The following is a 56,247-nucleotide window of genomic DNA, read 5'->3' as shown; positions in this document are numbered from 1 at the left end:
TCGACGTAGCTGTCGGGCCGCACCGGGTGGGCCATGGGGCCTGCGTCTTCGGGGAACTGCGCAGTGCGCAGCACGCGCACGTCTTCGATGCGCTTGACGGCGCGGGCCGAGGGGCTGCCCGCGAGGTCCATGCTGAATTCCTGGTCACGGAAGACTGTGAGGCCTTCTTTCAGGGAGAGCTGGAACCAGTCGCGGCAGGTCACGCGGTTGCCCGTCCAGTTGTGGAAATATTCGTGGCCCACCACGCTTTCGATGTTGGCGAAGTCGGTGTCGGTGGCCGTGGCCTCGCTGGCCAGAACGTACTTCGTGTTGAAGATGTTCAGGCCCTTGTTCTCCATGGCGCCCATGTTGAAGTCGCTGGTGGCAACGATCATGAAGCGTTCCAGGTCCAGCGGCAGGCCGAAGCGGGCTTCGTCCCAGGCCACGCTGTACATCAGCGAGTTCATGGCGTGTTCGGTCTTGCCCAGATCGCCTGGGCGCACATACACCTGCAGCAGGTGGTCAGTGCCCGAGCGGCTCTTGATCTTCTGCTCGCGGGCTACCAGCTTGCCCGCCACCAGGGCGAACAGGTAGCAGGGCTTCTTGTGTGGGTCCACCCACTTGGCAAAGTGGCGGCCGTCTTCCAGCACGCCACTGTCCACCAGGTTGCCGTTGGAGAGCAGCACCGGGTACTGGGCCTTGTCGGCGCGCAGTGTGACGGTGTAGCTGGCCATCACATCCGGGCGGTCCAGGAAGTAGGTGATGCGGCGAAAGCCCTCGGCCTCGCACTGCGTGAAGAAGGTGCCCTGGCTCACATACAGGCCCATGAGCTGTGTGTTCTTGGCGGGGCAGCAGGTGGTGAAAATCTCCAGCGCGAAAGGTTCAGAACCTTCGGGCAGGTTCTCCAGCACCAGGCGGGAGCCTTCCATCTTGAACGAGGTGCCCTGGCCGTTGACCAGCACGCGCGCCAGGTTCAGGTCGTCGCCGTCGAGCTTGAGCGGCTGCGCAGCCACGTCGGGGTTGCGGCGCAGCACCATGCGGTTGAGCACGCGCGTTTTGTTGGGGTCCAGGTCGAAGGTCAGCTCGACGCTGTCGATCCAGTAGGCGGGGGCGGTGTAGTCCTCGCGGCGGATGGCGATGGCCGGGGCTGCGCCGTCTTCGCTTCCGTCTGCTTTATGCAGTTGCAACATGGATACTCTCCAGAAAGTCGGTGTTCATGAGTTCGGTGTAGTCGCGCACGGCGGCCAGCACATGGGGCCCGGCCAATTGCTCGGGCGTGTGGGTGCTGCAGATGGCCACGGCGCGCATGCCGGCGCGGCGTGCAGCCTCGATGCCAAAAGGCGCGTCTTCAAAAACGATGCAGTGCTCGGGGGCTGCTGCGATGCGGCGTGCCGCCTCCAGAAAGATGGCGGGCTGGGGCTTGCCGGGCAGGCCCTCGTCGCCGCGCACGATCGCTTGCGGCGCAGGTTCCAGCTTTAGGTGGCCCAAGGCGAATTCCACGTTGCCGATGTCGCCCGCTGTACCCACCGCCACTTTGAGGCCGCGCGTGCGCACCTGGGCTGCGAACTGACGAAAACCCGCCACTTCAGAGAAGCGCGGGGCGAACAGCTCGCGGTAGATGGTTTCTTTTTCGTGCGTGAGCGCGTCGGCCTCGTCTTGCGACACGGGGCGCCCCAGCAGCTCCACGATGCACTCGGTGCCGTTGCGGCCCGTGGTGCGTGCCATGAGGTCGGGCACGTCGATGTCCATGCCCCGGCGGCGAGCGAACTCGACCCACGCCTGGGCGTGCCAGGGCATGGAGTCGATCATGGTGCCGTCCATGTCGAAGATGATGGCGTCGGTGCGCATCCGCATCGCTTAGACGCCTTGCTTCAAAGAGGCTTCGATGAAGGCGTCCAGGTCGCCGTCCAGCACCTTCTGCGTGGCCGAGATTTCGACGTTGGTGCGCAGGTCCTTGATGCGGCTGTTGTCCAGCACATACGAGCGGATCTGGTGGCCCCAGCCCACGTCGGTCTTGGTGTCTTCCAGCTTCTGCTGCTCTTCCATGCGCTTGCGCATCTCGAAGTCGTACAGGCGGCTGCGCAGGCGTTGCCATGCCACGTCGCGGTTGCTGTGCTGGCTGCGGCCGTCCTGGCACTGCACCACGATGCCCGTGGGGATGTGCGTCAGGCGCACGGCCGAGTCGGTCTTGTTGATGTGCTGGCCGCCCGCGCCGGAGGCTCGGAAGGTGTCGGTGCGCACGTCGGCGGGGTTGATGTTGATCTCGATGGAGTCGTCGATCTCGGGGTACACGAACAGCGACGCGAACGAGGTGTGGCGGCCGCCCGAGCTGTCGAACGGGCTCTTGCGCACCAGGCGGTGCACACCGGTTTCGGTGCGCAGCAGGCCGAAGGCGTATTCACCTTCGATCTTGATCGTGGCGCTCTTGATGCCGGCCACGTCGCCCGGAGTTTCTTCTTCGACCGTGGCCTTGAAGCCCTTGCGTTCGGCGTACTTGAGGTACTGGCGCAGCAGCATGCTGGCCCAGTCGCAGGCTTCCGTGCCGCCAGCGCCTGCCTGGATGTCCACAAAGCAGTTGAGCGGATCCGCCTCGTTGCGAAACATGCGGCGGAACTCCAGCTCTTCCACCGCTGCGCGCATCGTGGCGGCCTCCGACTCGATGGTCAAAAGGCCGGCTTCATCGCCTTCCTCCTTGCTCATCTCATACAGCTCGGCGTTGTCGGCCAGATCGCGGGTGAGCTTGTCCAGTGTGACGACTACGCTGGAGAGCGACTTTTGTTCCTTGCCCAGCTCCTGGGCCTTCTTGGGGTCGTTCCAGACCGCAGGGTCTTCCAGCGATGCGTTTACCGTGCGCAGGCGTTCAAATTTGGCATCGAAGTCAAAGATACCTCCGTAACTCTTGCGTGCGCAGAGCCAGGTCGCTGAGGGTGGTGCCAATGAGGTTGATGCGTTCTGCGTCCATGATTCTTGTCCTGGGTGTTATGTGGAATAACCCGCGATTTTCTCATGGGAAGGGCCACGGCCCCCTCAATGTCCCCTGGCTGGGTAGCTGGCGTCCCAGAGCGCTTGCCAAACGGGAAAACTTCAAGGATGAATTTTCAAAAATGATAGCGGCTAGCGCTTTGTGTATAAGCGCTAGCGGCCAATTTGATTCAAACTCTGGCTACGCTTCGTTCAGGAACTGCTCCATGAGCTGCGCTACCTGCTCGGGCTGGTCGTGGTGCAGCATGTGGCCCGCGTCTTCCACAACGGCCGTGCGACAGGTGCGCACATGGGTCAGGCGCTGGTGGTACTCGTCCAGGGTGTACCGGCCGTTCCACCACTGGCCCAGGCTGTCGCCACTGGCTTCGATGGCCAGCACGGGGGCAGCAATGCGCTCGTAGATGGCCAGGGCCTCGTCCACGCGGTACAGCTGCGCACTGGTGATCTTGTGCGCCGGGTCGCCCAGGATTTCCCATTGCCCCTGCGCGTTGGGCCGCGCCCAGTGCTGGGCCAGCCATTGCGCCTTGTCTTCCGACAGTCGCGGGTTGGTCTTCATGAGGCGGCGGGCCACGCCGTCGGCGCTGTCGTAGGTCTTCAGGTCCTTGGTGCCCTGGTGCAGTTGCTTGATTTCGTCGATCCATTGCGCATAGCGCGTGGGCGCCTGCGCGGGCCGTGTGGTGGGCAGGCCAAAGCCTTCCAGGTTGACGAGCTTGCGCACGCGTTCGGGCCGCACACCGGCGTACATCATGGCCACGTTGCCGCCCATGCTGTGGCCAACGAGATCGATGGCCTCGCCGGGCGCGTAGTGGTCCAGCAGCAGGTCCAGGTCGGCCAGGTAGTCGGCAAAAAAGTAATGGTCAGCCTGCGCGCTGGACGTGAGCCCGAAGCCGCGCCAGTCGGGCGCGATGATGCAGCGCTCTTGCTGCAGCGCATCCACCGTGAACTGGTAGGAGGCGCTCACGTCCATCCAGCCGTGCACCAGCACCAGCGTGGGCAGATCACTCTGCCCGGGGCCCCAGTGGCGGACGTGGTAGTTCAGGTGGCGCAGCGCCAGCGTGCTGCTGCGGGAGGATTTGAGGGCTTGGTACATGGAGGGGCAGGGCGGTCAGTGTGGGGCGGGGCTGCGCAGGTGGCTGCAAAGCGCGCATCCGGTGTGGCAGCAATGTTACGTCGGGTGCCCGCCAGCCGTGGGGCGGAGCCTGTCGCCTAGGTGGCTCAAGGCAATGAGGGCTGCGCAGGCAGCGAAAGCCTTGGAGCGCGATGGGATGTGGCCCGCCCGTGCAAAGGGCCTGCAACGGGCAAAAGACGGATCAAACCCATTGGGTATGGAAATTGCTGTTTTGATGCATATCAAAGCGGTACGTCGTCGAATGTGCTGCGCCCATTCCCACGAAGAGGTCTTTTCTAATGGCGTCCCCGTCTGCCTTGTCTCTGGACCTGTCCGCCCTGCAGCGGCGGCCAGTGTTCACCTCGAACGCGAGGGTGGATTCGCATGACCTGGTGGCTCGCGAGTTTTCGGACCATGGCCTGAAATGGTGCAGTGGTGCGGTGGACACTGCGCTGTCCAAGGTGCGCATCCGCCAGTTGCAGATGTTCATGCTGCAATACGGTGCAGAGGTGGAAATCCGCCCGCGCCCTTTCGATGACTTTGTCCTGGTGCATCTGTCGTTGTCGGGCGCGGCCGAGATGGTGTCGGATGGTGTACCGATCCGCCTGCCTGCGGGGGCCGCCGCGCTCATCGCGCCGCGTCGCGACCTGCGCATGCGCTGGCAGCAGGGGGCACGCCAGCTCATCCTCAAGGTGCCGTGCCAGTTGTTGCGGGCTTGGGCGCCCGAATCTCTGCAGAACGACACCCGTTTTGTGCACCCCATCGTTGCGCTGTCATCGGTGCAGGGGCAGCAGTGGCATTTTCTGATGCAGTCGCTGCTGCACGTGAGCCAGCAGACGGTGGAGAGCGCCGCCCATGCGCGCTGGGTGGATCACATGGAGAGCAATGTGGCGCTGTTCCTTGCATCCTGTGCGCAGGGCATGCCGGTGCTCACACAGCCCTCGGTGCCGCAGATCGAACTGCCTTCCAGTGCCGCTGCCGCAGGCGACCTGCGCCGCCTGGAACGGTTGGATGACTACATGCGCAGCCGCCTCAGCGCCCCCGTGGCGCTGGAAGACCTGGCGCGTGCCGCTGGCGTGAGCGTGCGCGGGTTGAACATGCTATGCCAGCGCCACCATGGCGAGTCCCCCATGGCGCTGCTGCGCAACTGCCGTCTGGACGCCGTGCGTGCGCGGTTGCTGGAGCAGCCGGGCCACTGCGTGACAGATGCCGCGCTGGAGTTTGGCTTTGGCCACTTGGGCCGCTTTTCGAGCTACTACCGCGAGCGCTTCGGCGAGCTGCCGAGCCAGACGGCTGGCGCGTAGCTTCCCCGGCTACCCCGTCTGCTGCATGTCCCCTGCATGGAGTGGGCGCTGCCGCGTGCTCCAGCGCCGCGCAACTCCCATCAGATTTGCAAGAACTGGACAGGCGTTGCGCACACCGTGCCGATACTGGATAGCGCGAGTGCGCTGCGATTTTTAGCATGGAGGTATCCCCATCCAAGAGGTGTTGCCCATGTCTGAAATCCCCGTTGTTGAAGTCGCACCACCCGCCTCGCTGAAGGCCCAGCGCCAGGTGTTTTTCCCGCAGCCTGATGGCTCCAACGTACCGTACCGCGTGTTCAGCGCGCAAGAGGTCTACGACCGCGAGCAGGAGCGCATCTTCCGTGGCCCCGTGTGGAGCTTTCTGGGCCTGGAGGCTGAGATCCCCAACGTGGGTGACTTCAAATCCACGTTCATTGGCGACACGCCCGTGGTGGTCACCCGCACCCCGGAAGGCCTTTCGTGCTGGGTCAACCGCTGCGCCCACCGTGGCGCCATGGTGTGCCGCGAAAAGCGCGGCAACGCCGCCAGCCACACCTGCGTGTACCACCAGTGGAGCTTTGCGGCCAACGGCGACCTGCAGGGCGTGCCGTTTCGCCGGGGGCAAAAGGGCATGGTCGGCATGCCCAAGGACTTCAAGCCCGAGGAACACAACCTGCACAAGCTGCGTGTGGACAGCTACAAGGGCCTGCTGTTTGCCACCTTCAGCGACCAAACCCCGCCGCTGCCCGACTACCTGGGCGAGCAGATGCGCCCATGGATCGACCGCATCTTCCACAAGCCCATCGTCTACCTGGGCTGCACGCGGCAGTACTCCAAGTCGAACTGGAAGCTGTACTTCGAGAACGTGAAGGACCCCTACCACGCGAGTCTGCTGCACCTGTTCCACACCACCTTCAACATCTTCCGCGTGGGCATGAAGGCGCGCTCGATCCCCGATGCGAACCATGGCCTGCACAGCATCATCACCGTGACCAAGCCCGAGGTGGAGACGGATACCGCTGCGGCCTACAGCGCGCAGAACATCCGCTCGATGGACGAAGGCTTCTCGCTCGAAGACCCGACGCTGCTGGGGCAGATCAAGGAGTTCGATGAGATGACCACCAACCACATCCAGCCCATCTTTCCGCAGCTGGTGGTGCAACAGATCCACAACACGCTGGTGGCGCGCCAGCTGCTGCCCAAAGGGCCCAGCAACTTCGAGCTGGTGTTCCACTTTTTTGGCTACGAGGACGACACGCCCGAGATGCGCGAGTTGCGCTTGCTGCAGGCCAACCTGGTGGGGCCTGCGGGCTATATCTCGATGGAAGACACCGAGGCCACCGAGCTGGTGCAGCGGGGCACGGTGCGCGATGGCGACAAGCATTCCTACATCGCCATGGCGCGCGAGGCGCCAGACCAGCAAGACACCGTCATCACCGAAAACCTGATCCGCCGCTTCTGGGTGGGCTACCAGAAGCTGATGGGCTATTGAGGAACCACCGAGATGACAACACAACAACAACGACTGCAACTGTGGACCGAGCTGCTGGAGCTGCAGCACCGCTATGTGAGCGCGCTGGACAGCAACCGGCTGGAAGACTGGCCTGGCTTTTTTGTGGAGGACTGCCGCTACGAAATCATCCCCAAAGAGAACTTCGATGCGGGCTTTCCTGCTCCCATCGTGTACTGCCGCAATGCCGGCATGTTGCGCGACCGTGTGCTCTCCCTGCGCCACGCCAACATCTTTGAGGACCATGCCTATCGCCACGCCACGTCGGGCCTGGTCATCACCAGTGTGGAGGACGGCGTGGTGCGCACGCAGTCGAGCTACATCGTGGTGATCACCGGCCAGGCCGGTGATTCCAGCGTGTACCAGGCGGGCACCTACCTCGACGAGGTGGTGCAACACGAAGGCGAGTGGCGTTACCGCAGCAAGCGGGTGGTGTACGACACCTTGCGCGTGCCCACCTTGTTGGCCACCCCTATCTGAGATCCGCCATGCAAACAACCACAGACATTGATACCACCGAGCACGCCAGCGCCGCCTGGCATGACGTGGGCGAGCCCGATGACTTCCCGGACGGCGCCGTCTGGCCCGTGGTGGCGGGCGGCCTGCCCGTGGCGGTGTTCCGCGAAGGAGAGGGTCTGTACGCCCTGTACGACCTGTGCACCCACGGTGCTGCCAAGTTGTCCGACGGTTACGTGGAAGACGGCTGTGTGGAATGCCCCTTGCATCAGGGCACCTTTGACATCCGCACGGGTGCCCCTTGCAAGGCCCCGGTCACCGAAGCGGTGCGCACCTTCCCGGTGCGCGTGGTGGCGGGGCGGGTTGAGGTGGGCGTGTAGCGCCTTTGGTGGTGCCAACGACCGCACGGCGGGTGTTGGCAAACCGGGTGGTTCACACCGATTTTCTTTTGAACGTTGTTAGACAAGGACTGAAGATGGCTCTCACATTTCGCTCATCCTCTCGCGTGCACGTTGTGGCGCGCCTGACGGCCCTGGTAGCCCTGGCGGCCTGCACCTGCGTATCTGCGATTGCGCAGTCCGGCCCCATCAAGGTCGGCATGGCGCTCGATATCTCGGGCCCGTTTGCAGGCCCCGGTGCCGAGGCGCGTGACGGCTTTGCCCTGGCGATCAAGCAGCTCGGGGGCAAGCTGGGCGGCCAACCGGTCGAGTTTGTGCAAACCGACATGGCCGGCAGCCCCGACCAGGCCAAGCAGCTGGTGGACCGCTTTGTGCAGCGCGAGAAGATCGACCTGTTCACTGGTCCCATCGCCTCCAATGTGGCGCTGGCCGTGGCGCCGTCGTTGTTCGCGGCCAAGGTGCCGTACCTGTCGAACAACGCCGGTCCCAGCCAGCTCGCAGGCGCCCAATGCAATGCCTACTTTTTTGGCACGGCTTACCAGAATGACCAATTCCATGAGGCCGCCGGTCAGTTTGCCGCCGATCAGAAGTTTGGCCGCATGGTGGTGATGGCGCCCAACTACCCGGCGGGCAAGGACGGCATCACCGGCTTCAAGCGCAAGTACAAAGGCCAGGTGGCCGACGAGATCTACACCAAGGTTGGGCAGATCGATTACGCCACCGAGCTGGCCCAGCTGCGCGCGGCCAAGCCTGATGCGGTGTATTTCTTCCTGCCCGGTGCTATGGGCATCAACTTCATCAAGCAGTTTGTGGGTGCAGGCCTGTCCAAGGACATCACGCTGGTCACCAGCGGTTTTTCGGCCGACGAGGACATCATCGGTGCGGTGGGCGATCCCATGCTGGGCCTGTTCAACACCACGCACTGGGCGCACGACATGGACAACGCGCCGAACAAGGCCTTTGTGGCAGCCTTCCGCAAGGAATACGGCGGCCGCTATCCGTCCATCTATGCAGCACAGGCCTACGACGTGATCGCAGCCATGGACGCCGCAGTGAAGGCCGTGGGCGGCAAGGTGAGCGACAAGGAGGCTCTTATCAAGGCCCTTGCCAAGGCGCAGTTCCCTTCGGTGCGCGGCACGTTCCGATACGCCAACAACCACTACCCGGTGCAGAACTTCTACCTGCGCACCATCGGCAAGAACGCTGAAGGCCGCGTGACCAACAAGACCATCAAGACGGTGCTGGAAAACTATGGCGATGCCTATGCCAGCCAGTGCCCGTTGAAGTGATCGTGGCAGCCCACTTGAACAGGCCCTAGCGCACCATGAATCCGATACTTGTCTTCGAGCAGTTGCTCAACGGCGCGGGCTATGGGCTCATGCTGTTCCTCATCGCTGCGGGCCTCACGCTGGTCTTCGGCATCATGGACGTGATGAACCTGTCGCATGGCTCGCTGTTCATGGTGGGGGCCTATGTGGCGGCCACAGTGCATGTGCAAAGCGGTTCGCTGGCGGGCGCCGTGCTGGTGGCCATAGCGGCCACCATGCTGGTGGCGGTGCTGCTGGAGGTGACGCTGATGCGCCGCCTGTATGGGCGTGACCACCTGGCCCAGGTGCTGGCCACGTTCGGCGTGATTCTGGTGGCCGACGATGCCGTGAAGATGGTGTGGGGCCCGTCCCCCGTCATGGCACCCACGCCCGCAGCCCTGGCGGGGCCGGTGGAGCTGTTTGCCGGGCTGCCTTACCCCTCTTACCGCCTGGTGGTGCTGGGCGCAGGGGTGTTGGTGGCAGGGCTCTTGTACCTGCTGGTCAACCACAGCCGCGTGGGCATGCTGGTGCGGGCTGGGGCGTCTGACCGATGGATGGCCGAGCTGATGGGCGTGCGCGTCAAGCGTGTGTTCAGTGGCATCTTTCTGCTGGGTGCTGCGCTGGCCGCATTGGCTGGTGCGCTGATGGGGCCCATCATGGCCGTGCAGGTGGGCATGGGTGAGTCCATTTTGATTCCCGCGCTGGTGGTCATTGTCATTGGCGGCATTGGCTCGGTGCGGGGCGCCTTTGTGGCCGCGCTGCTGGTGGGCCTGGTGGACACCATTGGCCGCGCCTTCCTGCCGCTGCTACTGCGCGCTACCTTGCCGCCCGCCGTGGCTGCTGACCTGGGGCCGCTGTGTGCCGAGGTGGCCATGTACGCGCTGATGGCTGCAGTGCTGTCTTTTCGCCCTGCGGGGCTGTTTTCTGCCAAGGGCTGAGATGAAACACCCCCTGAGTCGCTTCGCGCCTTCCCCCTCTCTCGTCTCGCTGCGCGAGTCGGGAGGGGGACGCCCCCAGCGCCGCGGGGCGGCCCTTGCGCGGGGGCACTGGCTTGGGCTGCGCCAGTTTCACGCGTCGTGGGTGGCGCATGGCACCGTGGAAAACTGATATGTCCTCCTCCCTGACTTCTTCTTCCGCCATATTGCCGCCCGTGGTCACACAGCGCTGGCGCGGCATCCTGCTGCCGCTGGCCCTGCTGGTGGCGTTAGCGCTGTTCCCGCTGGTGGCATCGGCCCTGGGCCTGGATTTCTACATCGGCTTCGTGCGCCGGGTGCTGGTGGTGGCGCTGGCCGCCGCCAGCCTGAACTTCATCATGGGCTTTGGTGGCATGGTGGCGCTGGGGCATGCCGGGTTCGTGGGTGTGGGGGCCTATGCGGTGGTCATGCTCTCGGACGCGGGCGTGACATCGGCCTGGGCTGTGTGGGCTGCTGCCATGGCATTGGCGGCATTGGCGGCGTTGCTGATTGGCGCTGTATCGCTGCGCACCAAGGGCGTGTACCTCATCATGATCACGCTGGCTTTTGCGCAGATGCTGTACTTCGTTTTTGTGTCGCTGCGCAGTTATGGCGGCGACGACGGCTACACCCTGCCCATGCGGCCGCTGCTGGGCCTGGGGCTCAACGGGGCTGATGAGTCCACGCTGTATTGGGTGGTACTGGCACTCGTGGCTTTGGTGCTGTGGTGGCTTGACCGGGCTACGGCCTCGCGTTTTGGCGCAGCGCTTGCAGGCATTCGCGACAACGAGACCCGCATGCGGGCGCTGGGCTACCCGGTGTACCTGCTGCAGCTCACCGCGTTTGTGCTGGCGGGTGCCGTGGCCGGCCTGGCTGGTGCGCTGCTGGCCACAGGCAACAGCTTCGTGAGCCCGTCGATGATGCACTGGACACAATCGGCCACGCTCATTGTGATGGTGGTGATCGGTGGCCTGGGCCGGCGCTGGGGCGGGCCGGTGGGGGCTGGGGTGTGGCTCACGCTCGAAGAGGTACTCAAGCTCAACACCGACTACTGGCACATGCCGTTGGGGGTGCTCCTGATCGCTACCGCGCTGTATGCGCCCAAGGGCCTGGCCGCGCTGGCAGACCTGCGTGCAAGGAGTGCCCGATGAGCCTGTTTCAAGTCGAAGGACTGGTCAAACGCTTTGGCGGCCTCGTCGCGACGGACCATGTGAGCCTGTCGGTGGAGCGGGGAGAGATCCACGCGCTGATTGGCCCCAACGGCGCGGGCAAGACCACGCTCGTCAACCAGATTTCGGGCCTGCTGCAGCCCGACGCGGGGCGTGTGCTGCTCGACGGCGTGGACATCACGCCGCTGCCCATGCACCGCCGTGTGGCCCACGGGCTGACGCGTTGCTTCCAGGTGACACGCATCTTTCCTGCGCAGACCGTGCGTGACAACCTGCTGCTGGCCGTGCAAGCGCACAGTGGCTCCAGCTTCCGTTTTCTGCAGCCACGCTCACAAGCCAGTGATCTGTACGTCAAGGCAGAGCAACTGGCAGAGCGCGTAGGGCTGCAGCACAGCCTTGCTGAGACGGCGGGTGCCTTGCCGCATGGCGCGCAGCGCATGCTGGATGTGGCGCTGGCGCTGGCGGCTGCCCCCAAGCTGCTGCTGTTGGATGAACCCATGGCGGGCATGGGGCCAGGTGAGTCGCAACAGATGGTGCATCTCATCGAGGCCCTGCGCAAGGACATGGCGGTGCTGCTCATCGAGCATGACATGGAGGCCGTGTTTCGCTTGGCCGACCGCATCTCGGTGCTGGTGTATGGCCGCGTGCTCACCGCTGGTACACCCGACGAGATCCGCAACCACCCTGAGGTGCAGGCCGTATACCTGGGCACCGAAACCCTGGAGACCACCGCATGAGCGCGCCAGAGCCCTTGTTGAGTTGCCTGGCCCTGGAGGCTGGCTATGGCGTGAGCCAGGTGTTGTTTGGCATTGACCTTCAGATCGCGGCAGGCGAAGTGGTTTCGCTGCTCGGCCGCAACGGCATGGGAAAAAGCACCACCATCAAGGCCCTGGTCGGTGCGCTGCGCCCTACAGCCGGTGGCATCCGTTTTGCAGGGGAGGCGACCAGCAGGCTCAAGACCGATGCCATCGCCCGTCTGGGCCTGGCCATCGTGCCCGAGGGGCGCCACGTGTTTCCCAACCTCACTGTGCGCGAGCATCTGGTGGCCTTTGCCGACCGCCGCAATGGCCTGCGCGATGCGTGGGACCTGGAGCGCATCTACGGTGTGTTTCCGCGCCTGAAGGAGCGGCAGAACAATCTGGGCAACCAGCTATCGGGGGGCGAGCAGCAGATGCTGGCCATTGGCCGAGCGCTGTCCACCAACCCGCGCCTGCTCATCCTGGATGAAGCCACCGAGGGGCTGGCGCCCGTGATCCGCGAAGAGATCTGGCGCTGCCTGGCCACGCTCAAAGAGGCAGGGCAAACCATTTTGGTGGTGGACAAATACGTGCACCGGCTGGTGGACCTGGCAGACCGCCATGTGATCCTGGAGCGCGGGCGGGTGGTGTGGCAGGGCGACTCTGCTGCGCTCAATGCAGACCGCAGCCTGTGGGCGCTTTACCTCACGGTGTAAGGGTTGAAGGGCTGACCATGCTGGACTGTGATGTGGACTTGGATCTACAGAAATCGCCATCTGCGCAGGCATGCGCTGAACTCCGTGCGCAGGAGCACAGCGTCACGCTGCTGCCGGCCGGCAAGATGTTTGTGGCGCTGGCTGGCGAGAGCCTGCTGGACGCCGCTGCGCGCGCAGGCATCCGCTTGCCGCACCAATGCAAAACAGGCAGCTGCGGTGCCTGCAGGGCGCGGGTGCTGCAGGGGCAGGTCCAGGGCATTGCGGGGGCCTTACCCACCGCTTTGACAGCTGGAGATATCGCCCAAGGCCAACGCCTGCTGTGCTGCTCGGCCGCAGCGGGTGACCTGCAGCTGGAGTGTGCCGAGATTCCCCACATTCCGGGTATCGAGGTGCGCAAGCTACCGGTGCGGGTGGTGGCCATGGAGCGTCTTGCACCCGATGTGATGCGCGTGCAGTTGCAACCGCCCGCAGGCCAGCGCCTGCACTACGCGGCGGGCCAGTATGTGGATGTGCTGCTGCCTGGCAACCGGCGTCGCAGCTATTCGCTGGCCACCCCGGCGCGTGAAGGCGTTGACCTGCTGGAGCTGCACATCCGCCACCTGTCGGGAGGCTTTTTCACGGACCAGGTGTTCGGCAAACTCAAGGTGCGCGATGTGCTGCGCATCGAGGGGCCGTTTGGTACCTTCGGCATGCACACTGCCACCGATGCTTCCGCCATCTTGTTGGCCAGCGGAACTGGCTTTGCGCCCGTCAAGGCTCTGGTGGAGCAACTCCTTGCCACCACCAGCAGGCGCCGCATCACCCTGTACTGGGGCGGCCGCGCGCGGCAGGACCTGTATCTGCATGACCTTTGCAAGGAATGGGAGCAGGCCTTGAAGGGACGCCTGACCTATGTGCCGGTGCTGTCAGACTCCCCCGAAGCCGATGGTTGGGCGGGGCGTATGGGCTGGGTACATCAGGCCGTGTTGCAGGACCATCCGGATTTGTCGCAGCATGAGGTGTATGCCTGCGGTGCGCCCGCCATGGTGAATGCCGCGCGGCGCGACTTTACGGCCTTGGCTGGTATGCAGTCCACCCTGTTCTTTGCAGATGCCTTCGTGGCACAGCCGGGGTGAGCGGGGATCAGTGCGGTGGGCCCAGACGCTGGCGTGTCTCTGAGGGCGTCTCGCCGAAGCGTCGGCGGTAGCCCTCGGCAAAGTGGCCGAGGTGAAAAAATCCATAGCGTGCGGCGATGTCTGACACCTGCGGTGCACGTTCTGCAAACTTGCTTTGCAACGCCGTGCGGGCGGCATCAAGCCGCAAATCCCGAAGGAAGGCCATGGGGCTTTTACCCGTGCATTGTGCAAAGGTCTGTTGAAGAGAGCGGGCGCTGACGCCCACATGCGCGCACACATCGGCCAGGGTGATGGGTTGTTCCAACTGGCTGTGCATGTACTCCTGCGCACGCTTGACCACGCGCGGCAGCACCGTGGGCGCTGCGCCAGAACTGAATGCACCCGAGGCCAGTGCCGTTGAGTAGTTATGCCCCGTGGAGAGCAGCAAGCTGGTGAGCAGGTGGTTCTCGGCCTGTTCGGCCAGCACCGGGTGTCCCAGCAGAATGGCATTGGTTTCTACCGCAGAGCGCAGGTAGGCAATGAAACTCGTCATGCCCGCGAGCGCCGGGTTGCTCAAGTCCACGCCCAGATCAAACACCAGTGGCTGGTGCAAGGGCGCCTGCAGCAGGGCAGACAAGCGTGATTGCATGGCCGCGCGGTCTATCTTGACGATGAATTGTGGGCTGTCGTCATGCCAGTGCATAGACAGCGCCTCGGTGGGGGATGGCAGCGAGGCCATGAGCGCATGCGATTCCACGGCCTGGCTGCCGCACCGCACCATGGCACCGCCGCGCAGCGGAATCTGCAGCAGATAGAAGCCTGCCAAATGGCCGGGCTCAATGCGCACTGCCGGCCCGTATTGCACGTAGTTCAAGCTCGCGTCGTGGTGCAGCGGCACGCTGTGGTGGCAGGCGTCAAGCTGCGCGCCTGGGCGCAGTGTGGCCAGGTCATGTGGGCAGAACACGCGGCCCACGAACTCGCGCGCCTCGTCCAGGTCGTGGCTGTCGAACAGGCGATAGCGCTCCAGCGGTAGCGGGGGCGCGGTGCTGTTCTGCTGGGCGGTATGCATGCGGTTTGGCCGGTCGGGTGTTGGTTCTTGGGCAAGCACGAAACACGCCACGGCTGGGGCGCGAAAACATGCGTTTGTGGGATACGCCTTGCGCTTTCGGGATGCAGGAGCGCGGGCTGCTTTTCTATTCTTGTGCATGCCCCGGGTGCTGCGCAAGAGCGTTAGCACCGGGTGCATGGGGGCGGATGTGACGGCGTGTTACCGCTGCTGCACTGCAACAGTCATTGCAAAAAGCCACAGGAGTCAGCATGGTCCAGGGATTCGAAGGCATGCGCGGCAAGAGCGCGATCGTGACCGGGGGCGCCACTCTCATCGGTGCCGGGGTGGTGCGTGCATTGCACCAGGTTGGGGTGAAGGTGATGGTGGCCGACATCAACGCCGAGGCCGGGCAGGCGTTGGCGGACGAGTTGGGTGATGGGGTGCTGTTCAGCCGCACCGATATCACCGATGACGCCGAGGTGGCCGCCTGCGTGGCGCTGGCCGCAGCGCGCCATGGCGGGGTGAACTACTTGGTGAACCTGGCATGTTCTTATCTGGACGACGGCATCGCCTCGCCGCGCGCGGACTGGCTGGCCTCGCTCAACGTCAACCTGGTCAGCGCGGTGATGGTGCTCAAGGCCGTGCGCCCGCATTTCCAGCAGGCCGGGGGCGGGGCGGTGGTCAACTTCACCAGCATCTCTTCGGGCGTAGCGCAGACCGGGCGCTGGCTCTACCCGGTGGGCAAGGCGGCCATGGTGCAGCTCACGCGCAGCATGGCCATGGACCTGGCGGGTGAGGGTGTGCGTGTGAACAGCGTCTCACCCGGCTGGACCTGGTCCGCCATCATGGACCAGCTCACCGGGGGCGACCGTGCCAAGACCGACCGCGTGGCCGCGCCCTTCCACCTGCTGCGCCGCGTGGGCGACCCGGCCGAGGTCGCCAATGTGGTGCTCTTCCTGTGCTCGGACATGGCCAGCTTCGTGACCGGCGCCGACTACGCGTGCGACGGCGGCTACTCGGCGATGGGGCCTGAATCCCATGAGCCTGCCATTCCCAAACTGATGGCGTGAAGGAGCAGTCATGACCATCAGATCCGTAGGCATCATCGGTGCCGGCTTTGCCGGCCTTTCCACCGCCAAGGTGCTGCGCGCCTTTGGCTTTGAGGTGACGGTGTTCGAGAAGGAGCCTGACGTGGGCGGCGTGTGGGCCGCCTCGCGCCGCTACCCAGGCCTGACCACGCAGAACCCGCGCACCACCTATGCGCTGTCGGACTTTCCGATGCCGGCTGACTACCCCGAGTGGCCCTCGGGCCAGCAGGTGCAGGCCTACCTGCAGTCGTATGCCGAGCACTTCGGACTGGTGCCGTCCCTGCGCATGTCCACCACGGTGGAGAGCGCGGTGCTCGATGAAGAGGCCGGTGTGTGGACCGTGAAGGCGCGCCGCGCAGCGACGGGGCAGGGCGGCGCCTTGACGGCCGAGGTGTATCGCTTTGATTACCTGGTGGTGTGCAACGGCATCTTCAGCGAGCCTGCGGTGCCGCAGTACCCGGGGGTGGATGCCTTCGTGGCCGCAGGTGGGCGTGTGTGCCATACCAGCCAGTTCAACGATGCGAACGAGGCGCGCGGCAAGCATGTGCTGGTGGTGGGCTACGGCAAGTCGTCGTGCGACGTGGCCAATGCCATTGCGGCCGACAGTGCCAGCACCACGGTACTCGCGCGCCATCTGATCTGGAAGATCCCCAAGAAGTTCATGAACGTGCTGAACTTCAAGTTCCTGCTGCTCACGCGCATGGGCGAGGCGCTGTTCAAGTACATCGAGCCCAAGGGTTTCGAGAAATTCCTGCACGGGCCGGGCCTTCCGGTGCGCAACTCCATGCTGGGCAGCGTGGAATCGGTGGTCACGCGCCAACTCAAGCTGCGCGAGATCGGCCTGCACCCGGGCACGCCGCTCGAAACCATCGCCCGCAGCACCGTGAGCCTGGTGACCGACGGCTTCTACGAGAAGGTGGCCGCTGGCGAATTGGGCGTGCGAAAAGGCGTGAGCATCCAGACCCTGAAGCCCGGACAGGCCGTGCTGAGCAACGGTGAAACGGTGCCTGCCGACATCGTGGTCTGCGGCACGGGCTGGCACCAGCAGGTGCCGTTCTTCGATGGTAGCGTGCTGCAGCGTGTGACCGATGCGCGCGGCAACTTCCGGCTGTACCGGTCCATCCTGCCCGTGGGCATGCCGCGCCTGGCGTTCAACGGCTACAACTCCTCGTTCTTCAGCCAGCTCAACTGCGAGATCGGCGCGTTGTGGCTGGCCAACCACTTGCGTGGTGGGCTGCAACTGCCGACACAAGACGCGATGAATGCCCAGATTGATCGGCGCCTGGCGTGGATGGAGGAGCGCACGGATGGCAAGCACTCCAAAGGCACCAACATCATCCCGTTCTCGGTGCACAACATCGACGAACTACTGCAGGACATGGGGCTGCCGCTCGGCGTGCTCACCCGCTTCAAGCAATGGCTGGGGCCGGTGAATCCGGCGGACTATGCGGTGGTCACCCGGCAACTGCTGGCGCGGCATGCGAATGCCTCCGTCGCTGTTGCAGCGCCCCAAGCTACCTCGGGGGCTGCGGCTTCCTGAACCCTTCACGAAACCACTATCACCATCTAGAAGGACTCCAAACATGCCAGGACAATGGATCACCCTCGAAGCCACAGACGGCAGCGGCAGCTTTCGCGCTTACCTCGCCACCCCGGCCATTGGCGGTGGACCGGGGCTGGTGCTTGCGCAGGAAATCTTTGGGGTGAACGGCACCATGCGTGACGTCGCCGACTACTATGCAGAGGAGGGATACGTGGTGCTGGTACCCGATCTTTTCTGGCGCCAGGAGCCCGCTGTAGAACTCGATGCAACCAAGGATATGCCGCGCGCATTTGCGCTCTACCAGGGCTTTGACGAAGCCACGGGCGTGCAGGACCTGCAGACAGCCATCACATCTTTACGAGCGAGGCCAGAGGTCCAGGCGCATGGCGGCAAGGTGGGGGTGTTGGGCTTCTGTCTCGGTGGCAAGCTGGCCTACCTCTCGGCCTGCCGCACCGATGCTGACGTGGCCGTAGGCTACTACGGCGTGGGCATAGAAGCTGCGCTGGCCGAAGCCGCTGATATCCAGTGCCGCCTGGTGCTGCACATCGCTGAGCTTGACGGCTTTTGCCCGCCGCCCGCGCGCGAGGCCATCGTGCAGGCCCTTTCTGGCCGCGAGAATGTGGAGCTGTACATCTACCCCGGCACCGACCATGCGTTTGCACGCGTGGGTGGCGACCACTTCCACAAGCCGTCGGCCCTGATGGCACACCAGCGCAGCGTGGCTGCCTTGCGACGCGCAATGGGGCCACACTACGATCTCTCGGCCCTGTGGGACAAACATTGCGAATACGAGTTCTCCACGCGCGATGTGGACGCCACCATGTCCACCATGGTGGCGGAGCCCTATGTGAACCACATCCCCACCATGACGGGCGGTGTGGGCTACCGGCATTTGCACGACTTCTACACCCGGCACTTCGTCAACAGCAACCCACCTGATACCAGCCTGACCCCTATCTCGCGCACGGTGGGGGCTACGCAGGTGGTGGATGAAATGCTGTTTTGCTTCACCCACACCACGGAGATCCCGTGGATGCTGCCCGGCGTCGCGCCCACGGGCCGGAGGGTGGAAATACCGCTGCTGGCGGTGGTCAAGTTTCGTGGCGACAAGCTCTACCACGAGCATATCTACTGGGACCAGGCCAGTGTGCTTGTGCAGGTGGGGTTGCTGGATCCCAACGGCCTGCCCGTGGCAGGGGTGGAGACAGCGCGCAAATTGCTGGATGAAACGCTGCCGTCGAACGGGCTGATGGAACGGTGAATAGACACCGCAGGGTTTGCCGCATGTTGTGTGCGGCAAACCCAGTGATACGGGCGTGCAAGCCCAAGCCTGCAGACTTTGCTGGCAGCCCGTAAACTGCGCGGCTTGCCAACGGAGTCCGCATGAACAACATCCAACTCGGTCAGAGCGACCTGCACGTCACCCCCATCTGCCTGGGCACCATGACCTTTGGTGAGCAGGTCAACGAATCTGATTCCCACGACATCCTCAGCCGCTCGCTGGCAAGGGGTGTGAACTTCATCGACACGGCCGAGATGTATTCGGTGCCCGCCAAGGCCGAGACCTTTGGCGCGACCGAAACCATCATTGGTAACTGGTTTGCCAAGAACCCCGGTGCGCGCCAGAAGTTGGTGGTGGCGACCAAGGTGGCCGGCCCATCGCGCGGCATGCCCTGGGTGCGCGAGGGCAAGGGCATGACCCCGGCCGACATCGTGGCGTCGTGCGAGGCCAGTCTGCGCCGCCTGCAGACCGATGTGATCGACCTCTACCAGATCCACTGGCCCGAGCGCCACGTGCCCGCCTTTGGCAACCTGTACTACGACCCTTCCAAAGAAACATCCACCACGCCCATCCGCGAGCAGCTCGAAGCGCTGGCAGGACTGGTGAAGGCGGGCAAGGTGCGTTACATCGGCCTGTCGAACGAAACTCCGTATGGCGTGCACGAATTCGTGCGCCTGGCCGAGCAGCACGGCCTGCCGCGCGTGGCCACGGTGCAAAACCCGTACTGCCTGATCAACCGCACCTGGGAAAACGGCCTGGATGAAACCTGCCACCGCCTGAATGTGTCGCTGCTGGCCTACTCGCCGCTGGGCTTTGGCCTGTTGACTGGCAAGTACGACGAAAGCGGTATTACCGGACCGACCGCCCCCAAGGGTGCGCGCATTGCATCGTATGAATCCGTGCGCAAGCAGCGCTGGGGCCGCCCTGAGGCGCTCACGGCTTCGCGCCGCTACAACGCACTGGCGCGTGCCAACGGCATGACCCCCACGCAGATGGCGCTGGCGTTCTGCTACACCAAGTGGCAAGTGGCCAGCACCATCATCGGCGTGACGTCGGTGGCCCAGCTGGAGGAAGACCTGAACGCCTGGGGCACGACGCTGTCGCCCGAGGTGCTGAAGGCCATCGATGCGATTCGCTGGGAGCTGCGCGACCCGGCGCTGTGACCGGGGCAGGGCGTGGCCCTGCGAATCGGCAAGAGCGAAAAACAAAGGGGCCATGCGGGCCCCTTTGTTTTTTCTGCGAGTCTGTGCGCGCTGCGGTCAGGCAGTGGCCTCCTGGCGGGTGGTGCGCCCTTCGGTCCATGGGGTCCCCTGGGCCTCACCCAGATCCCAGAACAGCCCAGCCATCACCGCCAGACCTTCTCGTGCCACGGACGCCAGCAAATGTTCGTTGGGCGCATGCTGGGCGCAGGCGGGGTAGGAGTGCGGCACCCACAGCGTGGGCAGGCCCAACTGGTCGGCAAAGATGTCGTTGGGCAGTGAGCCAGCCAGGTTAGGCAGCAGCGTGGCGGGCTGGCCTGCGCTGGCCTGCAGCGAGGCCATCGTCCAGTCCACCCAGGGGTTGTGCAGGTCCAGCCGCGTGGCTCCGCAGTGCATGCCCATGGTGATCTCGACCTGGCTGAAGCCATGTGCGTCCAAGTGCTCGCGCAGCGTGGCTTGTACGTTCTGCCAATCGGTGCCCACCACAAAGCGCAGTTGGCAATGCGCCACCGCCTGCGATGGGATGGCGTTGATGGGCCGCTGCGCGTTGCCCGCGCCCAGCGCCAGCACCTCCAGTGTGTTCCAGCCCACCAGTTGTTCTGCGGGCGTGAGCCCGGGCTCGCCCCAGCCGGGTGTGAGTGCCGGGTCATCGGCACCAACGCCGATCACCACGTCTTTGAGTGCCGTGCGCAGCTTGTCGGGCACCGCAGGCGGCAGCAGGCCTTTGACAAGGATGCGGCCCTTCGCGTCCACCAGCGTGGCCAGTGCATGGGTGAGCTGCGTGGCTGGGTTGGCCAACACGCCGCCCCAGTTGCCGGAGTGATAGGCCTTGTCGCGGCTGCGCACGGCGAGTGAGAAGTTGATGGCTCCGCGTGAACCCAGGAAGAGGGTGGGATGGTCCGCGTTCACACGGGGGCCGTCGCTGGCCAAAAATAGGTCGGCTCTCAGCGCGCCGCTGTGCTGCTCGCAGAAGGCGGCCAGGCCGGGGGAGCCCGCCTCTTCGCCCATCTCCATGAGCAGCGTCACGTTGTAGCCCAGGCGGCCGCCCCGGGTCTCGATGGAGTGGGCGAGTGCGGCCAGGCTCACGGTGTGCTGGCCCTTGTTGTCGGCCGTGCCCCGGCCATACCAGCGCTCGCCTTCGATGGTCAGCTCCCAGGGCGAGAGGCCTTCGCGCCACTGGCTGTCCTGCCCGTTGACCACGTCGCCATGTCCGTAGGTGAGCACGGTGGGCAGGGCCGGGTCTTCCACCCGGCGGGCCAACAGAAAGGGGCCGCCCTGTGGCAAAGGGTTGTCGAGCACTTGGCACTCGAAACCCAGGGGTGTGAGCCAGGGCACCATTTCGTCGGTGAGGTAGGTGTGCAGCTCGGGCGGCACCTTGCCGGTGTCGCTTTCAGTGCGCCAGGCCACGCGGCGGCGCAGGTCGGTGGCAAATCGGCCGTCGTCGAAGTAGCGCTGGACGTTGTCGATCAGTTGTTGTCGGTTCATGGTGCGGGTCCTTGGCGGTGTCAGTGGTGCGCTCACTCCACCACGATTTTGGCGCGGTGGGCCAGAGCGCGGTAGCGGCCGACCTCGTCGTCGATCACTGCGCGCGTGGCCACTGGCCCCAGGTGCACGGGCTCCATGCCCTGGGCGCGCATTTGCTCCTGCATGCCACTGTCGCGGGTGACGGCTTCCACTTCGGCCACCAGCTTCCTGATGACGGGCTGGGGTGTTTTGGCGGGTGCGGCGATGGCATACCAAGCGTCGAATACTGCGTCGGGCAGTTTGAGTTCTGCCACGGTGGGCACTCCGGGCAGCATGCTGGAGCGGGACTTGCCTGCGATGGCCAGTGCGCGCAGCTTGCCAGCCTTCACTTGCGGTGCGGCGGCAGCGACGGTGTCGATGCCCAGCTGGATTTCACCGCCGATGAGAGCCATCAGCGACTGGCTGCTGCCCCGGTAGGGCACGTCCTGCAACTGGATGCTGGCGGCCTGTTCCAGCAGCGCGCCCGCCAGATGCGGGCCAGAGCCCGATCCGAAGGTGGCGTAGTGGATGCCCTTGGGTGCCGCCTTAGCAGCAGCAATCAGCGCGTTCAGGTCCTTGTAGGGTGCATTGGCGCTGACCACCAGCACCAGCGGTGCTCTGGCAACGGTGGCCACGGGCACAAGGTCTGTGGCAGGGTTGTAGGGCAGCTTGCTGCGCAAGGCAGGGTTGACCGTGTAGCTGGTGGAGCCCGAAACCAGCAGTGTGTAGCCATCGGGCTCGGCGCGCACAACGGCTTCGGTGCCGATGATGGTGGATGCGCCTGGTTTGTTGTCGATCACCACCGGTGTGCCCAGGCGGCTGGCCAGTTTTTGCCCAAGCGCACGGGCCACCGCGTCAGTGCCCCCGCCAGGCGGGAAGGGGACCACCATGCGTATGGGGCGCTGAGGCCAGGCGTCGGAAGGCGGGGTGGCCTGGGCAAACGAAAGGCTGCTGGCGCTGGCGAGGACGGCCAGGGCGGCGGACAACAACGAGGCTCGAACAAGGCGTTTCATGCGGACTCCGGTGGTAAGGCCCCGGTAGCGAGCGGCGTGACAGCAATGGCTGCGCAGCGCACGCGCAAGGGCATGGGTGAATTGGAGCCTCAAGCCATGCAAGATGGATGCTGGTTTACCATTGCTTGGAATAGAGATTTGGCAACTGACCATTGCCTTTTTGTGATTAAAAAAGCCATGGCCATTTCATTGCTTAGCCTGCCCTTGCGCCACTTCTTGGAGGTAGCGCGCACCGGTTCTGTCAACCAGGCCGCGCAGCGCCTGCATGTGGCTGCTTCGGCCGTGAGCCGCCAGTTGGGCAAGCTGGAGGACAGCCTGGGCGTGGTGCTGTTCGAGCGCCAGGCCCGGGGCATGACCCTCACCGAGGCGGGCACCCGCCTGCTGGCCCACGCCAGTGCACACGATGCGCAGGCGCTGGAGCTGGTCGAGCAGTTGCAGAACCTGTCGGCTCAAGGCGCCTTGCGGGTACGGCTGGCCTGTACCGAAGGGTTTGCGGCCGCTTTCATGCCGCTGGTCATGGCGAGGTTTCGGCAGGCGCACCCGCAGGTGCAACTGCAGTTGCAGGTGGCGGTACCGCAGGAGGTGTCGGCCCTGGTGCTGCGGGGCGAGGTCGATCTGGCGCTCAAATACAGCATGGCGCCCGAGAAGGGCCTGCAGGTGCTGCATTCGGCCATTGCACCCATCTACGCCATCATGCCTGCGCAGCACCCGCTGGCCCGCCAGCGCAGCGTGAGCGTGGCCGATGTGGTGCGCTACCCGCTGTTGCTGGGCGCGGGCAACACCACAGGGCGCCAGTTGTTCGACCTGAGCTGCGCGGTGCAGGGTCTGCGGTATGTGCCGGCGGTGGAGAGCAATTTTTCGTCGGCACTGCTGCCACTGCTGAGCGGGCAGGATGTGGTGCTGGCCAGCTACCTCACGGCGGCGCGCTGGGTGGAGGCGGGCCTGCTGGCGGCCCGGCCATTTGACGAAGCCCAGTTGCAGCAGCGGCGCCTGCAGGTACTGGCGGCCGAGGGGCGGGTGCCGTCGGCCCTGGTGCAGCAGTTCACGCAAGCGCTGGTGGTGGCCATTGAGGAGTACGGCAAGCGCAAGGTGGGGCGGCGCCGCAAGGCCGCCGCAGCGCCTGCCCCGGTGTTCTGACACATCGCCGCGGATTTCAGCACGCTCACATTTGGATACGGATACCATCGGTGCCCTATCCGCACCACACCATGGCCAAGAAAGAACACGTTTCCGAGACGCAAGCCACCCAGTTGCTCAAAGCGAACAAGGTGGCGTTCACCGAACACCCCTACGAGTACCTGGAGCATGGCGGCGCGATGCACAGCGCCGAGGTGCTGGGACTGGACCCGTTCACCGTGGTCAAGACGCTCGTCATGCAGGACCAAGACGCCAAGCCGCTTCTGGTGCTGATGCACGGCAACCGCAAGGTCTCCACCAAGAACCTAGCGCGCCAGATTGGTGCCAAATCGGTCGAGCCCTGCGCACCCGAGGTGGCCAACCGACACAGCGGCTACCTGGTGGGGGGCACGTCTCCGTTTGGCACCCGGCGCACCATGCCGGTCTATATCGAAGAAACCATCCTGGCGTTGTCCCGCATTGCCATCAATGGCGGGCGCCGGGGCTTTCTGGTGCAGATCGACCCGCAGGTGTGTGTGCAACTGCTGGGTGCCAAGCCGGTGCAGTGCGCGCTGGCAGAATAGGCCGCCGTCCAACGCCAGGTTGCCTGCCTGAAGCCCATCCCACCGATCACTGAGGAATTGCTTTGACCGCCGTTTACCCCCTTCTTGCCACCGTGGCCGCCTACTTGCTGGGCTCGCTGTCGTTTGCCGTCATCGTGACGCGCGTCATGGGCCTCTCCGACCCGCGCACCTACGGCAGCAAGAACCCGGGCGCCACCAATGTGCTGCGCTCGGGCAGCAAGGCTGCGGCCATCGTGACGCTGCTGCTCGATGCGATGAAGGGCTGGCTGCCCGTGGCGCTGGTGATGTGGTTTGGCCACCCTTATGGGCTGGAAGATGGCACCGTGGCTCTGGTGGGGCTCGCCGCGTTCCTGGGGCACTTGTGGCCGGTGTTCTTCCGGTTTGAAGGAGGCAAAGGCGTGGCGACGGCGCTGGGGGTGCTGGTGGGCATTAGCGGCTGGTTGGGCCTGGCCACGGCGGCCACCTGGCTCATCATTGCGTTCTTCTTTCGCTACTCCTCGCTCGCCTCGCTGGTTGCCGCCGCGTTTGCTCCGGTGTACTACCTGCTGGTGGATGGCGTGGTCTGGTATGCAGAGGGCACCATTGCAGCGTCTATCGTGGCGATGGCGCTGTTGCTGGCCTGGCGGCACCGCGAGAACATTCAGCGCCTGATGGCCGGCAAGGAATCACGTCTGGGCAGCAAAAAGGCCAAGCCCGCGGCCGACGAGGCCAAAGCCAAACACTGATCGAGAAAATAGCCTCAGGCGCTGAGGTGCGAGCGCGAGCGTCAGAGTACGCCGGGCGCAGTTACCAGTCCGCGCAGCCCTGCGCTGTGCTGCGCGGCGTACAGCCCCAACCGCACCATGGTGCGGTGGTTGAGTTCCAGGCTCACCGCAGACCGGGCCAGGGCAGACTGGATGCGGGGCTTGCCGCTCGCGGTCTGGTACAGGCTGGGCTGGCTGCGGTGGTTGCCGGTGTTGTCGAGCAGGCTGGCCACCAGCGGGTGGTTGGCCTTGTCGCTGCGGCGCAGCACGATGGCGGTCTCGCCGTTGTCCAGCTTCACAAACGTGCCCGGGGGGCACAGGCCGATCGACCGCACCAGGGTGTAGCTGACCTCGTCGCGTTGGTCCACCTCTTGCCCCACGATGGCGCGCACCGAATCGGTGGCGCTGCGCCCGGCGCGGGATTTACGCGGGCTGATCATGGCGGCATACCGGTCAATGGTGCCGAGGATGCGGGTGAGCCGGTCTATCGGCTCCTGGTGGGCCAAAGGCACGCGTTCGGCAATGCTGGCATGGTGTTGCCCCACCACGTCCAGCCAGAGCGGATCGTTGATGAACAGGCGTTCCAGCAGCAGCATGCTGTCTTCGGGGTGGCTCTTGATGGCCTCCTGCTGCTCGGCCGTGGGGCGCTCGCGCTGCACGGCCAGTTCGTCCTGCAGGGCCGTCATGCCGATGTTCATGGTGAGCGCGGCCCGCACCAGGCTGTCGCGCTCGCGCTGCGGCAGCTTGAGCTCCAGCGCCATGATGTGGCACAGCGTGCCACACACCAGCGCGTGCGATGCGCTGTAACCCACGGTCGATGTGGACGCGTGCTGGAACATCAGGTACAGCGCCGCGTCGATGTCGTGCGCCACCAGGTCTTGCAGCCAGGCATCAAACTGCCTGACCTTGCCCGGAAAGTCCTGCACCTGCAGTGGCCGGCTCAGCAGCACCGACAGGGCCGACTCCAGGTCGGACCAGAGGCTGAGCAGGTCTTCGTACTCCCCTTCGGAGTGCGCGTGGGTGGAGGAGGGATGTGCAGACATTGCGGGTGTACAGGCGTCAGTGGCGCTTTTCCAGCACCATCTGGTCGTTGGTGCGGGTCATCTGGAACTCGTTCAGGAAGCTGTTGCCCAGCAGCACATAGGGCATGGGCTGCGAGGTGATGATGGCCTCCACGCCAAAGACCTCAACGTCGCCAATGCGGATGGAGTCGAGCTTCATGTGCCAGCCCTGGGCGACGCCATTGGCGGTGTTCACGCGCACCGGCTGGCCGCTTTGGTAGTTGAGGCCCATGCGCTCCGCATCCGGCCGCCCGATGGCGACAGTCGAGGCCCCGGTGTCTACCATGTACTGCATCACCTGCCCGTTGATGGTGCCGCTGTTCACAAAGTGACCTCGGCCATCTGCCACCAGCAGAATGCGCTTGCCGCTGCCGCTGCGTCCTCCCACGCTCACGGGCGCCTCGCCCAGCCGCAGCGTGCGCCGCGCGCCCTGGATTTCGACGGTGGCCTCGTCCTTGGCGACGGCGATGACTTTCACCCCCTGGAACTCATCTCCCGCGCCCACCGCCTTGGGCGGGCTGGCATTCACCACGATCAGCGCCTTGCTGCCCAGTACACCCGCCAGCGCCACAGCCTGCGCATGCGCCCAGGTGGGGCCCAGTAGCAACCCGATGCACAGGGCGAGGAGGCGCTGATACCGGCGCAGCCCCGGTGAGAGCCGCTGCGCAAGGGCCGCCCCGCCGCGCTGGCGGCGTCCCCCTGCCCGCAGCGCTCCGCGCTGCGAGAGCGGGGGGAAGGCCCGCAGGGCCTCAGGGGGGAGTTGCTTCATATCAGTCGCGGAAGTTGTCGAACGACAGCGGTACGTCCGTCACATCCTTGCGGATCAGGGCCATGGCGGCCTGCAGGTCGTCGCGCTTGGCACCGGTCACGCGCACCTTGTCTTCCTGGATGGCGCCTTGAACCTTGAGCTTGCTCTCCTTGAGCAGCTTCTGGATTTTTTTGGCCAACTCGCTCTCGATGCCGTTGCGCACCTTGATGACCTGCTTGACCTTGTCGCCGCCCACTTTCTGCACATCGCCCATGTCCAGAAAACGCACGTCCACATTGCGTTTGGTGAGCTTGTTGCGCAGCACGTCTTCGATCTGGGTGAGCTGAAAGTCTGCGTCGCCGATCAGCGTGATGTCTTTGTCCTTGATCTCGATGCTGGCGGAGGTGCCCTTGAAGTCGAAACGGGTGGCGATTTCTTTGGCGGTGTTCTCGACCGCGTTTTTCACTTCGACCAGGTTGGCTTCGCAGACGGTGTCAAAAGATGGCATGGTGGGTCTCTATCTCGGGGAAACAGGTGCAGATATTGGGGCGGATCGCAGGGGGCCAAAAGGCCGGGTGCGACAATCGGACCAATGGTAGTCGAGAAAAACGCCCCTTTACAGCCCTGCAACACCTTCGGCATTGCCGCGCGCGCCCAAACCCTGGTACGTGTGCGTTCGGTGGACGACCTGCTGGCTGTGCTGGCGGACCCCCAACTCGCGCCCGCACCGAAATTTGTGCTGGGTGGTGGCAGCAATATCATCTTGACCGGTGACGTGAAGTCCGTTGTGCTCAAGATGGAAATCAAGGGCCTGCGCCTGGTGGAGGAAACCCCCAAGGCCTGGATCGTGGAGGCGGGCGCTGGCGAGGTTTGGCACGATGCAGTGGCCTGGACACTGGCGCACGGCTATCCGGGGTTGGAGAACCTGGCCTTGATCCCGGGCACCGTGGGTGCATCGCCCGTTCAGAACATTGGCGCGTATGGTGTGGAGTTGCAGGACCGTTTTGAGTCGCTCGACGCCATCGATCTGGCCACGGGCCAGTCATTCAGCCTGGATGCCGCGCAATGCGGCTTTGGCTACCGCGATTCCGTTTTCAAGCACGCGCCCTCTGAAGCGCAGGACGGCAGCGGGCTGCCGCGCGGCATGGGGCTGGCAGGCCGGGCGGTGATCACCCATGTGCGCTTTCGGCTGCCCAAGCCCTGGAAGCCGGTGCTGGGCTATCTGGACCTGGAGCGCCGTCGCACTGAAGCGGGCGTGGAGCACCCTAGTGCCGTGCAGATTTTTGACTGGATCTGCGACATCCGCCGCGCAAAACTGCCCGACCCCGCCGTGGTGGGCAATGCGGGCAGCTTCTTCAAGAACCCCACCGTGTCGCCGGACCAGTGCGCCGACATCATCGCCCGCGAGCCCAAGATCGTGCATTACCCCATGCCTGACGGCAGCATCAAGCTGGCGGCGGGCTGGTTGATTGACGCCTGCGGCTGGAAGGGTAAATCCATCGGCAAGGCCGGGGTGTACGAAAAGCAGGCCCTGGTGTTGGTCAATCGGGGGCAGGGGGCTGACAGCGTGACGGGGGGCGAGGTGATGACCCTGGCTAAGGCCATCCAGACCAGTGTGTACGAGCGCTTTGGCATTCGGCTGGAGCCCGAGCCGGTGGTGGTCTGAACGGCAGGCCCTTTGCCCGTTCAGCACTGTGTGTTGGGCAACACCTGTGAAGGCGGGCCTGCGACTGCTCCAGCGTTCAGGGCCTAGTGCCCAGCGGCTTCGACGCTGTGCCGTTCTAGCGGCGCCTCGACATCGGTCAGCCCTATGCGCAGGCACAGTGCGTGGGCCATGCCCCAGGCGTCCAGCAACTCGGCTCGGACCGTGAGTGCTTCTGCGGGTTCGACCCCATTCTTCTCCAGGTGCAAGGCCAGCGCTGCCAGCTTGTGAAAACCCAGATTGGCCGCTGCGCCCTTGAATGAGTGGGCGGCGTCACGCAGGCTATGCTCTGGCGCCTGATCCGCCTGCTGCAAGGCCTGCAGCAAGGCATCGAATGCGCCTGACTCATCGGTGAAATAGCTGCGCAGCAGCGAGCGGTAGCCTTGGGCCGACACGCCAATGCACACATCCCCCACCATCGCCATGTCGAGGTGGGCCGCCAAATCGCCGGGCCTGAAGCGTTTTCGCGGGCGCGGCAATGCGCTGGCTGCGGAGGTGGCTGAGGTGGTGGTTGGCGGTGTTTTCGCAGCAGCAACTTCCGGCTCTGCGACATGTTCCATCTGCTCGGTGGCGTGCTGCGCGTCGGTGGTCGGCAGCGCGGGCGCGCCGCGCAGGCCAAAGAACCCGGTCAACGTGGCCTGGAGTGTTGCGGCATCTACCGGTTTGCTGACGAATCCGTTCATGCCGCACTCGGCAGCCTTGTCTCGCGTCTGCGCAAACACGTCTGCCGTCAAGGCCACGATGGGCAATTGCTCGGGGCCTACCTGTACACGGATCCTGCGCGTGGCATCGAAGCCGTCCAGGATGGGCATGTGCAGATCCATCAACACCAGGTCTGGGCGCTGGTTTTGCACGGCGGCGCAGGCTTGCACGCCGTCTTCGGCAAACACCACTGTGTGGCCCATGTCCTCCAGCAGCGCTCCCATGTATTTGCGGTTCACAAGGTGGTCGTCTACCACCAGCACGGTCAGGCCCTGCATGTCAGCCGGGCGCGTGGCGGCTGGCTGGTCCGTGGTCTGCTCTGGCATGGTGTCTGGCGCTGTGGTGATAGGCAGGGGCAGTACCACGGTGAACGTGCTGCCTTTGCCGGGCGTGCTGGCCACGGAGATATCCCCCCCCATACGCCTCGCCAGGTTGCGCGATATTTCCAGCCCCAAGCCCGTGCCCCCAAACCGGCGAGACGTGCTGTCGTCCCCCTGGGTGAAGCGCCTGAACAGTTTGGACAGGGTTGCGGCGTCCATGCCGATGCCCTCATCGCTGACCTCCAGTCGCAGGGGGTAGGTGACAGTCGCCTCGACCGCCAACGCTGATTCGGGGGGCTCTGCCAAGGCATCGGTTGGGGCTGACGGGAGCGTTACTTCACCGCGCGAAAGACGCAGCGTTACCGTGCCGCTTTCGCTGAATTTGATGGCGTTGGTGATCAGGTTCAGAACGATCTGCTTGAGTCGGGTGTTGTCGGCGCACACCCATTGCGGCACGTCGGCATCGCGATGGATGCGGAAACTCAGCCCCTTCTGCCGGGCCAGGGGCTGCATCAGGTGCTCGACGCTGACGCCCAGGGCGTACAGATCCGTGGCATGCGGATGGATCGCCATCTTGCCCGTCTCCATGGCGGACACGTCCAGGATGTCGTTCAGCAGCGAGAGCAAATGGTCGGCCGAGCCACGCGCGGTACCTACATATTCCTTCTGCCTTGGTGTGAGCGCGGTCCGCTCCAGCAGGCCCAACATGCCCAGCACGCCGTTGAAGGGGGTGCGCAGTTCGTGGCTCATGTTGGCCAGGAACTGGCTTTTGCCCCTGTTGGCAGCCTCGGCCGCCAGGTTGGCCTCCTGCAGGTTGAGCGTGAGCTGTCGCAGGGCGTGCCGCTCTTGCTCCATCCGGTGATGGCGCCAGGCCAACGAGGCAGCGGCGGTTAGCAGCAGTACGAGCTGCGCCAGGATAAGCGCCATGACCTGCCGACTCTGGTCGAGCATGGTCAACTCTTGCTGCTCCAACAATACCGCCGTTTGGCGGGTGGCCACCATGGTCAGCTCCTGCACGTTGGGACCGATGGCGTTGAAGGTGGGCAGCAAATTGGCCAGTTGAGCGCGCGTGGGTTCGTTGGGAGGCAGTAGGGCGGCATCCACATCGCCCATCAGCGCGGCAAGCTGCGGCATGGTGCTTTTGTATTCCGCGCGCTCCTGCAGGTCGATGGTGCTGGGGGTGTCCTGCATCAGCTGCAGGCGGCTCGCGAAAATGTCGCTTCGCAGTCTGAGTGTTTCCAGGTCGATCGATGCGTGGCTCTGGGCATTGACATCAACGGCCTGCCGCAGGCGAAGAAACTCCCGCTCCAGTTGGAACGACAGAGCGATGAGGGAGTCACTGCGCAGGTCGGCGCTCTTGCGGATGGCTTGTTGCTGCGTGAACTGCAGCACCAGCAGCACGGCCATGGCGGCCGCCATGATGACGGTGCCCAGGGCCAGCCATAGCAGGTAGCGCCGACTGTCGCGGTGAGTGGGCATCGTGAGGCTCAGTCGACCTTCAGGGATTTGAGCTGCCAGGCAGAGCGGCCATAGTATTTGGTCGCCTTCAGCTCAGGCGTGGTGTCGAACGGATAGATGATGAACAGCGGCCCCTTGGTGCGCACCGAGATGGGTTGGTCGTTGATGCGGTGGGCCACGATCACGTCGAACTGCTGCGCGTCGTCCATGGGAATGGTGGTCTTGTAGTCGTTGAGTGCCATGGCCTCCAGCGTGACGCCGTTGGCTTTGGCCATAGCCAGCACGTCGCGCAGTAGCGGGCCGGTGAATTTTGTGGGCTCCTTGTACCAGGGCGTGCTCGTCGTAAAGCTCCGCTGGGGAAGGGCTTCCAGCATGGCAAGGTCAAACGCGGCGGCTCCGGCCTGGTTGGTGTCCCCCACCTTTCCTGAGATGGTCAGGATCACGGCCCCCGCAGGGGGCTGCAGCGCCCACGCCGGGCTCAGCAGGAACAGGGCGGCGCTCAGGGCAAGCGTGCGGTGCAAACCGGACTTCAGGCGCAGGAAAAGAGTGGGCATGAATGGCTCCGTCAACGTGGTGTATGAAGTGATAATTGTACAGTTGATATGATTTAAATGATATTTTTGGCGAGAACAAAGATGCGCAGTGTGGCCGCTGGGCCACCATGAAAAAAGCCACCGTGTTCGGTGGCTTTGCTCACTTTTATATAGCTGCTAGCGCTTATAGAGTAAGCACTAGAGCCAAATTTGACCATCAATACCCTTTTAAGGCTTACTTGCGGTCATTCTCCAACTGGGCCAGCGCGGCGTTGCCGCCCAGCGACAGCAGGCCGGCCCGCGAGTACACGCCCAGCTTGCCGCGCGTGTCCGAGATGTCCAGGTTGCGCATGGTCAACTGGCCAATGCGGTCCAGCGGGCTGAACGGCGCGTCTTCCACCTTTTCCATCGACAGGCGCTCGGGCGCGTAGGTCAGGTTGGGCGATTCGGTATTGAGCAGCGAGTAGTCGTTGCCACGGCGCAATTCCAGCGTCACGGTGCCGGTCACGGCGCGGGCCACCCAGCGCTGGGCGGTTTCGCGCAGCATGATGGCCTGTGGGTCGAACCAGCGGCCCTGGTACAGCAGGCGGCCCAGCTTCAGGCCGTTCATGCGGTACTGCTCGATGGTGTCTTCGTTGTGAATGCCGGTCACCAGGCGCTCGTAGGCGATGTGCAGCAGGGCCAGGCCAGGGGCTTCGTAGATGCCGCGGCTCTTGGCTTCGATGATGCGGTTTTCGATCTGGTCGCTCATGCCCAGGCCGTGGCGGCCGCCGATGCGGTTGGCTTCCAGGATCAGCTCGACCGGGTCGTTGAACTCCACACCGTTGAGGGCGACGGGCTGGCCTTCGTTGAAGGTCACGGAGACTTCCTCGGCCTTCACATCCACCTCAGGCTTCCAGAACGCCACGCCCATGATGGGGTTGACGATGCGGATGCCGCTGGACAGGAACTCCAGGTCCTTGGCCTCGTGCGTCGCGCCCAGCATGTTGCTGTCGGTGCTGTAGGCCTTCTCGGCGCTCATCTTGTAGCCAAAGCCAGCCTGGGTCATGAACGCCGACATTTCGGCGCGGCCGCCCAGTTCGTCGATGAACAGCTGGTCCAGCCAGGGCTTGTAGATCTTGAGGGATGGGTTGGTCAGCAGGCCGTAGCGGTAGAAGCGCTCGATGTCGTTGCCCTTGAAGGTCGATCCGTCGCCCCAGATGTTGACGTCGTCTTCCCTCATGGCGGCCACCAGCATGGTGCCGGTCACGGCACGGCCCAGAGGCGTGGTGTTGAAGTAGGTCAGGCCGCCGGTGCTGATGTGGAAGGCGCCAGCCTGCAGGGCTGCGATGCCCTCGTGGGCCAGCTGCATGCGGCAGTCCACCAGGCGGGCCTTCTCGGCGCCGTACTCCATTGCCTTCTTGGGGATGGCGTCGTAGTCGGGCTCGTCGGGTTGGCCCAGGTTGGCGGTGTAGGCGTAGGGCACGGCGCCCTTGAGCTTCATCCAGTGCAGTGCGGCGCTGGTGTCCAGGCCGCCGGAGAAGGCGATGCCGACCTTTTGGCCGATGGGGAGGTTCTGGAGGATGGTTGCCATGGAATGCTTTTCAAAAATGATAGCTGCTCGCGCTTATTGGATGGGCGCTAGAGGCTAAAAACAATCAAATTTCAGCCGAAACGTCTCAGCCGAAATGGCAGATGTAGTGGTAGGCCTCGGTCACGCGGATGTCGAACTTGGAGTTGCCAGGCACGCTGAATTTCTCGCCTGCCGAAGACTTCACCCACGCATCGGTGCCTGCCAGCTTGTATTCGCAAGAGCCCGCCACGCATTCCATGATCTCGGGCGCGCCAGTGTTGAACGTGAGCGTTGCGGGCAGCACCACGCCCACCGACTTCTTCGTGCCGTCTGCAAAGGTGATGCCGTGGCTCACGCACTTGCCGTCAAAGTACACATTGGCCTGGGTGGTGACGGACACGCCGTCGATTTTTTCGGTGGTCATGGATGCGCGGGTAGGAATGGAGGAAACCCGCGATTTTAGGGCAGGGTGCTGACGCCTCGGGCTGCGCGAGCCAACGAAACCTGTGCCCGCCGCTGCTTGTGCAAAGAAAAAGAGCCCCGAAGGGCTCTTTGGTCTGTGGGTGGAGCTGCTCGGCCGTCCACCTCAACGCCAGTAGGGGTTGCGGTGGTGCGGGTAATAGGGGCGTCCGCTGTCGTAGCCGTATTCAATCACCGTCACCGGGGGCGTGACATAGGTGGGTGGCGCCTGGTACACCGGCTGCACGGGGTAGGTGGAGGTCACCACACCCGGCTGGCTGTAAACACCCTGGGCCGCATAGGGGTCAGGCTGGGTCGAATAGGTCTGGCCTGCGGGCTGTACGTTCACGGGGATCCAACGGCCCGGGTCGTTCTGGGTGCGGGTGGTGTACTGGCGGCCCGCGTATTCATAGACCACGTTGTAGCCCACGGTGCGGTTTTCGTAGTACGTCTCGGTGTTGCAACGCTGCACGTTCTGGTACTGCGGCTGGCCGTTGCCCTCGATCTGGTTGCCCACTACGGCACCACCCAGCACTCCGATGGCGGTGGCTGCGGCGCGACCGCTGCCCTTGCCGATAGTGTTGCCCACAGCGCCACCGGCAATCGCGCCAATCACGGCGCCTGCGCCGGTGGTGCGGTTGCCGTTGTAGACGGTTTCATTGCCGCACACCTGCTGCGGAATGCCGACTTGCTGAATGATGGGCGTGGCGGACAGCACACGGCCCTGTTCCTGTGCGCTGGCCAGGGTGGCGATGGCGGCCAGGGCAGAAAAAATCACGATCTTTTTCATGGAGAAACTCCTTTGGGGTCGGTACATAACGCACCGGACTGCAGAAAAGTTTAGGCCTGCACGGTCAACTCGGGGCCTGGAGGGCGTAAATCTGCGTAAAGATTTGTGCGATTTTCCGCGTTCTCCAGCCTGTGTCAGCCCTTGGGCCGCATGTTCGGCCCGGTGGGCCACTGCTCGGGTACAAACCCGACCGTGACGTGCAGGCCCTTGGCGTCTTGCCATTGCACCACCGGGCGCTTGATCACGCTGGGTTGTTGCTGCATCAGCGCGCTGGCACTTGCGTCGTCCTGCACCGTCGCCTGCATTGCGGCATCCAGCTTGCGCCAGGTGGTTCCCTGGCGATTGACAAGCTTTTGCCAGCCGACAGCGTTCAACCAGCCAGGAAGCTGGTTGGCCGGAACGCCCTGTTTTTTGAAGTCATGAAACTGGATGTCCAGCCCTTGTTCTGCAAACCAGGTGCGGGATTTTTTGACGGTATCGCAATTGGGGATGCCGTAAAGGGTGATGGCGGTGTTCATGCCGCGCATCATCCTCGAAATCGCGGGGGTGAATGCTGGCTCGGCGACAATCCCAGGCTGTATGCAAACCAAACCCCACACTCTGGAAGGCTGGCTGCGCCACTGCGAGCAGCTGCACCCCCGCAACATCGACATGGGCCTGGATCGGGTCGCTGAAGTGGCCCGCCGCATGGCGCTGCGGTTCGAGTGCCCGGTGATCACGGTGGCGGGCACCAACGGAAAAGGGTCGACCTGTGCCATGCTCGAAGCGGTGGCCCTGCAGGCGGGCTATCGTACTGGCGTGTACACCTCGCCGCATTTGGTGCATTTTGAAGAGCGCTGCCGCGTGCATGGCGAAATCGTCTCGGCGGCGGACCTGGCGCCCCATTTCGATGCGGTGGAGAGCGCCAGAACGCAGAACGGCAACGAGGTGTCGCTCACGTATTTTGAGTTCACCACCCTGGCCATCCTGCGGCTGATGAGCCATGCATTGCTCGATGTGGCGATTCTCGAAGTCGGCCTGGGTGGGCGCCTGGACGCCACCAATGTGATCGATACCGACTGCGCCATCATCACCAGCATCGATATCGACCACACGGAGTTCCTGGGTGCGGACCGCGAGAGCATCGGCCGCGAAAAGGCGGGCATCATGCGCACCGGCCGTCCTGCCATCGTGAGCGATCCCATGGCTCCTCAGAGCGTGGTGGACCACGCCAGGGAGATTGGCGCAGACCTGTGGAGTTTTGGGCACGATTTCAACTTTTCGGGCGACAAGCAGCAGTGGAGCTGGGCCGGCCGGGGGCGGCGCTATGCCGGGCTGGCCTATCCGTCGTTGCGTGGCGCCAACCAGTTGGTGAACGCCTCTGGTGTGCTGGCGGCTTTCGAGGCGTTGCGTGATCGCCTCCCGGTCACTGCCCAGGCTGTTCGCAACGGCATGGCCATGGTGGAGTTGCCGGGGCGCTTTCAGATCGTGCCGGGGCAGCCGACGCTGGTGCTGGATGTGGCGCACAACCCGCACTCCGTGGCGGCGCTCACGGCCAACCTGGATGCGATGGGGTTCTTTCCCACCACCCACGCGGTGTTTGGTGCCATGGCGGACAAGGACCTGGCGCCTATGCTGGCCAAGGTAGGGCCGCTGGTGGACCGTTGGTATTTCACCGATCTGCCCACCCCGCGTGCAGAGTCGGCCGCCGTGTTGCAACAAAAGTGGAATGCGGTGCATATGGTGGCAGGTGGTCGCCGGGACGTTACCTCCAGCTTGCACGCAGACCCAATGCAGGCCTTGCAGGCTGCGGTGGCTGCGGCAGACCCCGCTGATAGAATCGTGGTCTTTGGCTCGTTCTATACGGTGGGTGGAGTGTTGATCAATGGAACACCCCGCTTGCACGCCAAACATCTGGGCGCGTGAGCGCCTCACGAGTCCTTAGTCCATGGCATTTTTCAAGTTCCGGTGGCCCGGTCAGGGTGAGCAGCAACAGGCCGAAAAGCCGTCCAAGCGCCCGCGCACACCACAGGCTGAGAGCATCGAAGTGATGCGCCGCCGCGCCCGGCATCGCTTGATTGGCGCTGCGGTGCTGGTGTTGGTGGGGGTTATCGGATTTCCCCTGCTGTTTGATACCCAGCCCAGGCCTATTCCTGTGGATATCCCCATCGAGATCCCGGACCGGAACAAAGTGGCGCCTTTGGTGGTGCCCGCGCCAGCGGCTGAAGCCACCGCAGCCAAGCCTGCCGCACCCGCCGCCCCAGAGCAGGCCCCGGCAGCCGCTGCGCAGCGGCCAACGCCTTCGCGCACTGCAGCCGCCAATGGCTTGGCCGACGGTGAAGAACTGGTGCCTAGCGCTCGCCCAGCAACAGCCAAACCTGCGCCAGCCCCAGCAGCCACACCCGCCAAACCCGAGGTAAAACACGAGGCCAAACCGCCGGTGGCCCCCGCGCCATCTCCTGCACCCGAGCCCAAGCCCACCCGTGCCGATGACTCGGCACGGGCCCGTGCCTTGCTGGAAGGCCGTAGCACCGAAGCGCCAGCGGCCGCGAGTACCGAAGAGGCGCGCTTTATCGTGCAGGTCGGCGCCTTCGCTGATGCTGAAAAAGCCCGCGAAGCCCGCACCAAGGTAGAGCGGGCGGGTCTCAAGACCTACACGCAGGTGGTGGAAACCAAGGACGGAAAACGCACTCGGGTGCGTGTGGGCCCGTTCACCAATCGGGCAGAGGCAGACAAGGCAGCGGCGCGCATCAAGGCGTTGGACCTGTCGGCTTCGGTGCTGACCCTGTAAACGTTGATCGAACTGCCGGTTGTCCATGGCTGCGCTGGATTGGGTGTTTGTGGCCGTGTTGCTGGCCTCCATGCTGATTGGTGCGTGGCGTGGGCTGGTTTTTGAAGTGCTATCGGTGCTGGGCTGGGTGGTGTCGTTTTTTGTGGCTCAGTGGTTTGCCGCCGATGCGGCGGCCTTGTTGCCCATGGGTGGTTCGGGCGAGTCGCTGCGATATGCGGCTGGCTTCGTTGTGGTGTTTGTGGCTTCGGTTTTTGCGTGTGGTTTTCTGGCCTGGCTGGCCAAGAAGCTGGTGGAAGCAGTAGGGCTGCGCCCTGCGGACCGCACCTTGGGCGCTGTTTTTGGCGTGCTGCGCGGCTTGGTTTTGTTGCTTGCGGTGGCCGTGGTGGCTGGAATCACCCCCGTGCACGAGGCACCGTGGTGGCAGGAGTCGCAGGGCGCACCAGTCTTGACCGAAGTGCTCAAGGGGTTGAAACCGGCGCTGCCGGACGAATTTGGAAGGCATCTGCCTTCGTGATATCGAAGCGGCAGTGGCCAGAAGCTGCTGTCGCTGGATGACCGCGGGGCTGTTCCCGCAAACGGATGGAATAAAACTATGTGTGGAATCGTCGGCGTCGTCAGTCCTGCGCCCGTCAATCAGCTGATCTATGACGCCTTACTGCTCTTGCAGCATCGTGGCCAGGACGCAGCGGGCATCGTGACCCAGCAGGGCCGCAAATTCTTCATGCACAAGGCCAAAGGCATGGTGCGCGACGTCTTTCGCACCCGCAACATGCGCGCTTTGCCGGGCAATGTGGGCCTGGGCCAGGTGCGTTACCCCACAGCCGGCAATGCCTACAGCGAAGAAGAGGCGCAGCCGTTCTACGTCAACGCCCCGTTCGGCATCGTGCTGGTGCACAACGGCAATCTGACGAACGCCCGCGAACTGCGCACCGAGCTGTTCCAGACGGACCACCGCCACACCAACACGGAAAGTGATTCGGAAGTTCTGCTGAACGTGTTTGCGCACGAACTCGAGCGCGCCACGCGTGGCGTGCCTCTGCAGCCTGAGGACGTTTTCACTGCCGTGCGTGCGGTGCATAAGCGCATCAAGGGGTCGTACGCCGTGATCGCGCTGATCGCTGGTCACGGCCTGCTGGCCTTCCGCGACCCCCACGGCATCCGCCCGCTGGCCATGGGCCGTAGCCAGGACGGCACGGTGATGGTGGGCAGCGAGTCGGTGGCGCTGGAAGGCACCTCCCACGTGTTTGAACGCAACATCAATCCGGGCGAAGCGATTTTCATCACGCTCGATGGTCAGGTTCACGCCAGCCAGTGCGCTGAGAACCCGCAGCTCAATCCCTGCATTTTTGAGTTTGTGTACCTCGCGCGGCCCGATTCGGTGCTCGACGGCATCTCGGTCTACCAGGCACGTCTGAACCTGGGTGAAGCCTTGGCAAAGCGGGTGGTGTCCACTGTGCCGCCCAACGAAATCGATGTGATCATCCCGATTCCCGAGTCCAGCCGCCCCAGCGCCACACAACTGGCGCATCTGCTGGGCGTCCCGTACCGGGAAGGCTTCGTCAAGAACCGCTACGTGGGCCGCACCTTCATCATGCCGGGGCAGGGGGTGCGCAAAAAGTCAGTGCGCCAGAAGCTCAACGTGATTGGCAGCGAATTCAAAGGCCGCAACGTGCTGCTGGTGGATGACTCCATTGTGCGTGGCACGACCAGTCGCGAGATTGTGCAGATGGCGCGTGACGCAGGCGCCCGCAAGGTGTACCTGGCCAGTGCAGCGCCCCCCGTGCGTTACCCCAACGTGTACGGCATCGACATGCCTACCAGCAGCGAACTGGTGGCCCATGGCCGCACGGTGGAAGAGATTCGCCAGGCCATCGGCTGCGACGCGCTCATTTACCAGGATGTGGATGGCATGAAGAAGGCGGTGGGCGCGCTCAACAGCGCCATCGTTGGGTTCGATGCGTCGTGTTTTGACGGCGTATATGTGACTGGCGACATCACTGCAGAAGGGATTGCCAGCCTCAACGAGGGACGTGTGGGTGCAGAGGAGGGCGAGGAAGACACCTCGCGCCTTGCTTTGCCCAATGCACAGGAAGCGTAGCCAAGGACTTGCGCAACCACCGCAGGCCGTTGCACACCGTGTGTGGCCTCGGGTTGGATGGGTAATGCGGCAGCCAGGCTGGCTGGCTGCGCCTTGTTGAATTGACTCCATCGTGAAACTGGCCCCGTTGAGGGCCAGAATTGATTGTTATGACTGACACCACTGCTTCCAGCACCGGCCGCGTGCGCACCCGGTTCGCTCCGTCTCCCACGGGCTTTATCCACCTGGGCAACATCCGCTCGGCGCTCTACCCCTGGGCGTTTGCACGCGCCACGGGGGGAGATTTCATCCTGCGCATTGAAGACACCGATCTGGAGCGTTCCAGCCAGGCGGCAGTGGACGTCATCATCGAGGGCATGGCCTGGTTGGGGCTGAACCACGACGAAGGCCCGTTCTATCAGATGCAGCGCATGGACCGCTACAAGGCTGTGCTCGCAGACTTGCAGGCGGCAGGCCACGTATATCACTGCTACATGAGTGTGGCCGAGCTGGATGCCCTGCGTGAGCGACAGATGGCCGCCAAGGAGAAGCCCCGCTACGACGGCACTTGGCGCCCTGAAGCAGGCAAGACCCTTCCTCCTGTTCCCGAGGGAGTTTTGCCGGTGCTGCGTTTCAAGAACCCGCAAGGGGGCGTGGTGGCCTGGGATGACAAGGTCAAGGGCCGCATCGAGATCAGCAATGATGAGCTGGATGACCTGGTGATCGCGCGCCCCGACGGCACGCCCACCTACAACTTCTGCGTGGTGGTGGACGATATCGACATGGCGATCACGCACGTGATCCGTGGTGACGACCATGTGAACAACACACCGCGCCAGATCAACATCTTCCGCGCCCTGGGCGAGGAACCACCGGTGTATGCCCACTTGCCCACCGTGCTGAATGAGCAGGGCGAGAAGATGAGCAAGCGCAATGGCGCCAAGCCCGTCACGCAGTACCGTGATGAAGGTTATCTGCCCGATGCCATGGTGAACTACCTGGCGCGCCTGGGTTGGAGCCATGGCGATGACGAGATCTTCAGCCGCGAGCAGTTCCTGCAGTGGTTCAACCTGGATCACCTAGGCCGCAGCGCGGCGCAATTCGACGAAGCCAAGCTGCGCTGGGTGAATGCTCAGCACTTGAAAGCCATGGCCGACGATGCGCTGGCTGCTCTGGTTGCTCCGCAATTGCTGGCGCGTGGTGTTTCGGCCGAGGCGTTGGCTGATGGGCGCCTGCCCCGGATTTGCGCGCTGTTCAAAGACCGGTGCGACACCACAGTCGTGCTCGCCAACTGGGCGCAGGTGTTCTATGGCGACGTGACTCCGGTAGATGCAGAGCGTGCACAGCATGTCACCGAGGCCATTGCCCCAGCTCTGAATGCACTGGCTGATGCGTTGTCTGCATGTGAATGGGACAAGGCTTCCATCAGCGCGGCATTCAAGCAGGTGCTGGCTGCCCAGGGGTTGAAGATGCCCCAGTTGGCGATGCCCGCGCGTGTGCTGACGGTCGGAACCGCTCACACGCCATCGGTCGATGCCGTGCTGGAACTGGTCGGACGCGAAAAAGTTGTAGCGCGTTTGCGAAACCGCTAAAAATCTGTCTATAATTCAAGGCTCAGGTGATGACAACAAATGCTAAGTGTTTGGAGTCATTCAGTGGGGGGTATAGCTCAGCTGGGAGAGCGCTTGCATGGCATGCAAGAGGTCATCGGTTCGATCCCGTTTACCTCCACCAAATTTGTCAGTTGTAATTCGGTTAGTTCCAAGGTTTTGACCCCATCGTCTAGAGGCCTAGGACATCACCCTTTCACGGTGAGTACCGGGGTTCGAATCCCCGTGGGGTCGCCAAGTTTGTAGCACTTGGCTTGTGTTGATAAATACAAGCGAAAAGCTGCCTGCCAGGAGTGGTAGTTCAGTTGGTTAGAATACCGGCCTGTCACGCCGGGGGTCGCGGGTTCGAGTCCCGTCCACTCCGCCAGATATAAACCGCTGCAGTCGCAAGGCTGCAGCGGTTTTTTTTATGCCCTGTTTCTGTGGCGTCGCTCACTTGCGTGCCTTGAAAGCTGCGTCTGCACAACGATTGCCTCTGGGATTGAAGCTGTTACAAATGGTGAGGCCTGTGCAAGAATCGTCGGTATCCGGCCGCACCGCCATACCGCTCAAGCGGCCTTCCGAGATTCATCAGGCGCCCATGAACCTTTTTCGGTTGCAGATCCACCCGCAGCACCTGTCCAGCTTCAAAGCCGTGGCGCCGGTGCTTTATCTGTTGACCGGCGGGGTGATCGCCGCGTGGGCTTATTTTTCGGTGGCCAGTCCACAGCGGGTGGGGCACTACCTCACGCTGCACCAAGTGTTGGAGACGTTGTCGATTGCCATTTCGGCACTGGTGTTTGCGGTGGGGTGGAAGGCACACAGCCTCAACCCGCAGCGCAACGTCCTCATTCTGGCCTGTGGTTTTCTGGGGGTGGCGGTCCTGGATTTTTCGCACATGCTGTCGTTTGCCGGCATGCCCGACTACATCACGCCCAACTCGGTGGCCAAGGGGATCAATTTCTGGCTGCCCGCGCGCTACCTGGGGGCGCTGACGCTCCTGGGTGCAGTGGCGCTGCACTGGCGCGTGCCGGGCGACGCGGCGGCTCCGAGCCCTGACGGGTTTGGGGTGTTGGCGCTGGTGTTGGCTGTGGTGGCCGCCATTCATGCCGTAGTGTTCTGGTTTCCGCAGTGGTACCCACAGACCTACGATGCCCAGGGGCTGACGCGGTTCAAGATCGTCTCCGAATACGGTGTGGTCGCCTTGTATGCAGCGTCGCTGGTGCTGCTGCTGCGCTGGGCGCGCGAGCGTGCCGCCTTTGATGTGGCGAGGTTGTTTGCTGCGGTGTGGGTGATGGCACTGAGTGAGGTCTTTTTCACGTTCTACGTCATCGCCACCGACCCCTTCAATCTGCTGGGCCATCTGTACAAGGTGGTGGGGTATTACTACCTCTACCGGGCCATCTTTGTGGGCACTATCGAGGCGCCCTATCGGGTGCTCAAGCAGTCCGACAAAGCCATGCGCGCCGTGCTGGATGCGGTGCCCGACTTGATGTTCGAGGTGACCCGCGATGGCCACTACGTGCAGATCCACACGCGCCAGCCCGACTTGCTGCTGATGCCAGCCAGCCAGGTGGTGGGCCGATCGATTCACGACGTTTTGCCCCCAGCGGCCGCAGCTGTGGCGCAGGCCGCGATCGATGCTGCGGCTGAGCACGGCCTGGCCCGCGACTTCCAATACGCGCTGGACTTGCCCGACGGTCAGCACTGGTTTGAGCTGTCTGTGGCGCGCAAGGCGATGGACGACGAAGCAGATGACCACTTTGTGGTGCTGTCCCGTGACATCACGCAGCGGGTGCAGATGCTGGACACCTTGCGCAAGCTGCGCCATGCCGTGGAGCAGGCGCCCAACTCCATCTTCATCGCAAGCACCGACGGCAAAATCGAATACGTGAACCCTGCATTCACTGCCACGACGGGCTACAGCCCCGACGAGGTGATAGGCCGCAACCCGCGCCTGCTGAGCGCTGGGGCCACACCGGCCAGCGTGTATGTCGATCTCTGGCAGCACCTGACGTCGGGCCGTCCGTGGCGCGGCGAGTTCGTGAATCGCCGCAAGAACGGTGGCGAGTACAACGAGTCAGCCATCATCTCGCCGCTGCACGATGAACAGGGCCGCATCACCCACTACTTGGCCGTGCAGGAAGACGTGACGGAACGCAGGCGGGACGAGGAGCGCATTCGCAAGCTGATCAACTTTGATGTGCTGACCGGCTTGCCCAACCGCACGATGTTCGCCTCCCGGTTCAGCCAGGCACTCGCATTGACGCAACGCAGCGGCCATCAGCTGGCCTTGTTGTACCTGGACCTGGACCGTTTCAAGAACGTGAACGAATCGCTGGGTCACCAGGTGGGCGACGGGCTGCTGATCGAGATTGCGCACCGCTTGCAGTCGGTGGTGCGCGACGAAGACACGGTGTCCCGGCAAGGTGGAGACGAATTCATCATTGTGCTGCCCTTGACCGATGCACAACAGGCGGCCCATGTGGCTGAAGAGCTTCAGGCGCAGGTGCGCCGCATCTGCAAGCTGGAGCACCACGAGTTGGTGGTGACGTCATCAATTGGGATTGCGATGTACCCCGAGGATGGCGGTGACTTTGAAACCCTGGCGCAGCGCGCCGATGCGGCGATGTTCCGCGCCAAGGAGTCCGGGCGCGACACCTACCGGTTCTTCTCGGCAGATATGCAGGCGCGGTCGCTCAGGGTGCTGCAGATTGAGAACGCTCTGCGCAGCGCCCTGGTGCTGGGCCAGCTGACGCTGCACTATCAGCCGCAAATTCGGTTGAGGGACCGCCAATTGGTGGGAGTGGAGGGCTTGCTGCGCTGGACCCACCCGGAGCTGGGCTCCGTCAGCCCAGCGGAGTTCATTCCGGTGGCTGAAAGCAGCGGCCAGATTCTGGGCATGGGCGAATGGGTGTTGCGCACCGCGCTGGCCCAGGCGCGACAGTGGCGAGATGCGGGCTGCACCGAGCTCGTGGTGGCGGTCAATTTGTCAATGGTGCAGTTTCGCCATCCTGGCCTGGTGGATGTGGTGAGCCGGGCGCTGGCCGACAGCGGCGTGCCGCCGCAGATGTTGGAGCTGGAGCTGACCGAGGGCATCGCCATGGATGCGCCAGAGCAGGTGATTGCCATCGTGCAACAGTTGTATGACCTGGGGGTGCAGCTGTCCATTGACGACTTTGGGACCGGGTATTCGTCGTTCAGCTACATCCAGCGCCTCAAGGTACACAAGCTCAAGATCGACCAGTCGTTTGTGCGCCACCTGGGCGATGACCCCAGCGCACCCCACATCGTGCGCGCCATCATTGGCCTGGCGCAGAGTCTGGGTCTGGAAACCATTGCCGAAGGCGTAGAGACGGCCGCGCAGCGGGACGTGCTTTTAGGATTGGGCTGCGACACGGGGCAGGGCTACTACTTCAGCCGCCCCATGCCGGCGGCAGACCTGGACGGGCTTTTGGCCCCCAACCACGCGGTATTGGGCTGAGAAGCGGGGCGGGAGAAGCCGCGAGGCAATCCCTCAAAAGAGAACCGCCGCGTTGTCAGCGCGGCGGATGGGCGGATTCCTAAGAGTGTGTGGCGGGGGCGGAACCTCTCCAGGCCCTCATGTGGGCGAGCTTTGTGCCAAAAAGGCACTATGCGCTAGAGAAATATGCCTGAGCAGCTATTAAATAAATAGCATGCAGGGCCAATCTCGACCCCTGCCTCAGCTCAACGCGGGGCCAGGCGAATGGCGCCGTCCAGGCGGATCACCTCGCCATTGAGCATGTCGTTTTCAAGGATGTGGCGCACCAGCTTGGCGTAGTCCTGTGGGGTGCCCAGGCGGCTGGGGAAGGGCACGCCAGCAGCCAGCGCGTCTTGCACTTCCTGGGGCATCCCGAACAACATGGGCGTGCCGAAGATACCGGGGGCGATGGTCATGTTGCGGATGCCATTGCGCGCCAGGTCGCGGGCGATCGGCAGGGTCATGCCCACCACGCCACCCTTGGACGCCGAGTACGCCGCCTGGCCGATCTGCCCGTCATATGCGGCCACGCTGGCGGTGGAGATCAACACACCACGTTCGCCGGTGGACTCGGGCTCGTTCTTGCTCATGGCTTCGGCGGCCAGGCGGATCATGTTGAAGCTGCCGATCAGGTTGACCGTGATGGTCTTGCTGAATAGGGCCAGCGCATGTGCGCCGTTTTTGCCCACGGTTTTCTCGGCGGGGGCGATGCCAGCGCAGTTCACTAGGCCCATCAGTTTGCCCAGCGACACCGCCTTGGCTACCACCGCCTGGCCGTCGGCCTCGTTGCTCACATCGCACTTCACGAAGGCGCCGCCAATTTCCTTGGCCACGGCCTCGCCTTTTTCTGCCTGCATGTCGGCAATGACCACGGTGCCACCCTGGGCTGCCAGCATGCGTGCCGTGCCTTCGCCCAGGCCCGAAGCGCCGCCTGTGACGATGAATACCTTGCCTTGGATTTCCATGGGTTGTCTCCAGTAAGTGACGTTAACGTAAACGTCAATTATGGCGCATCTCCCAGCCATGCCGAAGGCGAAAAAAAGCCCGGACCAGGCCGGGCTTGTGGGGGCAGAGGCGGCTTACTGGAAGCCCACGCGGTCGAGCATCTGCTGCACCTTGGTCGTGTTGGCGCCCACCGCGCTGATCGGGATGGTCTCGCTCTTGAAAGGATTGCCGCCGGTCATGGCCTTGAGGGCGGGGTTGTCCAGCGTCACGCCCTTTGCGGCAGGCCACTCGTTGTTGCCGTTGGCAAAGTAGTTCTGCGCTTCGGGGCTGGCCAGGTATTCGAGGAACTTGATGGCATTGGCCTGGTTCTTGGAGTGTTTGGCCACCGCACCGCCGGCGATGTTCAGGTGCGTGCCCCAGGATTCCTGGTTGGGGAACACCACGCCCACCTTGTTGACCACGGCCACGTCTTCGGGCTTGTTCGAGCGCATCATGCGCGCCAGATAGTAGGTGTTGGTCACGGCAATATCGCACTCGCCTGCAGCCACAGCCTTGATCTGGTCGGTGTCGCCGCCCTTGGGTGGGCGGGCCAGGTTGGCCACCATGCCTTTGAGCCAGGCCTCGGCCTTCTGTTCGCCCAAATGCTCAGTCACGGCGCCGAACAGGCTCAGGTTGTAGGGGTGCGAGCCGGAACGGATGCACAGCTTGCCCTTGTTCTTGGGGTCACCCAGCTCTTCGTAGGTGTCCACATCGGCCTTTTGCATCTTGACCTTGTTGTAGACGATCACGCGCGCGCGGGTGGACAGGCCAAACCACGAGATGCCGCCGTCTGCCGCGGGTTGGCTGCGCAGGTTGGCGGGGATGGCGTCGTTCAACACCTTGGACTGGATGGGCTGGAACAGACCATCGACCTCGCCCTTGTACAGGCGGGCAGCATCCACCAGCAAGATCACATCGGCGGGCGAAGCGGCGCCCTCTGCCTTCAGGCGGGCCAGGATGCCAGCGTCATCTGCGTCCACCCGGTTGATCTTGATGCCTGTGGCCTTGGTGAAGCCGGTGTACAACGCTTCGTCGGTGGAGTAGTGGCGGGCCGAGTAGAGGTTGACCACTGGTTCCTGGGCGTGGACGGCGCCTGCAGCGGCGGCCAGGGCACAAGCGCTCAGCAAGGCTTTCACAGTCTTCGACATGGGTTGCATCTTTCGGGGTTGAAACTGCTCCAATGATAAAGCAAACGCGAATTATTCTTAATAGATTCCCGATTTGAAGGCCGGATTTGGGGCCTGGATTTGAGGTGGCGCAAGGGCGCGGCACCGTCTGGAGACTGTGTAGCGCACCGGAAAGATGGGCTCATCGTGGAGCCCGCGCATGTGGCTTCGGCCTTGGTCGCGGAAGCCTGTGCAGCGGAGTGGCCAAAAAAAAGCCCGGTCGTAAAACCGGGCTTTAAAAGGATCCTTGAAACGGGGGTTTCGAGAGGATCCAAGGAGACAACTGGGGCGCTGTAGACAAGGTCAGCAGCGCATGGGTTGAATTATCAGGGTATTCCCTGGATGCGGCCTAGAGGTTGCACTCCAGACCGCAAGTATGACGATTAACGCTTGCGGGGAGCGGCCGTCTTGGCAGCGTTGGCGGCGGTGTTGGCCACAGCGTTGAAGTTGGCTTCAGCCACATCAGACGCTTGCTTCACAGCCTTTTGCACCGACTCAAACGCGTTGTTGGCGGCCGACACGGCACTCTTCATCACGGCCACGGCGGTTTCGGAACCGGCGGGGGCGTTCTTGGCGGCGCTGTCCACCAGGTTGGTGAAAGCCTTCTGTGCGTCGGTGGCCTGGGCTTCAAAAGCCTTGCCGAACTCGGCGCCCGTGCCCGAAGCGATGTCATACAGGTGGCGGCTGTAAGCGGCGGTCTTTTCAGCCAGGGGCTGGAACAGGCCAGCTTGCAGGGCCAGCAGTTCTTGTGCGTCCTTCACGCCCAACACGGCTTGCGTGTGGTTGGCGGCTTCGGACAGGGCAGCGCGCGAAGCGGTCACGTTCAGTTCAACCAGCTTTTCCACGCCTTCGAAAGCCTTGGTGGTCAAGCCAAACAGGGTTTCGATGTTGGCCTTGTGGGATGCCAGGATTTGTTCTGCGGTCAGCGACATGTCATATCTCCTAAAAATGAGGGCCCAAGGGGCCGGGGTGGTTCACAGACATCTGCGCTGACCTTGACCTAGTGAGTCATGTTGCAGTGCAGCATGGGTTGAATTTTAGGGACTTGCTGCGCTATTGCAAGGGCTTTTTGTTGCACTGCAGCAAATTAGACACGATCACCCAGAAATCCCCGGCTTGCCACAATTGCGTCATGCACGCCTACTATGCCGACCACTTCGTGTTGCCCTTGCCCGAAGGCCACCGCTTCCCCATGGCCAAGTACCGCATGCTGCGTGACCGGATCGCTCAGCACCTGCCCGGCGTGTTGTTGCAAGAAGCCCTGCCAGCCTTGGACGAGGAACTGGCGCGGGTTCACGGACAGCAGTACATCGACGCCATCGCCCAGGGCACGCTGGCTCCCGCCGCACAGCGGGAGATCGGGTTTCCCTGGAGTCCTGCCATGGCAGAGCGCGCTCGCCGCTCCGTGGGCGCCACTGTGGCGGCCACCCGCGCTGCGTGGCGCGAAGGTGTGGCGGGCAACCTGGCAGGCGGCACCCACCACGCCTATGCCGACAAGGGCAGTGGCTTTTGTGTATTCAACGACGTGACCGTGGCCGCCCGGCAGATGCAGGCCGAGCGCCAGCAGGGCGGGGCGGGTGCGCCGCTGCAGGTGGCGATGATCGACCTGGATGTGCACCAGGGCAATGGCACGGCCCATATCTTTCAGGGCGACGACAGCGTGTTCACCTTGTCGTTGCATGGCGCGCGCAATTTTCCGTTTCGCAAGGAGCCCAGTGACCTGGACGTGGAGTTGCCGGATGGATGTGCTGACGATGAGTACCTGCACGCCCTGGACCAGGCCCTGGAGGCGCTGGACCATCGCTGCAAGCCAGACCTGGTTTTTTATCTCGCGGGTGCCGACCCCCATGTGGGTGACCGCCTGGGTCGTCTCGCCATCAGCCACGATGGTCTGGAGGCCCGCGACCGGCGGGTGTTTGACTGGGCCTGGCAGCGGCGCATCCCCATGGCGTTTGTGATGGCGGGCGGTTACGGCAACAACCTGGAGGACACGCTGCAGGCTCAGCTCACCACCTGGCGCGTGGCCTGGCAGTACCACCAGCGCTGGCAGAATGTGCGGCCATGACCTCTGCCGCCAGCTCCTCTTCCAGCGCTTCTTCTGCACCTGCCCGCCCGGCTCCACAGCCACGCAGCGCGTACCGCGTGTTCCGCCCCATCACCACCCGCTGGGCCGACAACGATGTGTATGGCCATGTGAACAACGTCGTGTACTACAGTTGGTTTGACACGGCAGTGAACGCCCATCTGATCGACCAGGGCGTGCTCGACATCCATGCGGGCGAAACCATTGGCCTGGTGATCGAGACCCAGTGCAACTATTTCGCGCCGCTGGCGTTTCCGCAGACGGTGGAGGCGGGTATCCGCGTGGCGCGGCTGGGAGGCTCCAGCGTGCGCTACGAGGTGGGCCTGTTTGCGCAAGGCGAGCCGTTGACTGCGGCGGCGGGCCACTTCATCCATGTGTATGTAGACCGCGAGACCCGCCGCCCGGTGGCCATGCCAGACGCTTTGCGCACCGTGCTGCAAGCGCTGGTCATGCCAGGCTGACGGGCGGTTGTAGATGTTAGCTATCTATTTGATAGCAAATGGCGTAGGTGCAATGTGCGCCGGGGCCAGAAACGGCTGAAGTGCTGACTGTGGCTGAACGCTGGCTGACGTTGCCGACGACCCCCTGCACCAAGTGCCGCGATGGCCTACACTTTGCGGCTTTGCTGCCCGGTCTGCGGCCGGGACATCGCGTGCGTCGCGTGCGCGGTTTCTGAGGCTTGCCCTGTCCATGATCATCACCAGCCTGCTCGACACCGACCTGTACAAGTTCACCATGATGCAGGTGGTGCTGCACCAGTTTCCGGGGGCTCAGGTCGAATACAAGTTCAAGTGCCGCAACCCCGGCGTGCAGCTGGCACCGTTTGCCAACGAGATCCGCGACGAAATCCGTTCGCTGTGTTGCCTGCAGTTCCAGGATGCCGAGCTGGCCTACCTGCGGTCGCTGCGATTCATCAAGAGCGACTTTGTGGACTTTCTGGGGCTGTTCAAGCTCAACGAGAAATACATCACCGTCACGCCCCAGCACAACGGCGAGATCGATATCACCATCCGCGGGCCCTGGCTGCACACCATCCTGTTCGAGATCCCGGTGCTGGCCATCATCAACGAGGTGTACTTTCGCAACACGCAGAAGGTGCCCGACTTCCCTGAAGGCCGCCGCCGGCTCGATGCCAAGATCGCGTTGCTGCAGGGCGAGGGCCTGTCTGATCTCAAGATCGCCGACTACGGCACGCGCCGCCGCTTCAGTCGTGCCTGGCATGAAGAAGTGCTGCGCGTGCTGGTGGCTCGTCTGGGCACGGGCGACCGCCGCCCCGGCGCCCCCGCAGGCCCTGGGCAGTTTGCGGGCACGAGCAACGTGTTGTATGCGATGAAGCTGGGCGTGACCCCCCTGGGCACCATGGCGCACGAATACCTGCAGGCCTGCCAGGCGCTCGGCCCGCGCCTGCGCGACAGCCAGGTGTTCGGCTTTGAGGTGTGGGCCAAGGAATACCGGGGTGACCTGGGCATTGCCCTGTCGGACGTGTATGGCATGAGCGCCTTCTTGCGCGATTTCGACCTGTATTTCTGCAAGCTGTTCGACGGCGCGCGGCACGACAGTGGAGATCCGTTTGCCTGGGGCGAGCGCCTGCTCGACCATTACCGCAAGAACCGGGTGGACCCGCTGACCAAGACGCTGATCTTCAGCGATGCGCTCACCGTGCCGCGCACCATCGAGCTGTACCAGCAGTTCCGTGGCCGCTGCCAGCTGGCGTTTGGCATTGGTACCAACCTGACCAACGACCTGGGCAGCCCGCCCGTGCACGAACCGCTGCAGGTGGTCATCAAGATGACGCGCTGCAACGACCAGCCAGTGGCCAAGCTGTCCGATACGCCCGGCAAGGGCATGTGCGATGACGAAAAATACCTGGCCTACCTGCGCCAGGTCTTCGACATTCCTTCGCCGGTGTGACCGCGCTGCGCAGGGGCCATCGCCCTGCGCCCCCCTGTTTTTGACAATGAGACGGAGACAAGAATCATGAAACTCTCGCGCGGGTTGGCGGTTGCCGGCCTACTGGCGGCGTTGCCGGGCCTGGCCCTGGCGGCCGATATCGATGGCAGTGCGCTGTCTGTGTTGTGGGGCGTGCCCTTTGCGGGCATCCTGCTGTCGATTGCGCTCATGCCGCTGCTGGCGCCTATCTTCTGGCACCACCACTTTGGCAAGGTGGCTGCAGGCTGGGCACTGGCCTTTTTGCTGCCGTTTGCGGTGGTGTTTGGTCCGGGCGCTGCGGGCGCGAGTTTTGTGCACGCGCTGGTGGCCGAATACATTCCCTTCGTCATCCTGCTCACCGCGCTGTTCACCGTGGCGGGGGGTATCTACATCCGGGGCAACCTGCACGGCAGCCCGGCGCTCAACACCGCCATTCTGGCCATTGGTGCGGTGCTCGCCAGCGTCATGGGCACCACGGGTGCGTCGATGCTGCTCATCCGTCCTCTGATCCGCGCCAACGACAACCGCAAGCACACGGCGCACGTGGTGGTGTTCTTCATCTTCATCGTGTCCAACGCCGGGGGCTCGCTCACTCCCTTGGGTGACCCGCCGCTGTTCCTGGGCTTCTTGAAGGGGGTGGACTTCTTCTGGACGGTGAGCCACATCTTCCCCGAGACCCTGTTCTTGGTAGGCGCGCTGCTGGCCATCTTTTTCGTGATGGACTCTTGGTACTACCACCGCCGTGAAGAGGTGCTCAAGGCCGACCCGACGCCCGACACCCGAGCCGTCGGTTTTGACGGCAAGGCCAACTTTGCCCTGCTGGGTGTGGTGGTGGTACTGGTGCTGCTCAGTGGCCTGTGGAAGTCCTCCGTGTCGTTCACCATTGCCGGGGCCGAAGTGGGCTTGCCCGGTATCGTGCGGGACGTGGGCCTGATCCTGGTGGCGCTGGTGTCGCTGCGCCTCACGCCGAAAAAGGTGCATGAGGACAACCAGTTCAGCTGGGGCCCCATGCAGGAGGTGGCCAAACTGTTTGCGGGCATCTTCCTCACCATCATCCCCGTCATCGCCATGTTGAAGGCCGGTGTCAACGGCCCCTTTGGCGCCGTGGTGGCGGCCGTCACGCGGCCTGATGGCGCACCCGACCCGGCCATGTACTTCTGGGCCTCTGGGTTGCTCAGTTCCTTCCTGGACAACGCTCCCACCTATCTGGTGTTTTTCAACACGGCTGGTGGCGACCCCGCCGTACTCATGACCACACTGGCGCCCACACTGGCGGCCATCTCGGCGGGCTCTGTGTTCATGGGTGCCAACAGCTACATCGGCAACGCCCCCAACATGATGGTCAAGGCCATTGCCGAAGACCGTGGCGTGAAGATGCCCAGTTTCTTTGGCTACATGCTGTGGTCGGGTGGCATCCTGGTGCCGCTGTTTGTCGTCATGACTTTCATCTGGTTTCGCTGACAGGAGTTTTGAGCGCTATGAGCAAACCCCGCATCCTGGTCGCCCGCGCGATCTTTCCTGACATCGTGGACCGCCTGCGCCAATATTTCGATGTGGAAGACAACCCTGACGACGTGATCTGGACGCCCGCCGAGCTGGCCGAGCGCCTCGTCGACAAAGACGGCGTGCTGACCACCGGCAGCCAGCGTATCGACGCTGCTTTGCTGGCCGCCGCCCCACGCCTCAAAATCTGCGCCAACATGGCCGTGGGCTACAACAACTTTGACGTGGACGCCATGACCGCTGCGGGCGTGCAGGGCACCAACACGCCCGATGTGCTGACCGAGACCACGGCCGACTTCGGCTTTGCGCTCTTGATGGCCACGGCCCGCCGCATGACCGAGAGCGAGCATTACCTGCGCGCCGGGAAGTGGACCAAGTGGAGCTACGACATGTTTGCGGGCAGCGACATCCACGGCAGCACGCTGGGCATCATCGGCATGGGCCGCATCGGGCAGGGCATTGCCAAGCGCGGCGCGCATGGCTTTGGCATGAAGGTGGTCTACCACAACCGCTCGCGCCTGTCGGCCGAGCTGGAGGCCGAATGCAAGGCCACCTATGTGGGCAAAGACGAGTTGCTGCGCACAGCCGACCATGTGGTGCTGGTGGTGCCGTACAGCGCGGCATCGCACCACACCATCGGCGCGGCCGAGCTGGCGCTGATGCAGCCCATGGCCACGCTCATCAACATTGCGCGCGGCGGCATTGTGGACGACGCAGCGCTGGCCGTTGCGCTGCGCGAAGGGCGCATTGCAGCGGCGGGCCTGGATGTGTTTGAAGGCGAGCCCAGCGTGCACCCCGATCTGCTCACCGTGCCCAACGTGGTGCTCACGCCCCACATCGCCAGCGCCACGGTGCCTACGCGCAGGGCCATGGCCAATCTGGCGGCAGACAACCTGATCGCCTTCTTGGGCGGGCGTGGCCCCCTCACTCCGGTGAATCAGCCCGTGCCCGGCCTGCGCGCACAGTAACGCTGCCCATTTTTTAGTGAAATAGGCCGCTGACGCTTGATGGATAAGCGCTAGCAGCTATCGAAAATATAGTAAACCGGCCTTGACTACCGATACCCTCGTTCTGCTGGCCGCACTGGCCCTGGTGTTCATCGCGCTCGCGCTGCTGGCGCTGCGCCGCCCCCGTGTGGATTTGCCGCCCGAATGGCTGGCCCGCCTGCAGGCGCTGGAGCGCACCACCCAGGCCATCCAACTGGCCGTGGCCAAGAACGATGGCGCGCTGGACGGCATGGGCCAGCAGCTGCGTGCTTTCACGCAAACCACGCAGACCACGCTGGAGGGGCTGCGCCACGCGGTCGACGAGCGCTTGACACAAGCGGTGGCCGAATCGCGCAACGGCCGTGCCGAGCTGCTGGCCGCCTTTGGCGTGTTTGAGGCGCGGCTGGAGCAGCGCCTCACGGCCCTGGACGCCGCCACCCGCCTCACGCTCGATTCGCTCAAGAGCGACACCCAGTCGCAGCTGGGGGTGATGTCGCAGGCGCTCAAGGATCAGCTGGAGGCCAACAGCTTTCAGATCAAGAACCAGTTTGCGGTGCTGCAAGATGCGGTGTCGCAGCAGCTCACCGGGCTGGTGCAGGGCAGCCAGCACAACGCCGAACAACTGCGCACCGCGCTCAATGAACGCCTGGCCGCCATCCAGGCCGACAACGCCACCAAGCTCGAAGAAATGCGCCGCACGGTGGACGAAAAACTCCACGCCACGCTGGAGCAGCGCCTGGGCGAGTCGTTCAAGCTGGTGAGCGACCGGCTCGAGCAAGTGCACAAGGGCCTGGGCGAGATGCAGACCCTGGCGGGCAGCGTGGGCGACCTCAAGCGCGTGATGACCAACGTGAAGTCGCGCGGCACCTGGGGCGAAATGCAACTGGGCGCCATCATTGACAACGTGCTCACGCCCGAGCAGTTCGCGCGCAACGTCAAGACCGTGCCGGGTAGCGATGGGTTGGTCGAATTTGCGATCCGCCTGCCGGGCAAGAGCGACGAGCACCCGGTGTGGCTGCCCATCGACTCCAAGTACCCGGTCGAGCAATACCAGCGCCTGATGGACGCGCAGGACGCGGCCGACAAGGCCGCCATCCTGTCTGCAGGCAATGCGTTTGAAACGTCGATCCGGCTCGAAGCCAAGAAGATCTTCGCCAAGTACGTCTCGCCCCCGCACACCACCGACTTTGCCGTGCTCTACCTGCCCACCGAAGGCCTGTTTGCCGAAGTCATGCGCCGCCCTGGTCTGGTCGAAGCGGTGCAGAACGAATGCCGCGTGATGATCACCGGCCCGGCCAACCTGGCCGCCATGCTCAACAGCTTGCAGATGGGCTTCAAGACGCTGGCGATCGAAAGACGCTCGTCCGAGGTGTGGAGCCTCTTGGGCATGGTCAAGACCGAGTTCGCCAAGTTTGGTGACGTGGTCGAGGCCACCAAAAAATCCATCGACGCCGCCGCCAAAAAGTTTGACGAGGTGGGTGTGCGCACCCGCGCCATCCAGCGCAAGCTGCGCGATGTGCAGGACCTGCCCGCGCCCGATACCGCCGTGCCGCTGGTAGGGGCCCACACGGCTGCGCTGCCGGGGCTGGATGCGGAGGACGATTCTCTGTGAACTGGGCACTGGCGCGGTTGATTGCGGGCCAGATCTGCGTGCATGCCTGCATGGCGGGCATGCGCCTGGCGGCACCGCTGCTGGCGCTGCGCGAGGGCCACAGTGCTGCGGCCGTGGGGGTGCTGCTGGCGCTGTTTGCACTCACGCAGGTGTTTTTGGCCTTGCCCGCAGGGCGCTACGCCGACCGCCACGGCCTCAAGCGCCCGGTGGGCTATGCGGTGGCCGTGGCGTCGGTGGGGGCCGCGCTGGCGCTGGTGTTCCCGGTCTTTCCGGTGTTGTGTGTGGCCGCGTTGATGACGGGGGGCGCCACCGGGGTCGCCACCATTGCGCTGCAGCGCCACGTGGGCCGCGCGGCGCACGACGCCACGCAACTCAAGCAAGTGTTCAGCTGGCTGGCCATCGGGCCAGCGGTGTCCAACTTCATCGGGCCGTTCTGTGCCGGGCTGATGATCGACAACGCGGGCAGTGCGGCGGGCAGCACCGAAGGCTACCGCGCCGCCTTCGCCCTGATGGCCGTGCTGCCGCTGCTCACCTGGTTCTGGGTGCGCGACACGGTGGAGCTGCCCCCGGTGATCGCCGCCGCAGGCGGTCCCCCGCAGCGCGCGTGGGATTTGATGAACGAGCCGCCGTTTCGCCGGCTGTTGCTGGTCAACTGGATCTTGTCCTCGTGCTGGGACGTGCATACCTTTGTGGTGCCGCTGCTGGGGCATGAGCGGGGCCTGTCGGCGTCGGTCATCGGCTCCATCCTGGGGGCCTTTGCCATTGCCGCTGCCGTCATCCGGGTGCTGATGCCCATCGTGGCGGAGCGGCTGAGCGAGCGGGTGGTGGTGGCCGGCGCCATGGTGGCTACGGCCGTGCTGTTTGGCGTCTATCCGCTGTTGCACAGCGCGTTGGCGATGGGTGTGTGTTCGGTGCTGCTGGGTTTTGCGCTGGGTTCTGTGCAGCCCATGGTCATGAGCCTGCTGCACCAGATCACACCGCCCGCCCGCCATGGCGAGGCGCTGGGCCTGCGGCTCATGGCCATCAACGCGTCCAGCGTGCTCATGCCCATGTTGTTTGGCTCTGCCGGTGCCGTGATTGGCGTGGGGGGGCTTTTCTGGGTGGTGGGTGGCGCGGTGGGTGCCGGGGCTCGGATGGCTTGGCGCATGGGCGAAAACCACCCCGCAGAACTCCCCCAAAAAAGGTAAACAGGTGTAAATTGCCCCCACCCGCCAGCGGGTTCCGAGGAGGGGGCATTCATGTACCTGCGAATTTGGTCACGGCGCGTGCTGCCATGGTGCATGGTCCTGGCATGGGGGGGCGGTCTGTCATCCGCGGCGCGGGCCGATGACCTCGTGCAGCAAGCGCTGGCGCTGGTTCAGCAAGGCGAGGCTCTTCAGGCGTTCCGCTTGCTGGATGCGCAGGAGGTTCAGCGCGCGGGTGACCCGGCGTTTGACGCTGCAATGGGCGACGCAGCCCACGCCGCCGGTCAGTACACCCGAGCCATCTTGGCCCGCGAGCGATTGCTTGCCGCGCAACCCGGCAGCCTGGAGGCCCAGGTGGCACTGGGGCAATCCCTGCAGGCGGCGGGCGACCGCCGGGGCGTGATGGCCTTGCCTGCATCGGTGCAGGCCGCACTCATTCCGGTGGATGCCGGGCACACCCTCGATCAGTTTCTGTATTCGTACGATCGCCTGGAGGCCGGTGGGCGCTCCTCGGTCAAAGGCTATGTGGAACTGGGTGTGGGGCATGACTCCAATGCCAACGCCGCACCCGTGGTGGGCGAGTTGCAGTCGCCCGTGCCGGGCACCCCGGCGTGGGCCCTGCTGCCCGAAGCCCTGGCAACCTCGGGCAACTATGTGGTGGCCCAGGCAGGGCTGCGGGGGCGGGCGGTGCTCAATGCGCGCTGGTCGGTGGTGGGCACTGCAGTG

General features: G+C 63.9%; 51 protein-coding genes and 3 tRNA genes (2 of these 54 running past the window's edge). 35 read left to right on the top strand and 19 right to left on the bottom strand.

Annotated features, from left to right (window positions below; translation table 11 throughout):
• The 4 genes from pepN to OIN59_RS12495 all read right to left on the bottom strand — a co-directional run.
• Window positions 1–1,169, bottom strand: the beginning of a protein-coding gene (gene pepN / locus OIN59_RS12510) for an aminopeptidase N (protein ID WP_274110752.1). Its footprint begins 1,585 nt before the window's first position; only the first 1,169 of its 2,754 coding nucleotides appear in the window; the start codon lies at window positions 1,167–1,169; the stop codon falls past the left edge of the window.
• Window positions 1,153–1,827: an HAD family hydrolase gene (locus OIN59_RS12505; protein WP_274111169.1), complete on the bottom strand. Its 675-nt coding sequence runs from the start codon at window positions 1,825–1,827 to the stop codon at window positions 1,153–1,155. Before OIN59_RS12505 ends, pepN begins: the two co-directional genes overlap by 17 nt.
• 9 nt (window positions 1,828–1,836) lie before the next feature.
• Window positions 1,837–2,941 (bottom strand): peptide chain release factor 2 gene (prfB, locus tag OIN59_RS12500; protein ID WP_274110751.1). Its coding sequence is split into 2 segments (ribosomal slippage): window positions 1,837–2,859 and window positions 2,861–2,941, totalling 1,104 coding nucleotides; the frame shifts between segments, so codons are not numbered across the junction.
• A gap of 201 nt (window positions 2,942–3,142) precedes the next feature.
• Complete coding sequence (locus OIN59_RS12495; RefSeq protein ID WP_274110750.1) at window positions 3,143–4,051, bottom strand: alpha/beta fold hydrolase; 909 nt, start codon at window positions 4,049–4,051, stop codon at window positions 3,143–3,145.
• A gap of 317 nt (window positions 4,052–4,368) precedes the next feature.
• On the opposite strand from OIN59_RS12495, the gene OIN59_RS12490 reads away from it, so the two are divergent.
• The 10 genes from OIN59_RS12490 to OIN59_RS12445 all read left to right on the top strand — a co-directional run bounded on the left by OIN59_RS12490 (window position 4,369) and on the right by OIN59_RS12445 (window position 13,713).
• Entirely contained in the window at window positions 4,369–5,373 is a 1,005-nt protein-coding gene (locus tag OIN59_RS12490) for an AraC family transcriptional regulator (protein ID WP_274110749.1), read from the top strand.
• Between the two features lie 190 nt (window positions 5,374–5,563).
• Window positions 5,564–6,844, top strand: a complete 1,281-nt coding sequence (andAc, locus tag OIN59_RS12485) for an anthranilate 1,2-dioxygenase large subunit AndAc (protein ID WP_274110748.1) — start codon at window positions 5,564–5,566, stop codon at window positions 6,842–6,844.
• Window positions 6,845–6,856: 12 nt separating this feature from the next.
• Window positions 6,857–7,342: an anthranilate 1,2-dioxygenase small subunit AndAd gene (andAd, locus tag OIN59_RS12480; RefSeq protein WP_274110747.1), complete on the top strand. Its 486-nt coding sequence runs from the start codon at window positions 6,857–6,859 to the stop codon at window positions 7,340–7,342.
• A gap of 8 nt (window positions 7,343–7,350) precedes the next feature.
• Window positions 7,351–7,698: an anthranilate 1,2-dioxygenase ferredoxin subunit AndAb gene (gene andAb / locus OIN59_RS12475; protein ID WP_274110746.1), complete on the top strand. Its 348-nt coding sequence runs from the start codon at window positions 7,351–7,353 to the stop codon at window positions 7,696–7,698.
• A gap of 95 nt (window positions 7,699–7,793) precedes the next feature.
• Window positions 7,794–9,005, top strand: coding sequence for an ABC transporter substrate-binding protein (locus OIN59_RS12470; protein WP_274110745.1), 1,212 nt, complete (start codon window positions 7,794–7,796; stop codon window positions 9,003–9,005).
• A gap of 35 nt (window positions 9,006–9,040) precedes the next feature.
• A complete protein-coding gene (locus tag OIN59_RS12465) occupies window positions 9,041–9,961 on the top strand; it encodes a branched-chain amino acid ABC transporter permease (protein WP_100412478.1) in 921 nt (306 codons plus the stop codon).
• Window positions 9,962–10,131: 170 nt separating this feature from the next.
• Window positions 10,132–11,127 carry a branched-chain amino acid ABC transporter permease gene (locus tag OIN59_RS12460; protein ID WP_274110744.1) on the top strand — a complete coding sequence of 332 codons (996 nt, stop codon included), beginning with the start codon at window positions 10,132–10,134 and terminating at the stop codon, window positions 11,125–11,127.
• Window positions 11,124–11,882 (top strand): ABC transporter ATP-binding protein, encoded by a 759-nt coding sequence (locus OIN59_RS12455; RefSeq protein WP_274110743.1) that lies wholly within the window; start codon window positions 11,124–11,126, stop codon window positions 11,880–11,882. The genes OIN59_RS12460 and OIN59_RS12455 overlap by 4 nt, the downstream gene beginning before the upstream one ends.
• Window positions 11,879–12,598 carry an ABC transporter ATP-binding protein gene (locus OIN59_RS12450; protein ID WP_274110742.1) on the top strand — a complete coding sequence of 240 codons (720 nt, stop codon included), beginning with the start codon at window positions 11,879–11,881 and terminating at the stop codon, window positions 12,596–12,598. Before OIN59_RS12455 ends, OIN59_RS12450 begins: the two co-directional genes overlap by 4 nt.
• Before the next feature lie 125 nt (window positions 12,599–12,723).
• Window positions 12,724–13,713: an FAD-binding oxidoreductase gene (locus tag OIN59_RS12445; RefSeq protein ID WP_274111167.1), complete on the top strand. Its 990-nt coding sequence runs from the start codon at window positions 12,724–12,726 to the stop codon at window positions 13,711–13,713.
• A gap of 7 nt (window positions 13,714–13,720) precedes the next feature.
• Here the strand turns inward: OIN59_RS12445 and OIN59_RS12440 are convergent, their stop codons facing one another.
• Window positions 13,721–14,761: an AraC family transcriptional regulator gene (locus tag OIN59_RS12440; protein WP_274110741.1), complete on the bottom strand. Its 1,041-nt coding sequence runs from the start codon at window positions 14,759–14,761 to the stop codon at window positions 13,721–13,723.
• Between the two features lie 248 nt (window positions 14,762–15,009).
• On the opposite strand from OIN59_RS12440, the gene OIN59_RS12435 reads away from it, so the two are divergent.
• The 4 genes from OIN59_RS12435 to OIN59_RS12420 all read left to right on the top strand — a co-directional run bounded on the left by OIN59_RS12435 (window position 15,010) and on the right by OIN59_RS12420 (window position 19,816).
• Entirely contained in the window at window positions 15,010–15,810 is an 801-nt protein-coding gene (locus OIN59_RS12435) for an SDR family oxidoreductase (RefSeq protein WP_274110740.1), read from the top strand.
• 10 nt (window positions 15,811–15,820) lie between these two features.
• Window positions 15,821–17,368 carry a flavin-containing monooxygenase gene (locus tag OIN59_RS12430; RefSeq protein WP_274110739.1) on the top strand — a complete coding sequence of 516 codons (1,548 nt, stop codon included), beginning with the start codon at window positions 15,821–15,823 and terminating at the stop codon, window positions 17,366–17,368.
• A 43-nt stretch (window positions 17,369–17,411) separates the two neighbouring features.
• A complete protein-coding gene (locus OIN59_RS12425; RefSeq protein WP_274110738.1) occupies window positions 17,412–18,632 on the top strand; it encodes a dienelactone hydrolase family protein in 1,221 nt (406 codons plus the stop codon).
• A gap of 122 nt (window positions 18,633–18,754) precedes the next feature.
• Entirely contained in the window at window positions 18,755–19,816 is a 1,062-nt protein-coding gene (locus OIN59_RS12420; RefSeq protein WP_274110737.1) for an aldo/keto reductase, read from the top strand.
• A gap of 96 nt (window positions 19,817–19,912) precedes the next feature.
• Here the strand turns inward: OIN59_RS12420 and OIN59_RS12415 are convergent, their stop codons facing one another.
• Window positions 19,913–21,337, bottom strand: a complete 1,425-nt coding sequence (locus OIN59_RS12415) for a M20 family metallopeptidase (protein ID WP_274110736.1) — start codon at window positions 21,335–21,337, stop codon at window positions 19,913–19,915.
• A 32-nt stretch (window positions 21,338–21,369) separates the two neighbouring features.
• On the bottom strand, window positions 21,370–22,368 hold the full coding sequence (locus tag OIN59_RS12410) for a Bug family tripartite tricarboxylate transporter substrate binding protein (RefSeq protein WP_274110735.1): 999 nt from the start codon (window positions 22,366–22,368) through the stop codon (window positions 21,370–21,372).
• A gap of 177 nt (window positions 22,369–22,545) precedes the next feature.
• On the opposite strand from OIN59_RS12410, the gene OIN59_RS12405 reads away from it, so the two are divergent.
• The 3 genes from OIN59_RS12405 (at window position 22,546) to plsY (ending at window position 24,793) form a co-directional block, all read left to right on the top strand.
• Complete coding sequence (locus OIN59_RS12405; protein WP_274110734.1) at window positions 22,546–23,505, top strand: LysR family transcriptional regulator; 960 nt, start codon at window positions 22,546–22,548, stop codon at window positions 23,503–23,505.
• A gap of 71 nt (window positions 23,506–23,576) precedes the next feature.
• Window positions 23,577–24,068, top strand: a complete 492-nt coding sequence (locus OIN59_RS12400; protein ID WP_274110733.1) for an aminoacyl-tRNA deacylase — start codon at window positions 23,577–23,579, stop codon at window positions 24,066–24,068.
• Between the two features lie 62 nt (window positions 24,069–24,130).
• On the top strand, window positions 24,131–24,793 hold the full coding sequence (gene plsY / locus OIN59_RS12395; RefSeq protein WP_274110732.1) for a glycerol-3-phosphate 1-O-acyltransferase PlsY: 663 nt from the start codon (window positions 24,131–24,133) through the stop codon (window positions 24,791–24,793).
• A 41-nt stretch (window positions 24,794–24,834) separates the two neighbouring features.
• Here the strand turns inward: plsY and OIN59_RS12390 are convergent, their stop codons facing one another.
• The 3 genes from OIN59_RS12390 to OIN59_RS12380 are packed head-to-tail and all read right to left on the bottom strand — an operon-like array spanning window position 24,835 to window position 27,128.
• Window positions 24,835–25,854, bottom strand: coding sequence for an HD-GYP domain-containing protein (locus tag OIN59_RS12390; protein ID WP_274110731.1), 1,020 nt, complete (start codon window positions 25,852–25,854; stop codon window positions 24,835–24,837).
• A 16-nt stretch (window positions 25,855–25,870) separates the two neighbouring features.
• A complete protein-coding gene (locus OIN59_RS12385) occupies window positions 25,871–26,641 on the bottom strand; it encodes a retropepsin-like aspartic protease family protein (protein ID WP_274110730.1) in 771 nt (256 codons plus the stop codon).
• A gap of 1 nt (window position 26,642) precedes the next feature.
• Entirely contained in the window at window positions 26,643–27,128 is a 486-nt protein-coding gene (locus OIN59_RS12380) for a YajQ family cyclic di-GMP-binding protein (RefSeq protein WP_274110729.1), read from the bottom strand.
• An 84-nt stretch (window positions 27,129–27,212) separates the two neighbouring features.
• On the opposite strand from OIN59_RS12380, the gene murB reads away from it, so the two are divergent.
• Window positions 27,213–28,286, top strand: a complete 1,074-nt coding sequence (gene murB, locus OIN59_RS12375) for a UDP-N-acetylmuramate dehydrogenase (RefSeq protein WP_274110727.1) — start codon at window positions 27,213–27,215, stop codon at window positions 28,284–28,286.
• 83 nt (window positions 28,287–28,369) lie between these two features.
• On the opposite strand, the gene OIN59_RS12370 is transcribed toward murB, so the two are convergent.
• The 6 genes from OIN59_RS12370 to OIN59_RS12345 form a co-directional block, all read right to left on the bottom strand.
• Complete coding sequence (locus OIN59_RS12370) at window positions 28,370–30,823, bottom strand: ATP-binding protein (protein ID WP_274110724.1); 2,454 nt, start codon at window positions 30,821–30,823, stop codon at window positions 28,370–28,372.
• Window positions 30,824–30,831: 8 nt separating this feature from the next.
• Entirely contained in the window at window positions 30,832–31,356 is a 525-nt protein-coding gene (locus tag OIN59_RS12365; RefSeq protein WP_274110722.1) for a molybdopterin-dependent oxidoreductase, read from the bottom strand.
• A 214-nt stretch (window positions 31,357–31,570) separates the two neighbouring features.
• Window positions 31,571–32,908, bottom strand: coding sequence for an argininosuccinate synthase (argG, locus tag OIN59_RS12360; protein WP_274110720.1), 1,338 nt, complete (start codon window positions 32,906–32,908; stop codon window positions 31,571–31,573).
• Between the two features lie 85 nt (window positions 32,909–32,993).
• Window positions 32,994–33,311 carry a pyrimidine/purine nucleoside phosphorylase gene (ppnP, locus tag OIN59_RS12355; protein WP_010465797.1) on the bottom strand — a complete coding sequence of 106 codons (318 nt, stop codon included), beginning with the start codon at window positions 33,309–33,311 and terminating at the stop codon, window positions 32,994–32,996.
• A 162-nt stretch (window positions 33,312–33,473) separates the two neighbouring features.
• Entirely contained in the window at window positions 33,474–34,136 is a 663-nt protein-coding gene (locus OIN59_RS12350) for a glycine zipper 2TM domain-containing protein (RefSeq protein ID WP_274110716.1), read from the bottom strand.
• Window positions 34,137–34,270: 134 nt separating this feature from the next.
• Window positions 34,271–34,654, bottom strand: coding sequence for an ArsC family reductase (locus OIN59_RS12345; protein ID WP_274110714.1), 384 nt, complete (start codon window positions 34,652–34,654; stop codon window positions 34,271–34,273).
• Between the two features lie 61 nt (window positions 34,655–34,715).
• Here OIN59_RS12345 and folC point away from each other — a divergent pair, with 61 nt between their 5' ends.
• From folC to OIN59_RS12300, 9 genes are all read left to right on the top strand, one after another.
• The gene (folC, locus tag OIN59_RS12340; RefSeq protein ID WP_274110712.1) at window positions 34,716–36,041 is read left to right on the top strand and encodes a bifunctional tetrahydrofolate synthase/dihydrofolate synthase; all 1,326 of its coding nucleotides are present in this window, start codon (window positions 34,716–34,718) and stop codon (window positions 36,039–36,041) included.
• A gap of 22 nt (window positions 36,042–36,063) precedes the next feature.
• Window positions 36,064–36,906 carry an SPOR domain-containing protein gene (locus OIN59_RS12335; RefSeq protein ID WP_274110710.1) on the top strand — a complete coding sequence of 281 codons (843 nt, stop codon included), beginning with the start codon at window positions 36,064–36,066 and terminating at the stop codon, window positions 36,904–36,906.
• Window positions 36,907–36,931: 25 nt separating this feature from the next.
• The gene (locus OIN59_RS12330) at window positions 36,932–37,420 is read left to right on the top strand and encodes a CvpA family protein (RefSeq protein ID WP_274110708.1); all 489 of its coding nucleotides are present in this window, start codon (window positions 36,932–36,934) and stop codon (window positions 37,418–37,420) included.
• Window positions 37,421–37,498: 78 nt separating this feature from the next.
• A complete protein-coding gene (purF, locus tag OIN59_RS12325) occupies window positions 37,499–39,004 on the top strand; it encodes an amidophosphoribosyltransferase (RefSeq protein ID WP_060986307.1) in 1,506 nt (501 codons plus the stop codon).
• Window positions 39,005–39,153: 149 nt separating this feature from the next.
• On the top strand, window positions 39,154–40,575 hold the full coding sequence (gene gltX, locus OIN59_RS12320; RefSeq protein ID WP_274110705.1) for a glutamate--tRNA ligase: 1,422 nt from the start codon (window positions 39,154–39,156) through the stop codon (window positions 40,573–40,575).
• Between the two features lie 66 nt (window positions 40,576–40,641).
• Window positions 40,642–40,717, top strand: a tRNA-Ala gene (locus OIN59_RS12315).
• 37 nt (window positions 40,718–40,754) lie between these two features.
• Window positions 40,755–40,830 (top strand) — tRNA-Glu (locus OIN59_RS12310).
• Window positions 40,831–40,883: 53 nt separating this feature from the next.
• Window positions 40,884–40,960 (top strand) — tRNA-Asp (locus tag OIN59_RS12305).
• Between the two features lie 213 nt (window positions 40,961–41,173).
• Window positions 41,174–44,056 carry a bifunctional diguanylate cyclase/phosphodiesterase gene (locus OIN59_RS12300; protein WP_274110703.1) on the top strand — a complete coding sequence of 961 codons (2,883 nt, stop codon included), beginning with the start codon at window positions 41,174–41,176 and terminating at the stop codon, window positions 44,054–44,056.
• Window positions 44,057–44,280: 224 nt separating this feature from the next.
• Here the strand turns inward: OIN59_RS12300 and OIN59_RS12295 are convergent, their stop codons facing one another.
• From OIN59_RS12295 to OIN59_RS12285, 3 genes are all read right to left on the bottom strand, one after another.
• Complete coding sequence (locus tag OIN59_RS12295; RefSeq protein WP_274110701.1) at window positions 44,281–45,039, bottom strand: 3-hydroxyacyl-CoA dehydrogenase; 759 nt, start codon at window positions 45,037–45,039, stop codon at window positions 44,281–44,283.
• A gap of 114 nt (window positions 45,040–45,153) precedes the next feature.
• Entirely contained in the window at window positions 45,154–46,206 is a 1,053-nt protein-coding gene (locus OIN59_RS12290; RefSeq protein ID WP_274110699.1) for an extracellular solute-binding protein, read from the bottom strand.
• 401 nt (window positions 46,207–46,607) lie between these two features.
• Window positions 46,608–47,156 carry a phasin family protein gene (locus OIN59_RS12285; RefSeq protein WP_056063715.1) on the bottom strand — a complete coding sequence of 183 codons (549 nt, stop codon included), beginning with the start codon at window positions 47,154–47,156 and terminating at the stop codon, window positions 46,608–46,610.
• Window positions 47,157–47,356: 200 nt separating this feature from the next.
• Between OIN59_RS12285 and OIN59_RS12280 the strand changes: the two genes are divergently transcribed.
• The 8 genes from OIN59_RS12280 to OIN59_RS12245 all read left to right on the top strand — a co-directional run.
• Entirely contained in the window at window positions 47,357–48,289 is a 933-nt protein-coding gene (locus tag OIN59_RS12280) for a histone deacetylase family protein (protein ID WP_274110695.1), read from the top strand.
• Window positions 48,286–48,768 carry an acyl-CoA thioesterase gene (locus tag OIN59_RS12275; RefSeq protein WP_274110693.1) on the top strand — a complete coding sequence of 161 codons (483 nt, stop codon included), beginning with the start codon at window positions 48,286–48,288 and terminating at the stop codon, window positions 48,766–48,768. The genes OIN59_RS12280 and OIN59_RS12275 overlap by 4 nt, the downstream gene beginning before the upstream one ends.
• A gap of 229 nt (window positions 48,769–48,997) precedes the next feature.
• Complete coding sequence (gene pncB / locus OIN59_RS12270; RefSeq protein ID WP_274110691.1) at window positions 48,998–50,218, top strand: nicotinate phosphoribosyltransferase; 1,221 nt, start codon at window positions 48,998–49,000, stop codon at window positions 50,216–50,218.
• Between the two features lie 66 nt (window positions 50,219–50,284).
• Complete coding sequence (locus OIN59_RS12265) at window positions 50,285–51,697, top strand: sodium:proton antiporter (RefSeq protein ID WP_274110689.1); 1,413 nt, start codon at window positions 50,285–50,287, stop codon at window positions 51,695–51,697.
• A gap of 17 nt (window positions 51,698–51,714) precedes the next feature.
• Complete coding sequence (locus OIN59_RS12260; RefSeq protein WP_274110687.1) at window positions 51,715–52,707, top strand: 2-hydroxyacid dehydrogenase; 993 nt, start codon at window positions 51,715–51,717, stop codon at window positions 52,705–52,707.
• Between the two features lie 82 nt (window positions 52,708–52,789).
• Window positions 52,790–54,337: a DNA recombination protein RmuC gene (gene rmuC, locus OIN59_RS12255; protein ID WP_274110685.1), complete on the top strand. Its 1,548-nt coding sequence runs from the start codon at window positions 52,790–52,792 to the stop codon at window positions 54,335–54,337.
• Window positions 54,334–55,524 carry an MFS transporter gene (locus OIN59_RS12250; protein WP_274110683.1) on the top strand — a complete coding sequence of 397 codons (1,191 nt, stop codon included), beginning with the start codon at window positions 54,334–54,336 and terminating at the stop codon, window positions 55,522–55,524. The genes rmuC and OIN59_RS12250 overlap by 4 nt, the downstream gene beginning before the upstream one ends.
• Window positions 55,525–55,575: 51 nt before the next feature.
• Window positions 55,576–56,247, top strand: partial view of a surface lipoprotein assembly modifier gene (locus tag OIN59_RS12245; protein WP_274110681.1) — the 5' portion only. The gene runs 666 nt beyond the window's last position; 672 of the gene's 1,338 nt are visible here — the first part of the coding sequence; its start codon is at window positions 55,576–55,578; its stop codon lies off the right edge, out of view.

This window comes from Acidovorax benzenivorans (assembly GCF_028680575.1).
Classification (GTDB): Bacteria; Pseudomonadota; Gammaproteobacteria; order Burkholderiales; family Burkholderiaceae_C; genus Acidovorax; species Acidovorax benzenivorans.
This window is presented reverse-complemented; position numbering and strand designations above follow the sequence as displayed.

What these genes read in the sequence shown, in the direction of transcription:
- OIN59_RS12455 (WP_274110743.1), top strand. Translation starts at nt 11,124, where the DNA reads ATGAGCCTGTTTCAAGTCGAAGGACTGGTCAAACGCTTTGGCGGCCTC.
- OIN59_RS12460 (WP_274110744.1), top strand. Translation starts at nt 10,132, where the DNA reads ATGTCCTCCTCCCTGACTTCTTCTTCCGCCATATTGCCGCCCGTGGTC.
- folC (WP_274110712.1), top strand. Translation starts at nt 34,716, where the DNA reads ATGCAAACCAAACCCCACACTCTGGAAGGCTGGCTGCGCCACTGCGAG.
- OIN59_RS12275 (WP_274110693.1), top strand. Translation starts at nt 48,286, where the DNA reads ATGACCTCTGCCGCCAGCTCCTCTTCCAGCGCTTCTTCTGCACCTGCC.
- OIN59_RS12345 (WP_274110714.1), bottom strand. Translation starts at nt 34,654, where the DNA reads ATGAACACCGCCATCACCCTTTACGGCATCCCCAATTGCGATACCGTC.
- purF (WP_060986307.1), top strand. Translation starts at nt 37,499, where the DNA reads ATGTGTGGAATCGTCGGCGTCGTCAGTCCTGCGCCCGTCAATCAGCTG.
- OIN59_RS12265 (WP_274110689.1), top strand. Translation starts at nt 50,285, where the DNA reads ATGAAACTCTCGCGCGGGTTGGCGGTTGCCGGCCTACTGGCGGCGTTG.
- OIN59_RS12490 (WP_274110749.1), top strand. Translation starts at nt 4,369, where the DNA reads ATGGCGTCCCCGTCTGCCTTGTCTCTGGACCTGTCCGCCCTGCAGCGG.
- OIN59_RS12440 (WP_274110741.1), bottom strand. Translation starts at nt 14,761, where the DNA reads ATGCATACCGCCCAGCAGAACAGCACCGCGCCCCCGCTACCGCTGGAG.
- OIN59_RS12300 (WP_274110703.1), top strand. Translation starts at nt 41,174, where the DNA reads ATGAACCTTTTTCGGTTGCAGATCCACCCGCAGCACCTGTCCAGCTTC.
- andAb (WP_274110746.1), top strand. Translation starts at nt 7,351, where the DNA reads ATGCAAACAACCACAGACATTGATACCACCGAGCACGCCAGCGCCGCC.
- OIN59_RS12330 (WP_274110708.1), top strand. Translation starts at nt 36,932, where the DNA reads ATGGCTGCGCTGGATTGGGTGTTTGTGGCCGTGTTGCTGGCCTCCATG.
- OIN59_RS12405 (WP_274110734.1), top strand. Translation starts at nt 22,546, where the DNA reads ATGGCCATTTCATTGCTTAGCCTGCCCTTGCGCCACTTCTTGGAGGTA.
- andAd (WP_274110747.1), top strand. Translation starts at nt 6,857, where the DNA reads ATGACAACACAACAACAACGACTGCAACTGTGGACCGAGCTGCTGGAG.
- OIN59_RS12260 (WP_274110687.1), top strand. Translation starts at nt 51,715, where the DNA reads ATGAGCAAACCCCGCATCCTGGTCGCCCGCGCGATCTTTCCTGACATC.
- pncB (WP_274110691.1), top strand. Translation starts at nt 48,998, where the DNA reads ATGATCATCACCAGCCTGCTCGACACCGACCTGTACAAGTTCACCATG.
- gltX (WP_274110705.1), top strand. Translation starts at nt 39,154, where the DNA reads ATGACTGACACCACTGCTTCCAGCACCGGCCGCGTGCGCACCCGGTTC.
- argG (WP_274110720.1), bottom strand. Translation starts at nt 32,908, where the DNA reads ATGGCAACCATCCTCCAGAACCTCCCCATCGGCCAAAAGGTCGGCATC.
- OIN59_RS12335 (WP_274110710.1), top strand. Translation starts at nt 36,064, where the DNA reads ATGGCATTTTTCAAGTTCCGGTGGCCCGGTCAGGGTGAGCAGCAACAG.
- OIN59_RS12380 (WP_274110729.1), bottom strand. Translation starts at nt 27,128, where the DNA reads ATGCCATCTTTTGACACCGTCTGCGAAGCCAACCTGGTCGAAGTGAAA.
- OIN59_RS12505 (WP_274111169.1), bottom strand. Translation starts at nt 1,827, where the DNA reads ATGCGCACCGACGCCATCATCTTCGACATGGACGGCACCATGATCGAC.
- OIN59_RS12450 (WP_274110742.1), top strand. Translation starts at nt 11,879, where the DNA reads ATGAGCGCGCCAGAGCCCTTGTTGAGTTGCCTGGCCCTGGAGGCTGGC.
- OIN59_RS12350 (WP_274110716.1), bottom strand. Translation starts at nt 34,136, where the DNA reads ATGAAAAAGATCGTGATTTTTTCTGCCCTGGCCGCCATCGCCACCCTG.
- OIN59_RS12280 (WP_274110695.1), top strand. Translation starts at nt 47,357, where the DNA reads ATGCACGCCTACTATGCCGACCACTTCGTGTTGCCCTTGCCCGAAGGC.
- OIN59_RS12445 (WP_274111167.1), top strand. Translation starts at nt 12,724, where the DNA reads ATGTTTGTGGCGCTGGCTGGCGAGAGCCTGCTGGACGCCGCTGCGCGC.
- OIN59_RS12400 (WP_274110733.1), top strand. Translation starts at nt 23,577, where the DNA reads ATGGCCAAGAAAGAACACGTTTCCGAGACGCAAGCCACCCAGTTGCTC.
- OIN59_RS12370 (WP_274110724.1), bottom strand. Translation starts at nt 30,823, where the DNA reads ATGCCCACTCACCGCGACAGTCGGCGCTACCTGCTATGGCTGGCCCTG.
- OIN59_RS12415 (WP_274110736.1), bottom strand. Translation starts at nt 21,337, where the DNA reads ATGAACCGACAACAACTGATCGACAACGTCCAGCGCTACTTCGACGAC.
- OIN59_RS12390 (WP_274110731.1), bottom strand. Translation starts at nt 25,854, where the DNA reads ATGTCTGCACATCCCTCCTCCACCCACGCGCACTCCGAAGGGGAGTAC.
- OIN59_RS12435 (WP_274110740.1), top strand. Translation starts at nt 15,010, where the DNA reads ATGGTCCAGGGATTCGAAGGCATGCGCGGCAAGAGCGCGATCGTGACC.
- OIN59_RS12295 (WP_274110701.1), bottom strand. Translation starts at nt 45,039, where the DNA reads ATGGAAATCCAAGGCAAGGTATTCATCGTCACAGGCGGCGCTTCGGGC.
- OIN59_RS12365 (WP_274110722.1), bottom strand. Translation starts at nt 31,356, where the DNA reads ATGCCCACTCTTTTCCTGCGCCTGAAGTCCGGTTTGCACCGCACGCTT.
- OIN59_RS12385 (WP_274110730.1), bottom strand. Translation starts at nt 26,641, where the DNA reads ATGAAGCAACTCCCCCCTGAGGCCCTGCGGGCCTTCCCCCCGCTCTCG.
- OIN59_RS12420 (WP_274110737.1), top strand. Translation starts at nt 18,755, where the DNA reads ATGAACAACATCCAACTCGGTCAGAGCGACCTGCACGTCACCCCCATC.
- OIN59_RS12430 (WP_274110739.1), top strand. Translation starts at nt 15,821, where the DNA reads ATGACCATCAGATCCGTAGGCATCATCGGTGCCGGCTTTGCCGGCCTT.
- OIN59_RS12285 (WP_056063715.1), bottom strand. Translation starts at nt 47,156, where the DNA reads ATGTCGCTGACCGCAGAACAAATCCTGGCATCCCACAAGGCCAACATC.
- andAc (WP_274110748.1), top strand. Translation starts at nt 5,564, where the DNA reads ATGTCTGAAATCCCCGTTGTTGAAGTCGCACCACCCGCCTCGCTGAAG.
- OIN59_RS12470 (WP_274110745.1), top strand. Translation starts at nt 7,794, where the DNA reads ATGGCTCTCACATTTCGCTCATCCTCTCGCGTGCACGTTGTGGCGCGC.
- OIN59_RS12410 (WP_274110735.1), bottom strand. Translation starts at nt 22,368, where the DNA reads ATGAAACGCCTTGTTCGAGCCTCGTTGTTGTCCGCCGCCCTGGCCGTC.
- OIN59_RS12290 (WP_274110699.1), bottom strand. Translation starts at nt 46,206, where the DNA reads ATGTCGAAGACTGTGAAAGCCTTGCTGAGCGCTTGTGCCCTGGCCGCC.
- OIN59_RS12425 (WP_274110738.1), top strand. Translation starts at nt 17,412, where the DNA reads ATGCCAGGACAATGGATCACCCTCGAAGCCACAGACGGCAGCGGCAGC.
- murB (WP_274110727.1), top strand. Translation starts at nt 27,213, where the DNA reads ATGGTAGTCGAGAAAAACGCCCCTTTACAGCCCTGCAACACCTTCGGC.
- ppnP (WP_010465797.1), bottom strand. Translation starts at nt 33,311, where the DNA reads ATGACCACCGAAAAAATCGACGGCGTGTCCGTCACCACCCAGGCCAAT.
- OIN59_RS12495 (WP_274110750.1), bottom strand. Translation starts at nt 4,051, where the DNA reads ATGTACCAAGCCCTCAAATCCTCCCGCAGCAGCACGCTGGCGCTGCGC.
- OIN59_RS12465 (WP_100412478.1), top strand. Translation starts at nt 9,041, where the DNA reads ATGAATCCGATACTTGTCTTCGAGCAGTTGCTCAACGGCGCGGGCTAT.